This is a genomic window from Halomonas heilongjiangensis, assembly GCF_002879645.1.
Taxonomy (GTDB): domain Bacteria; phylum Pseudomonadota; class Gammaproteobacteria; order Pseudomonadales; family Halomonadaceae; genus Halomonas; species Halomonas heilongjiangensis.
In genome coordinates this window covers 31,619-83,263 of record NZ_PNRE01000090.1, presented here as the reverse complement: position 1 = coordinate 83,263, position 51,645 = coordinate 31,619, and the positions used below count along the sequence as shown (strand labels likewise).

Sequence of the window (51,645 nt, the reverse complement as noted above, 5' to 3'; positions counted from 1 at the left end):
TTTTTAACGCCGTATGACCGAGCGCAGGCAGTTTTCAGACAAAGCGTAGGCATTACGCGAGGTTCCCATGTCAAATCCCTGCATTATCTGCGTTGCCATCACCGGCAGCCTGCCACGCAAAGAGAACAACCCGGCGGTTCCGATCACCATCGAGGAGCAGATCGAGAGCACCCAGGCGGCCTTCGAGGCCGGGGCGACCATTGCGCACTGCCATGTCCGCAACGAGGATCAGACCCCGACCTCGGATCCCGAGAAGTTTGCCCGTTTGCTGGAAGGACTGCGCAAGCACTGCCCGGGCATGATCGTCCAGCTGTCCACCGGCGGCCGCTCTGGTGCCGACCGTGAGCGCGGCGGCATGCTACCGCTGAAGCCCGACATGGCCAGTCTGTCGGTGGGGTCCAACAACTTCCCTACGCGCGTCTACGAGAATTCCCCCGACCTGGTGGACTGGCTCGCCTCCGAGATGCTGACCTATGACATCAAGCCCGAGATCGAGGCCTTTGACCTGTCGCATATCCATCAGGCGGTGAACCTGATGAAGCAGGGCAAGATCAAGGCGCCGCTGTACGTCCAGTTCGTGATGGGCGTGAAGAACGCCATGCCGGTCGACAAGCCGACCTTCGACTTCTACATCGAGACCCTCGAGCGACTGGCGCCGGGTTCCCAGTGGTGCGGGGCCGGTGTCGGCGCCAACCAGTTAGTGCTCAACGAATGGTCGATCGCCGCCGGAGGCCACACTCGCACTGGCCTCGAGGACAATGTCCGCTGGGACAAGGAGCGCTTGGCACCCTCGAATGCCGCCTTGGTCGAGCGGGTGGCGGAGCTTTGCGAGAAATACGAGCGTCCGGTGGCTACCTGGCAACAGGCTCGCGAGATCCTGGGACTCAAGGCGGCTTAACGACTCTCCATCGGGGCCATTTCGGGGGCCACTGACGGACGGTACGGACCGCCGTCGAGGGGGACAACATTGAATTTTGACGTTAGGCGTCAGGAGAGACTTCCATGGCATTTCTGAACATCAACGGCCGCAGCGTGGCCTATCGCCTGCTCGGAGCCGAGGCGCTGCCGCTGGTGGTGCTGGCCCATCCGCTGGGCATGAGCCAGGCGGTGTGGGACGACGTGCTGCCGGCGCTGCTGCCACGCTACCGCGTGCTGACCTGGGACCTGCCCGGCCATGGCGCCAGCCAGGCCTGGGGCGAGGGAGCGATCACCCCGGCCGACCTGGCAAGCGAGGCCCTGGCCCTGGCCGACCACGCCGGCGCCGGCCGCTTCCACTTCGCCGGCACCTCCATCGGCGGCGTGGTGGGCCAGCAACTGCTGGCCGAGCACGCCGAGCGGCTCTACTCCGTCACCCTGACCAACACCGGGGCGGTGATCGGCACCAGCGAGCTCTGGACCACCCGCGCCGGCCGGGTGCGTAGCGAGGGCCTGGGAGCGATCAGCGGCGAGATCGTGCCGCGCTGGTTCTCCGCCGGTCGCATCGAGGCCAATCCGGCGCTCAAGCACGGCTGGATGACCCAGATGGGGCGTGGCGACGACGAGTCCTATGCGCGCCTGTGCGAGATGCTGGGCAGCCACGCCTTTACCGGCAAGCTGACCAGGAAGGGAGTGAAGGTGCAGTTGCTGGGCGGCAGCGAGGACCTGGCAACCCCGCCGGCGACGCTGGAGGCCCTGGCGGCCGAGTGCGACGGCGCGACGCTCGAGATCCTCGACGCCGTCGGCCATGTGCCCTCCGTGGAGGTGCCGGCCCTGTTCGCCGAGAAGCTGCTGGCGGTGCTGGCGGTGGACCTGGGCGACGTCGGCGACAAGGGCGTGGACTACGCCACCGGCCTGACGACCCGCAAGCAGGTGCTGGGCGAGGAACACGTGGCCCGCTCCACCGACAACGCCACCCGCCTGGATGCCCCCTTCCAGCAGATGATCACCCGCCTGGCCTGGGGCGAGCTGTGGAGCAACGACGACCTGACCCGTCGCGAGCGCAGCATGATCACCACCGGCATCCTGGCCGCCCTGGGCCGCGAGGAGCTCGAACTGCACCTCAAGACGGCGAAGCGTATCGGCCTCACCGAGGCAGAGCTGCGCCAGGTGCTGATGCACGTGGCCATCTATGGCGGCGTACCGGCGGCCAATCACGCCTTTGCCCTGGCCAAGCAACTGGGCTGGGGCGGGGAGCAGGCCTAGGTCCACGCCAGCGATCCCCCAGGAGTCTTACTGAAAAATCAGTGGGTTGAAAGTATTCGGGCGGTGAGCTGCCGGCGCTGGGAGGCGCTAGGGGGTCAGACCCCGGCGGGGTCGCATCCGCTCGCCACGTGCACGATGACAAGCCTGGCAACTTGGCTGGGGTCTGACCCCCTAGGGGCGGGCCTCGGTGCCGTTGAGGGACGATCCGCTAGGACCTTTTGTTAGGGTGCTAATAAGGAGTGCCCCATGGCATGATGCCGAACCGGCCTGCGGGCCGGTTTCGGCTTTCTGGAGACGGGGAGAGGGGCATGAACCAGGACGCGGCGACCATGGCATCCTCGGACCGGCTGCGCCAGGCGCTGCTGGCCTATGGCCTGCTGTGGTGCCTGGGGCTCTATCTGCGCTTGACGGTGCTGGTGGTGCCGCCGCTGATTCCCCAGCTCAAGGCGGTGTTGGGGTTCACCGGCGGCGAGGTGGCCATTGCCACCAGCCTGCCGCTGGTGACCCTGGCGGTAGGCGGCCTGGCGACCGGCTGGCTGCTGGCCCGGCTCGGGGTGCGCACTTGCGTGCTGGGCGGCCTGGCGGTGATGGCGATCGGGAGCGGTCTGAGGAGTCTTCCCGGCGCCTTCGTGCCCTTTATGCTGGCCACCCTGCTGATGGGCGCCGGCATCGCCCTGATGCAGGCGGCGATGCCGGTGCTGGCCAAGCTGTGGGCGCCCGAGCGCATCGGCCGCGCCTCGGCGGTCTACACCAACGGCCTGCTGGTGGGCGAACTGCTGGCCGCCGGGGCCACCGGGCCCCTGGTGGCCGCCTGGCTCGGCGCCCAGTGGCAATGGGCCTTCGCCCTGTGGGTCGCGCCGGTGCCGCTGCTGATGCTGGCCCTGGTGGTGGGCGGCCGACGCCTGCCGGCCATGACGAGTGGTTCCCGGGCCGCCGGCCTGATCCTGCCGGATGCCCGCGACGGTCGCATGTGGCGCCTGGTGGCGCTGCTCGGTGCGGCGGCGGCCCTCTACTTCACCGGCAACGTCTTCCTGCCGCCGCTGCTCGAGGAAAGCGACCGCCTGGCGCTGCTGGCGCCCAGCCTGACGGCGCTCAACGGCGCCCAGATGCTCTCCTCGGCGCTGCTGATCCTCTACGCCGATCGCCTGATGGGGCGGCCGTTGCCCTTGATCGCCATCACCGCCCTGGCCCTGCTGGCGCTGCCGCTGATGCTCTGGTTGCCCGGCAGCGGGGTGGTGTGGGCCGCCGGGGTGTTCGGCTTCTTCACCAGTGCGCTGTTCATCTTCGTGCTGGCGCTGCCGGCCTGGCTGGTGCGCCTCGAGGCGCTGCCGCGGCTGATGGCCGGCATGCTCTGCTTCGGTTATCTTCTGGTCTTCGCCATCACCGTGGTCGGCGGCTGGCTCAACGACCTCTCGGGGACCGTGGCGCTGGCCTTCCTGCCGACCCTGCTGATCAGTCTGGTGGCCATGGCGAGCACCCGCCGACTGCTCGCCTCCCGCCAGCAGGAGACCTGAATGCTCAATGCCCGGATCAAGCTGCGCCACCTGCAGGCCTTCCTCGAGGTGGCCCGCCAGCGCAGCTTCGCCCGAGCCGCCGAGCGGCTGGCGATCACCCAGCCGGGCATGTCCAAGACCATCCGCGAGCTCGAGGAGCTCCTCGACACCAGCCTGTTCGAGCGCACGCCCCAGGGCGTGGCCCTGACCCAGGCGGGGCTGACCCTGCTGCGCCACGCCGGGCCGGCACTGCGCGCCCTGGAGGAGGGCGTGGGGGCGATCGGGGATACCCATCAGGGGACGCGCTGGCTGCGTGTGGGGGCGCTCTCCACCGTGGAGAGCCGGCTGCTGCCCGAGGCGCTGCACCGCTGGCACGCCGAAGGCTCGGCGCACGGCGAGGTGGGCGTCAACGTGGTCACCGGCCCCAGCGCCTTCCTGCTCTCGCGGTTGCGCCGCGGCGAGCTGGACCTGGTGGTGGGGCGCATGACCGAGGCCCGCGAGATCCAGGACCTGGCCTTCGAACACCTCTACTACGAGCGACTGCTGCTGGTGGTGCGGGCCGGCCACCCCCTGGCCGGCGTGGATCCCCTGCCGCCCGAGGCGCTGACCGATCACCCCTGGGTGTTGCCACCGCCCCAGACCACCCTGCGCCAGCAGGTGGACAGCTTCTGCGTGCGCCACGCCCTGAGCCTGCCGTCGCGCCTGCTGGAGACCCTCTCGCTGCCGCTCAGCCGCCACTATACCCTCGAGAGCGAAGCGATCTGGGTCGCCCCGGAGGAGGCCGTCGCCGAGGATCTCGCCGCAGGCCGGCTGTGCCGATTGAGCCTGGATCTCGAGTCCCACGGCGGTTCGGTGGGGCTGTGCACCAACGCCAGCATGCAGCCTTCGCTGGCCCTGGAGGCCTTCTGCGAGATCCTGCGCCAGGTGGCGGCGGTATAACCACTGGGTTATGGGGGTGGGGCGAGACGTCAATTGGCAGCCCTGCGACAAGGCGCCACACTGAGCCCGATCAACCCCAGCCCAGAGATGACTCGACATGCAGCACGACAACAAGCGCTACGTGGAGCGCGACCGTGACTGGCACCCCGCCGCCTACACGCCCGGCTACAAGACCTCCGTGGCCCGTTCGCCCAGCCAGGCGCTGGTCAGCCTGCAGGCGCCCAGCGTCTCCGAGCTGACCGGTCCGGACTTCCGCCGGCTGCGCATGGGGCCCCACGACAACGACCTGCTGCTCAACTATCGTGAAGACCCCGCGTTGGCAGGGGCGGCTGGCCTGCCGGTCGGCGAGCGGATCATCATGTTCGGCCGGGTCATCGACCAGTTCGGCAAGCCGGTGCCGCACACCCTGGTGGAGATGTGGCAGGCCAATGCCGGCGGTCGCTATCGCCACAAGAAAGACGCCTACCTGGCACCGCTGGATCCCAACTTCGGCGGGGTGGGGCGCTGCCTCACCGACGATCAGGGCTGGTATCGCTTCCGTACCATCAAGCCCGGCCCCTACCCCTGGGGCAACGGCATCAACACCTGGCGCCCGGCGCATATCCATGTCTCGGTGATGGGGCCGGCGATCTCCACCCGCCTGGTGACCCAGATGTACTTCGAGGGCGACCCGCTGATCCCGATCTGCCCCATCGTGCAGACCCTCAACGACCAGGAGGCCGTCGAGACCATGATCGGGCGCCTCGACATGGCGCGCAGCCGCCCCATGGACTGCCTGGCTTACCGCTTCGACCTGGTGGTGCGCGGCGAACTGCAGACCTATTTCGAAAACCAGTAACCGGTTCGACAACCAGTAATCGCTTCGAGAACCAGTACAGGATGGGGTAACCAGACCATGCAACAGCCGAATTCCCGACCCTGCAGCGAGTTGATGCTGCGCGAGACCGCCTCCCAGACCGCCGGCCCCTACGTGCATATCGGCCTGGCCCTGCACGTGGCCGGCCTGCCCGAGCGCGACGAGGAGATCTGGAGTCAAATGGCCAGACCCGAGGCCGAGGGCGAGCCCATCGAGGTGGTCGGCACCGTGATCGACGGCAACGGCGACCTGGTGCGCGACGCCCTGCTCGAGGCCTGGCAGGCCGACGCCCAGGGCCAGTACCGGCCCGAGTTCGATCTACACAAGCCCTTCAACGGCTTCGGTCGCACCGCCACCACCGCCGAGGGCGGCAGCGAGTGGTCGCTGACCACCATCAAGCCCGGCGCGGTGACGCGCGGCGACGGCAAGGTGATGGCACCGCACATCAACCTGGCGGTCTTCGCCCGGGGCATCAACATCCACCTGCAGACCCGCCTCTACTTCGAGGACGAAGCCGAAACCAACGCCGCCTGCCCGGTGCTCAATGCCATCGAGTCGCCGGCCCGCCGCCAGACCCTGATCGCCAAGCGCGAGGAGGTCGACGGCAAGGTACGCTACCGCTTCGATATCCGCCTGCAGGGCGAAGGCGAGACGGTGTTCTTCGATTTCTAAACGCTTCGATTTCTGATTGGTCGTCACGACGGTGACGTCGGCCCCGCCTCGGCGGGGCCTTTTTCATTTGTTCTGACGGGCCGCGATGATGCGGTCGAGGATGTCGAGCAGCCACTCCCGCTCCCCCTCCTTCATGAAGGTGTCGAAGCCTTCCTCGCCCGCCACGACCTTGCGATTGAGGCGCTCGGTGAAGGTCTTGCCCTTGCTGGTCAGATAGAGGGCGTAGGAGCGACGGTCGTTCTTCGACTTGCGACGCTCCACCACCTCCATGCTCTCCAGCTTGTCGATGGCGGCCACCATGGCCGAGCGATCCACGTCCAGGGCCGCGGAGACCGCCGACTGGGTGAGCCCCGGGTTGTGGTAGATGATGGCGAGGATGCTGAACAGTCCTGGCGTGATGCCTTCCTGGGCGCAGGCCTCGAAGAAGACATCGAAATAGACGAGCTGCGCCCGGCGCAGCTTGTAGCCGAGGCGCGATTGCAGCATCGAGTAGTCGATTCCATTCCTGTCGTCGCTGTTCATGTGTCTGCCTGCCCCTCATAGACCAATGTTTAACGCGCATAATGTTTTGTGGTTAAACAGTTTGTGAAAGTATTGAGGTGCATGCTATCAAGGCGCCGCTGTCTAGGGTAGCGCACGCCATCACCGATCCTGACAACGATCACAACCCGCAGGAGCGCCCATGTCCCACCCCTTCCGCGATGTCCGTTTGGGCACTGCTACCGCCAAGTTGCTCCCGCGCGCCGACGGCACCCAATTGCTCAATGTCGAGGAACCGCTGGGCGACTACCCCGCCACCCTGCTCGAATGCCTGCATCGCTGGGCCCGTGAGGCGCCGGACCGGACCTTCGTGGCGCGGCGCGATGCCCGGGGTGAGTGGCAGCGCCTGAGCTATGCCGAGACCCTGACCCGGGTACGCCATCTGGCGCAAGGACTGTTGAATCACGGCCTGAGCCCCGAGCGGCCCCTGGCCATCCTCGGTGGCAACTCCATCGAGCACCTGCTGCTGGCGCTGGCGGCCATGTACGTGGGCATCCCCTTTGCCCCCGTCTCGCCGGCCTACTCGCTGGTCAGCCGGGACTTCGGCAAGCTGCGCCATATCGTCGAGCTGCTGACCCCGGGCCTGCTGATGGTCGATCGGGCGGAAGACTTCGCCGCCGCCCTGGCCGCGGTTCGCCCCGACGACTGCGCCTGCCTGGCGGTGGTCCCCGACGGGGTGTCGGGCGTGCAGGACGTCGCCGAGCTGCTGGCGACGCCGGTGACCGAGGCGGTCGATGCCGCCCATGCGGCCGTCACCCCCGATACCATCGCCAAGTTCCTGTTCACCTCCGGCTCCACCGGCATGCCCAAGGGGGTGATCAATACCCACCGCATGCTGTGCGCCAACCAGGAGATGCTGGCGGCACAGATGCCCTTCCTGCGCGACGAGCCCCCGGTGCTGGTGGACTGGTTGCCCTGGAACCACACCTTCGGCGGAAACCACAACATCGGCATCGTGCTCTACAACGGCGGCAGCCTCTACATCGACGATGGCCGGCCGGTGCCCGGCGAGTTCGAGAAGACCATCGCCAACCTCCGCGAGATCTCGCCGACGGTCTACTTCAACGTGCCCAAGGGCTTCGAGATCCTGGTCGACTACCTGAAGCGCGACGATGCCCTGCGTGAGACCTTCTTCTCGCGCCTCAACCTGATGTTCTTCGCCGCGGCGGGGCTCTCGCAGCATATCTGGGACGAGCTCGACCGCCTGGCGGTCCAGACGCTCGGCTGCAAGGTCGGGATGCTGACCGGGCTGGGGGCCACCGAAACCGCCCCCTCGGCGATGTTCGCTTCCCTGGAGGAGTCGCAGTCCGGCGTGGTGGGCCTGCCGGCCCGCGGGGTGACGGTCAAGCTGGTGCCCAATGGCGGCAAGCTGGAGTGCCGGGTGAAGGGTCCCAGCGTGATGCCGGGCTACTGGCGCCAGCCCGAGGTCACCGCCAGGAGCTTCGACGAGGAGGGCTTCTACTGCCTGGGCGATGCGGTCAGGTTCATCGACCCGGCCGAGCCGCAGCGCGGCATGCGCTTCGACGGACGCATCAGCGAGGACTTCAAGCTCGATACCGGTACCTGGGTCAGCGTCGGGCCGCTGCGCGCCCGCATCATCGAGGCCGGGGCGCCCCATGTGAAGGATGCGGTGATCGCCGGGCTCGACAAGCCCTATGTCTCGGCCATGGTCTTCCCGGACCTGGAGAAGTGCCGTGAACTGGCGGGACTGGACGGCACGGCAGAAGCCTCTGTGGTGCTGGCCAGCGAGCCGGTGCGCGAGCGATTCCTGCAACTGCTGCGCGACCTGGACGCCCAGAGCACGGGCAGCTCGACCCGGGTGCGTCGGTTGGTGCTGCTCGACGCGCCGCCGCGCCTGGATGCCCATGAGGTCACCGACAAGGGCTCGATCAGCCAGCGTGCCGTGCTCGAGAACCGGGCCGAGGTCGTGGTCGGCCTCTACCGCGATGCGCCACCGCCGGCCGTGCTGCGGCTCGACTGAGTGCCCACGGGGAATCACCCATGCTGATCCATACCCATACCCGGCTGATCGAGTGGAGCGACTGCGATCCGGCGGGGATCGTCTTCCATCCTCGTTATCTGGCCTACTTCGATCACGGCACCAACCTGCTATTCGCCAAGGCGGGTTTCGACCTGGCGACCCTACAGACGCGCTTCGAGGTGATCGGCTACCCGGTGGTGGACCTGCGCAGCCGCTTCCTCGCCCCCTGCCGCTACGGCGACGAGGCGCGCATCGAGACGCGCATCGCCGAGTTCCGCCACAGCAGCTTCGATGTGCAGCATGTGCTGCATCGCGGCGACGCCGTGGCCGTGGAGGCCAGGGTGACCCGCGTCTGGGCGGGGCGGCACCCGGAGGATCCCCGGCGCATGCAGGGCAGGCCGGTCCCGCAGGAGGTGCGGGCGGCGTTGTCTCGGCACTGAGGGAGGGGCGCATTGCTCTAGAGGCGATCGCTCTACAGGGCATGGCGCCTGCCGAGTTTCATGCCGGCGGTACCGCAGTGGCCGTTTCCAAGGTCTCCATGAAGGCGCGGGCGACGGCGTCCAGCATGGCATCGCCGGCCAGGGCGGGGGGGTACCAGAGGTGCATGTTGCGCTCGCCGAAGTCGGCCGCCACCGGCAGGCTCTGCAGGCCATAGTGTGGGGCGGCGATGTTGGTGAGGCGCTCGGGCATGATGCTCAGGTAGTCGCCGGTGGGCAGGATGTTCAGGCAGATCGTGGCATCGCCGGCCAGGGCGATATGGGTGTTCACCTGCTTGAGCCCGGCCTTCTGCAGGCGTTCCACCGGTGACTCCTCGAACTTGGCGTAGGTGGCGATATTGACCCAGGGGTAGCCGACCAGGTCATCGATCTCGATGCGCTCCTTGCCGGCCAGCGGGTGATGGCGGGAGGCGAAGATGGCCAGGCGATCCTCGAAGAGGGTGATGCGGTCGAGTTCCTGGCTCGCCGAGATCACCGTGGGGGCCACGGCGATATCCAGCTCGTCATCGTTGATCTTCTCGAACAGCCGGTAGGGGGTATCCACCTGGATCAGCAGTGACAGGCTCGGGTAGTCGCGCAGCAGCGCCTCGGTGACGGTGTGCATCAACAGGCTGGCCACCAGGGGGCCGACCCCGATGCGCAGCTCGGTCTGCATGCCCAGGCCGAAGCGGGTGGCGGACTGCTCGGCCGCCCACACCGACGTGGCGATGGCGCGCCCCTCCCGGGCCAGCATGCCCCCCAAGGCCGTCTGGCGCACCCCGTGACGGCTGCGGGTGAAGAGGGAGCCGCCGGCCTGCATCTCCAGCGTCTGCATGTTCTTGGTCAGGGTCGGCTGGCTGATGTGCAGCTTGCCGGCGGCCTGGCTGATGGAGCCGCAGTCGAGAATGATGGCCAGCTGCATCAGGTGCTTGGCTTCCATGGCGGCGTCCTCGTCGCTATATGTATTCAAAAATTTTACTCAAGGATATTAAAAATGAATTTTTGGAATCTCAATGCCTGAGGCAGGATAGGACACCCAGCGTGATACGGGGCGGCCCGGTGCCGTTTCGTCCTTGCTCTCGAGTCTTGCCATGGAGTTAGCCGATGTTCGAAGTCACGGCCCTGCTGTTCGGTGTCCTCTGTGGCCTGTTGATCCTGCTGTCCGGGGTCGGCGCCGGGGTGATCATGGTGCCGGGCCTGATGCTGCTGTTCGGCGTGGCGCCGGCCACGGCGGTGGGCACCGCCAGCCTGGTCTCGGTACTGATCAAGGTGGTAGCGACCTATGCCCACGGGCGCGACAGCCGCGTCGACTGGACGCTGTTCAAGCGTTTCTCGCGCTGGGCGGTGCCCATTTGCCTGCTGCTGGCCCTGGTCATCACCCTGCTGTTGCGCACCTCCTGGGGGGTGAGCGTGCAGCATGGGCTCAAGCTGGCGGTGCTGGCCGCCGCCGGCTTCGCGCTGCTGGCCAGCTTCCGGCCCCAGGTGCTGCAGCACGTCGGCCAGTGGCTGGGCGGGCTGATGCCCTCGGCCTGCGGGGCCATGGTGGGTGCCACCGGGGTGGGGGGCGGCGTGCTGATCGTGCCGACCCTGCGCGCCATGAGCGGCGCCGACATCAAGGTGGTGGTGGGCACCTCGACGGTCATCGGCCTGCTGCTGTCGGCCTGCACCGGCCTGGTGTTCGGCGGCGGCGGCCATCTCGAGCCGCTGCTCGCCCTGCTGGTGACCCTGGGCGGCGCCGTGGGAGTGATGCTGGGCCGGCCCCTGGTCGCCCGGCTATCGAGCCGTGCCGTCAGCGGCCTGGTCTACACCCTGATCGGCGTCTCGCTGCTCAACATGACCTACGATCTCCTCCTGGTGTGATCGGTAGATCCCCCTGAGCGAGGAAGCGCACCGAGAGCGCCTCGGTGGCCTGCGGCTGTCATCGCATCGGAGCGACCGGCGGATCGCATGCGACTAACGGCGAGTGTGTTGGACTAAAGTCTAAGTATCGGCTATTCTGTTAGCATCCTTACGAAATGACCGAGGTCCCATGCCATGACCACCCAGACGCTCTCCTATAGCGCGCCCGCCACTGCGCCCGAGATCCCCCTGTTCAAGCGTATCGGCGTGACCGCCTTTCGGCTGCTCGAGCGGATGACCGAGAGCGCCTACCGTCAGCACCAGGTCCGCCTGCGCAACAACTTTTATATCTGACGGGTGAGGCCGCGCCTGGCTCAAGGTGGGCCGGCTACATGACACAACGAGAAGAGCCAGCGCAGTGCGCTGGCTCTTCTCGTTGTGGGAGGGGGGGCTGGCTCAGGCGATGCGCTTGGGCCAGGGACTCTGCTCGCTGGCGGCGAGCATCTGGCGCAACAGCGCCTCGGTCAGGGCGTGACGCTGCTCGCGATGGGCCGGATCGTCCCAGAGGTTGCGGGTCTCGTGGGGATCGCGCTCCAGGTGGTAGAGCTCGCCCCACGCCTGGTCCTGGTAGAGCGTCAGCCGGTAGCCGTCCCGGAGCAGGGTGCGCGAGTGGGCCGGCCGCTCGAAGCCCCAGTGGGCGATATTGTCCTCGTGTTCGATCAGCAGTGAGCGCCGTTCCCAGGCCTCGCCGCGCAGTAGGGGCAGCAGGCTGGTGCCCTGGATGCCGTGATAGGGGGTGATGCCGGCGCGCTCGAGAATGGTCGGCGCCATGTCGATGGCCGAGGTCAGGGCCGCGGTGCGGCGCGCCTCGCCCGCCCCGGGCTCGGCCCAGATCAGCGGCACCCGGGTGATGCTGCGCAGCGGGGCGGGGCCCTTCAGCAGCAGGTTGAAGTCGCCCATGTAGTCGCCGTGGTCGCTGGTGAAGATCACCACGGTGTCCGCGGCGAGCCCGTGATCCTCGAGGCTCTCCAGCAGGCGGCCCACGGCGTCGTCGATCATGGTGATCATGCCGCAGGTCAGGGCCATGGCCTCGCGAATCTCCCGCTCGCTGGCCATGAAGGCCTTCTCGGTGCGCGCGTTGCGCTCCCCGCGGCGGTACTGGTCGGCGACGAAGCGCAGGTGCGGGGGGGGATTGCGGTGGGCGTCATAGGGCACCTCCACCTCGAAGTCGTCGGGATCGTAGAGGTCCCAATACCTGCCCGGCGGACAGAAGGGATGGTGGGGGTCGGGGAAGGAGACGAAAGCGAAGAAGGGCGCCTCCTCGCCCTGTCGCGAGGCCAGGTAGTCGCAGGCCTGGCGTTCCACGTAGCGGGTGGGATGCAGCTCCTCCGGCATGGCGGTGCGATAGGCCTGGGGACAGATGTAGTCGTGGGGCAGCTGATGGGCCGGGCCCTGCAGGCGCTCCGGGTCCTCGACCTGGCGGCGCAGCCACCGGTCGTAGTGGCCGCCGCAGTTGTCGCCGTGCTTGGTGACGATGTCGGCATGGGCGAAGCCGTAGTAGGGCAGCTCGACGCGGTACTCCGCCTCGTCGCTCCAGCGCTCCGGCTCCTCGTTGCGCCAGTCCTCGTCGCTCTCCTGGTGGGCATCCGGCACGCGGGCCCCGGCCGCGGGGTTCTGCTGCGGGACGTCGCGGCCGGTGAAGGGCTGCAGGTGGGACTTGCCGATCAGCGCCGTATGGTAGCCCTCCAGGCGCAGCGCCTCGGCGAAGGTGCTGTTGTGCCGGGGCAGGTGCAGCCCGTTCTTGCGCAGGCCGTGCACGCTGGGGTAGCGGCCGGTGACCAGGGAGGCGCGGTTGGGCATGCATACCGGGCTCGCGGTGTGGAACTCCTCGAAGCGGGTGCCCCGCGCCGCCAGGCCGTCGATATGCGGCGTCTTCAGCAGCGGATGCCCCATGCAGCCGAGGTAGTCGGCGCGCTGCTGGTCGGTGATGATGAACAGGAAGTTGGGTCTGCGGGTCATGCCAGGGCTCCCTTCTTGAGGCTGGTTTGGCGGTGCACCACCAGCAGGGCGACGCCGAGGAAGAAGGCCGGCCAGTGCACCAGCGGGAAGGTCACCAGCATGGCGATGGCCACGCCCACCCGCAGCGCGGCCTCGACGAACGAGAGCCGGCAGCGGTCGTGGCAGGCCAGTCCCGAGGCGATCAGCAGCACCGCCAGGCAGAGGCGCAGCAGGATCGAGGCCATGTCGTACCAGGCGCCCGAACCGCCCGCCTCGGGCACCAGCAGGAGCTCCGGGTAGAAGGCGAAGGTGAAGGGCAGCAGGAAGATCACCAGGCCGATGCGGGTCGCCTCCAGGGCGGTCTTGAGCGGCGATGCCTGGCTGATGGAGGCCGCCGCGAAGGCCGCCACCGCCACCGGTGGGGTGATCGCCGAGGCGACCCCGAAGTAGAACACGAACATATGGGCGACCAGCGGCTCCAGGCCCAGGCGCAGCATGGCCGGGCCCATGATCAGGATGATGGTCAGGTAGGCCGGCAGGGTCGGCATGCCCATGCCCAGCACCAGCGCCGCCATCATGGCCAGCAGCAGCGAGACCAGCAGGCTGCCCCCGGTGGAGGCGCCGATCACCTGGGCGAACTTGATCGGCAGGCCGGTGGAGGAGAGCACGGCGACGATGATGCCGACCACGCCCACCGCGATCAGCAGGGTGGCGAAGCTGTTGCCGCCATTGGCCAGGGAGCGGACCAGGGTCAAGGGAGACCGGCGAATCTCGGGGTTGAGCGCCAGGCTCAGCGGCACCACCGAGAAGAGCGCCAGGATACCGGCGCCGGCCGGGGAGAAGCCGGCGATCAGTGCGACCACCACCACCGTCAGCGGCACCGCGACCATGATCAGGTTGATGAAGTCCTGGCGCTCGGGCCGGTCGGCCGGGTCGAGGTCGACCGGCCGGCTCTCGATGCCCAGGCGGCGCGCCTCGTAGACCACGGCGGCGAACAGCGAGCCGTAGTAGAAGAGCGCGGGAATCAGCGCGGCGACGATGATGGTCAGGTAGGAGATACCGATGAAGTCGGCCATCACCAGGGCCGCGGCGCCCATGATCGGCGGCATGATCTGGCCGCCGCTGGAGGCGGTGGCCTCGACGCCCCCGGCGAAGGCGGGGCTGAAGCCGCGGCGGCGGATCATCGGGATGGTGATCACCCCGGTGCCCACCACGTTGGCCACGGCGCTGCCCGAGACCGAGCCGAACAGCCCCGAGGAGAGGATGGCGGCATGGGCCGGGCCGCCCCGGGCCCGCCGGAAGGCGTGCAGCGAGACCTTGATCAACGAGCCGCCGGCGCCGCTGCCCTCGAGCAGTGCCCCCAGCAGGATGAAGGGCAGGATGGTGTTGATGACGATGGCCAGCAGCGAGCCCAGCACGCCGTTGGTGCTGTTGTACCAGAGGGTATCCGCGGTGCCCTCGATGACGTCGATGGGGGCCATGCGGAACAGCCCCGGCCAGTGGTGGCCGGTGTAGAAGTAGAGCAGCGCCACCCCGGCCACGGCGGTCAGCGCCAGCCCCCACTGGCGCAGGCAGATCAGCAGCAGGGCGGCCACGCCGGCCAGCGCCGTCCAGGCGTGGGCGGCATCGAAGAAGAACAGGCCGCCCTTGAGGCGCTCCATGGTGACGTAGTAGTCGTGCAGGGCAACGATCAGCGCGACGAGCACTCCGACATCCAGCAGGCCGCCTGCCAGGCGCCAGACGGGGCCAGCGCCGTCGGGTGTCTTCAGCAGCGTCTGGCGGCCGACCACCGCCAGGCACGCCAGGCCCAGCATCAGCGGGTGCATGTACTCGTAGCCGAAGGGCCCCAGGCGAGGGATCGGGCCGAAGCTCGGCATGCTGTTGACGATGCCCAGCAGGGCGATGCCGAGGCCAACCGCGTAGGCCAGGACCGCCCGGAGGCGGACCTCGGAGTGCGGGAAGAGTGCGTGAGTCATGGGCAAGCCTGTCGAGTCGGGTCAGGGGGAGGGGCCCCGGCAGCGCCGGGGCCGGCGACTCAGGGGATCAGCTGCTCGGGCACCTCGACGCCGCGCTCCTGGTAGTAGCGGTAGGCGCCGGGGTGCAGCGGGGCATCGACGCCGATGAAGGCATCCTCGATCGTCAGGCCGTCGAAGATCGGGCTGGAGTCGCGGATCTCGTCGATGTTGTCCCACACCGTGCTGGTCAGCCGGTAGGCGGTCTCCTCGTCGAGGCTCTGATTGACCAGCGCCATCATGGTGAAGGCCAGCAGGGTGATGGTCTCCTCCTCGTTGACGGTGTTGGCGTAGGTGTCGTTGGTGATCTCCACCGGCAGCATGCCGGGGGTGGCCATCAGTTCCTGCCAGGTGTCGCTCGCCAGGCCCTCCTCGCTCATGCCGAGGAAGCGGATCGGGTTGACCAGGGAGTACTGCTCGATGGAGGCGGAACCGATCTGCGAGCCGCTCACCAGCACGTCCACCTGGCCGTCAGAAAAGGCCTGGCCGGAGCCGCCCCAGCCGAGGGTCACCGCCCGATAGCCCTCGTTGGGGCGCATGCCGGTGTTGGCATGGATCACCTGCTCGATGGCGGTGCTGGCGGCGCTGGCGGCCGGCCCGATGTAGACGTTCTTGCCGGCGATGTCGTCCCAGCTCTCGATGCCGCTGTCGGCCCAGGTGAAGACATGGTAGGCGCCGTGGACGAAGCCGAACAGCGAGCGCAGGTTGTCCGCCGCCTGGACGGCCTGGTCGCCCATCTCGCCATACATGCGGGTGCCTTCCCCCATGTAGCCGTAGAGCTCGGTGGGAATCATCGTCATATCGATGCGCCCGGCGCCCAGCTTGACGCCGGTCATGGCCAGGTTCTGGCCGGTGCTGAGCTGGATGTCGAGGTCGTGGTCGCGGCTGGCCAGGGTGCTCATCAGGGTGGCCAGCTGGGAATTGAAGGTGGCGGGATTGCCGCTTTCGGCGCGCAGGGTCTGGGCCTGCGCCTGGGCGGTGGTGAGGGCCAGGGCCCCGGCCAGCGCGGTGGTGGTGAGTAGTGTCTTGAGCGTCATGGGTGGCTCCGGGCGTGTCGTTGTGGGGTTGTTATTGCCGCGGCGACGGGGTGAGCCGCCGGCGTCACGGTTGGCCTCAGTCTGGGCTGGCGCGGTGCCCGAGGACCAATGCCATTCCACGGCGTGGGTATGCGTTTTTTCTATCAGGGGCTGGACGGAAGCGCCCGGCTGACCGTCAACAGGGTGTCGCGCAGGGCACTCAGGGCCGGGCTGGGGGCACTGTCCTCGCGCATGGTGAGGCCGATGGCCCGGGGCGGGCCCTGCAGGCGCAGCGGCAGATAGGCGAGGTGCCCATCCTGCACCTCGTAATGCACCTGGTAGGGGGAGATCAGGGCGAGGCGGTTGCTGTCCCGCAGCAGGGCGCGGATGACGCCCAGGTTGCCGGCCTCCACCACCGGCGTCGGCGGGGTGATGCCCAGGGTATTGAACTGCTGGTCGAAGCTGTGGCGGGCGGGCGTGCCCCTGGGGGGAGCGATCCAGGGCCAGTCGAGCAGTGCCTCCAGGGCCAGGTCGCTGTGCCCCATCAGGGGGTGCCCGGGACGCGCCACGGCGACCAGGCGGTCATGCAGCAGCACCTGCTGGGTCATCTCCTCCTCGGGATCGATGCGGTGCAGCACCCCGACCAGGGCATCGATCTCGCCGCTGCGCAGCGCCTCGAAGAGGACGTCATAGGTGCCCTCGTGGACGGTGACGGCGAGCCCCGGGCGCTCGCGCAGCAGGGTGTCCACGGCGCGCGGCACCAGCAGGGAACTGGTCAGCGGCAGGGCGCCGATGACCACCCGCCCCTGGGCCTCGCCCCGCCAGGCGGCGATGTCGTCCTGGAGCAGCGCCATCTCGCGCAGGGCCACCTTGGCGTGCCGGGTCAGCAGGGTGCCGCCGGGGGTGGCGATCAATCCGCGCTGGGTGCGCAGGAACAGCGGCGTGCCGACGCGTCCCTCCAGGTCGCGCAGGCTGGCGCTGACGGTGGGCTGGGTGAGCGCCAGGCGCCGGGCGGCCTGGCGCTCGTTGCGGGTCTCGGCCAGGGTCACCAGCACGCGCAGGTGACGCAGGGAGAGGCGCTGGGCCAGACGGTGGAAGTGGCCCCCGAGCGGCAGCTGGGCCAGTTGCCGCTCGGCGCGGGCGAACTGGTGGAGAACGCGACGGCAGCGGTGGGCCACCAGCTCGCCGGCCTCGGTACAGAGCATGCCGCCGTGGTGGCGCTCGAACAGCGACAGGTCGAGCGTCTTCTCCAGGTCGCGGATCGCCCGGGAGACCGCCGGCTGGGAGAGGTTGAGGGCCTCGGCGGCGCCGAGCACGCTGCCCCGCTCGGCGACGGTGGCCAGGGCGCGCAGGCAACGCAGGCTGGGTAGGCTGTCCATGGCTTCAGCCGGCGCGGCGGATCGGGCCGAGGTGGGGATCTCTCCCGGGTCGATCATTGTCGCTGAGCTCCAGCAGCGGATTGATGCTCATGTCTTCAATACGCATTCGATAGAGTCTCGGGCGCAGAGGGGGGCGATGCAAGGGCCATCGCGCCCTTGGGCTACCAGACGTCCTGCAAGCCCGGGAACCGAAGGCCACGGGCTCAAGGCGCATCGCCTTCCGCTCGGGGGTGTCGATTCCACAAGCACCCGCTCGACTGGATCAGGAGACAAGTGAAACAGCGGGTGTCTGCCAATCGACGGAGCTGGAAATGATGAAACTATACGGAACACCCCCGACCCGTGCCCTGCGTGTCATCTGGTTGCTCAACGAACTGGGCCTGGAGTACGACATGCTCCCGGTGAACCTCTTGCAAGGAGAGAACCAGCAACAAGGCTTCCTCGTTCTCAACCCCGCCGCCAAGGTCCCTGTGTTGGTCGACGGAAGCCTCGTGGTAACCGAATCGGCCGCGATCCAACTCTACCTGGCCGAAAAGTATCCACAGGCGGGATTCATCCCGGAGACGGTGGAGGAGAGAGCCCAGATGTATCGCTGGATGTTCTTCCTGGTGACCGAGATCGAGCAGCCGCTGTGGCGTATCGCTCGTCACACGTTCATTTATCCGGAAGAGAAGCGCTTGCCTCAGGATGTCGACCTGGCCAGGCAGGAGTGTCTGGAGATGGTGGCAGTGCTCGAGGGACACATGAAAGCACGCGAGTACATGGTTGGCGACCGACTCAGCGTGGCCGACTTCAACGCCGCGTATACCCTGGACTGGGCGAACGAAGAGAAAATGCTCGACGGCGCACCGCGGTTGAGAGAGTACCTGAAGTCGATGTACTCCCGCCCTGCGGCCCCGCCAACCATCGCTGAGGCGTTCGCGGCGCTGGAGAGCTAGCGCCTCAACCGGCGCTGCGGATCGGCACTCGGCTCAGGGCGTTGTTCTCGTCGGCCAGGCGCTGCAGCAGTCGGCACAGGGTCTCGCGCTCCGGCTCGCTGAGCGGGGCGAGGATCTCGTCCTGGGCGGCGAGTACCGCCGACTCGGCATCGAGGCGTAGCCGCTCGCCCTCTTCCGTGAGGGTGACCAGCATGGAGCGGCGATCCTCGGGGTTGCGGCGCCGGGTGACCAGGCCGCGTTCCTCGAGCTTGCGGACCACCACGGCGACGGTGTTGCGATCCAGGGCGGTGAAACCACCGAGCGTGATCTGGTCGAGGGCCCCTTTCTCGTCAAGGGCAGAGAGCAGCACGTACTGCAGCTGGGTCAGGTTGTACGCTTCGCACTTCCTGAGGAAGATCGCCACGCTGATCTGGTGGCAGCGCCGCAGCAGGTTGCCGGGGAGCGAATTGGCCTTGGTGAGTGGCGTACCGGTCATGGTCGCGGCTCCTGAGGTGTGAAAGTAACAAGCCGCGGCCAGGAACTGGCCGCGGCTTCCATCTTACCGTACCGGCGAGTCGCGCTGGAGGGATCACCCGGCGTGGGGGTGGTTCTCCGGCAGGGCATCGACGAAGGCCGGCAGCTGCAGGCAGTGCTCAAAGATCGCCTGGAGCGTCGGGTAGCGCGACATGTCGACGTCGAAGCGTCGGTTGTTGGCAATCTGGGCGAACAGGCAGAGGTCGGCCAGGCCGGGGGTGTCGCCATGGCAGAACTTGCCGCGGCGGGTATCGCCGGCGAGCTGCTGCTCCAGGGGCGCGAAGCCCTGGTCGACCCAGTGACGGAACCAGTCGGCCACGCCCGCTTCGCTGATCTTCAACTCCTGGCCCAGGTACTGCAGCACCCGCAGGTTGTTGACCGGGTGAATGTCGCAGGCGACGGCCTGGGCCAGCGAGCGTACCCGGGCGCGGTCCAGCGGGTCCTGGGGCAGCAGGGCGGGCTCGGGATGGGTCTCGTCGAGGTACTCGATGATCGCCAGGGACTGGCCGAGCACCGTGCCGTCGTCGAGCTGCAGGGCCGGTACCAGGCCCTGCGGGTTGAGCTTGAGGTAGGCGTCGGACTGGTGCTCCTTCTGACGCAGCACATAGGAGACGTGCTCGTGGGCCAGCCCCTTGAGGTTCAGCGCCGCGCGCACGCGCACCGACGCCGAGCTGCGAAAGAAGTTGTGGAGGACCAGGCTCATAGCCCCTCCCGCGGCGCCACGATGGTGATCGCATGATCGCCGATGCCGTCGATGCCGCCGGTGACCTTGTCGCCTACCTGCAGCGGGCCGACACCGGCCGGGGTGCCGGTGTAGATCAGGTCGCCGGGCCGGATGCGCATGGAGTGGGAGAGGATCGAGACGATCTCCTGGACGTCCCAGATCAGGTCGGCGATGTCCTGGTCCTGCTTGATCTCGTCGTTGACGGCCAGCCAGATGCGGCCGGTGGTGGGGTGGCCGATCTCGCTCGCTTTGCGAATGGGGGCGATCACCGCGGATTCGTCGAAGGCCTTGCCCCAGTCCCAGGGGCGCCCCTTCTCGCGGGCCTCGAGCTGCAGGTCGCGTCGGGTCAGGTCGTTGCCGGCGGCGTAGCCGTAGATGTAGTCGTTGGCCTGGTCCACGGGGATCTGGAAGCCGGCCTTGCCGATGGCGATGACCAGTTCCATCTCGTAGTGGAAGTTCTGGGTCTCCGGCGGATAGGGCACCTCACTGCCGTCGGGCACGATGGCGTCGGCCGGCTTGGTGAAGAAGAACGGGAACTCGCGGCTCGGGTCACGGCCCATCTCGCGGGCGTGAGCCTCGTAGTTGCGGCCCACGCAGAAGATGCGGCGCACCGGGAAGCGCTGGTCGTCACCCTCGATGGCGACGCTGGTGACGGGCTGGGGTGCGAAGACGTAGTCGGTCATGGTCGTTTACCTCTCGGTTCAGGGGGAGTCGTTATCAGTCGGCGTCGCGTTGTTCGCGCCAGATCCCCAGCTTCTGCTGGGCGACGCGGTCGGAGTAGCTGAACAGCACGGCGTCCTCGTCGGCCTCGTGGACCACTTTGTGCCAGCTGGGCATCACGAAGATGTCCTTGGGCTTCCAGTGGAAGGTGGTGTCGCCGATGGTGGTGCGGCCGGTGCCCTCGATCACGCTGAATACCGTGGCGTCGGTGGAGCGGTAGCCGGCGGTCTTGAAGCCCTTGGGCAGCAGCTGCACGAAGGGGGCGATGGTGGGCATGGCCCAGCCGCCGTCCACCGGATTGACGTAGCGCATCTTGAGGCCGTGGCAGGGGTCCCACTCGTCGCGCCGGCGCATGGTCTCCAGCGCCTCGCGGGTGCGCGCATAGGGGTAGTTGAAGAGCGGCGAGGCCAGGCCCTGCTTCTCGAAGTCCACCGGCAGCATGTTGGCGCCGTAGCGGGCCAGGGCGTCGCCGGTGGGCGTGGTGATCGCCTGCATGTCCTCGCCCAGGCCCTCGGCGAAGGAGGCGTCGAAGAACGAGAGCATGGGAATGTCCAGGCCGTCCATCCAGATCATCGGCCGGTCCGACTCGTTGCCGTGGTCGTGCCAGGCCCAGGGCGGGGTGATCACGAAGTCGCCTTCCTGCATGATCGTGCGCTCGCCGTTGACCGCGGTGCAGGCGCCGCCACCGTCCATCACGAAGCGCAGCGCCGACTGGCTGTGGCGGTGGGCCGGGGCCACCTCGCCGGGCAGCACCAGCTGCAGGCCGGCGTAGAGCGAGGTGGTGATGCGACTCTGGCCACGCATCCCGGGGTTCTCGAGGATCAGCACCCGGCGCTCGGCCTCCTTGGCGGTGATCAGCTCGCCGGCTTCCATCAGCAGCTCGCGGGCCGGGGCGAACTCCCACAGGTGGGGGACGCACTCGCTCTTGGGCGTCGGCGTGATGATGCCGCTCAGCACGTTCCACAGGGCGCTGTAGTCCTGCCTGGCGATCTTCTCGTAGTAGGCCTCGCGCTCGGGCGAGCTCTGCGGCTTTTCGGTCAGTGACATGGGATACCCCTCCTGTCGGGACGTGCTTATTGGGTGACGTTGCTCAGGCCGCTGCCGCCGTAGAGCCACTCGATGCGGTCGTAGAAGTCCTCGGGGCTCATGGCGCGCAGGGTGGCGTTGCGCATCGCGGCCTTGCCGCCGTCGGGGTGGTAGATGTACTCGCCCATCAGCCGCGAGTAGGTCTGCACCCGGGCGGTGCGGGCGAAGCGATCGTCGCGATAGGCGAGGAAGGCGTCGGCGAGGTCGGCCTTGTGGCCCAGGTGGTAGGAGAGGCAGACGGCATCTTCCATGGCCATGCAGGCACCCTGGGCCATGTACTGCAGCATCGGGTGGGCGGCGTCGCCGAGCAGCACCACCCGGCCGTCGATCCAGTGGTCGTTGGGATCGCGGTCGCACAGCACCCACATCTTCCAGTCCTGGCCGTGCTCGATGATCTGGCGAGGGCGCTCGGCGATATGGGCGAAGCCGCGGTACACCTCCTCCCTGGTCACCGGCTTGCCGGCCACCGGCTCGGGGGCATCGTTGTGGTAGGTCACCACCAGGTTGTAGACCTCGCCGCCCTTGAGCGGGTAGTGGACGATATGGCACTTGGGGCCGGCCCACAGGGTGGCGGCGTTCCAGCGAAGCTCCTCGGGCATCTGCGCGGTGGGGATCACCGAGCGATAGGTGGTGTGGCCGGAGACGCGGGGCTCGCCATCACCGATCACCTTCTGGCGGATCGGCGACTTCAGCCCTTCGGCGCCGATCAGGCACTTGCCGGTGACGCGTTCGCCATCGGCGAGGATGACGGTGGCGCTGGTGGCGTCCTGCGTGTAATCGACGACCCGCGAGTCGGTGCGCAGCTCGACCAGCACATTGGCCTCGCAGGCGTCGAGCAGCACCTTGTGCAGGTCGGCGCGATGCACCACCGCATAGGGGTTGTTGAAGCGCGCCCGGAACGCCTCGTCCAGCGGGATGGCGGCGATTCGGCGGTCCTCCATGGCGTCCATCAACAGCAGATTGTCGATGTACACCGCCTTGGCGCGGGCCTCGTCGCCCACGCCCAGGTAGTCGAAGGCGTGGAAGGCGTTGGGGCCGATCTGGATGCCGGCGCCGATCTCGCCGAGCTCGGGGGCCTGTTCCAGCACCAGGGAGGGAATGCCCTGGCGGGCCAGGCCCAGCGCGGCGGCCAGGCCGCCGATGCCGCCGCCGGCGATGATGATGGTGTCGTTGTTCATTGCTGCGTACCTCTCTCTTTCACGGGTCGGGCGTCTAGCGGAAGACGGCCACCAGCCAGGGGTTGAAGATGATCAGGAGAATCACCAGGCAGGCCGCCAGGATGAAGGGCATGATCCACAGCGTGATGCGCTGCAGGCTGACGTTGCTGATCGCCGAGGCCACGTAGAGGCCGGCCCCCACCGGGGGCGTCAGCAGCCCCAGGGTCAGGGTCATGCAGGTGACGATGCCGAAGTGGATGGGGTCGATGCCGTAGGTGGTCTGGGCCACCGGCAGCAGGATCGGTACCAGGATGATCAGGGCGGCGATGCCGTCGAGCACCATGCCCACCACGATCAACATCACGAACACCAGCAGCATGAAGATCAGCGGGCTCTCGGTGGCGCCCTGCATCAGGCCGGCGACCTGCTGGGGAATCTGGTTGTAGACCAGCACCCAGCCGAAGGCCTTGGCCGCGGCGATCAGGAACAGCACGATGGCGGTGTTGCGCGCGGTGCGCTGCAGGACGCCCGGCAGGCTGGATAGCTTGAGGTCGCGGAATAGCAGGCCCCCGATGATCAGCGCCAGCAGGGTGGCCGCCGCCGCCGACTCGGTAGGCGTGACGATGCCGAAGGCGATGCCGCCGACGATCACCAGCGGAATGCACAGGGTCAGGAGGGCGTTGCGGGTGGCCAGCCAGCGGTCGACGGTGGCACGTTCCTCCTTGGGGGCCTGGCGGGCGCGCCGGGCGATCAGTGCGATCAGGCCGCTGATCAGCACGAAGAGCACCAGGCCGGGAACGATGCCGCCCATGAACATGGCGCCGATGGAGACCTGGGCGATGACGCCGTAGATGATGAAGATCATCGACGGCGGAATGATCGGTCCCAGCAGGCCGGCCCCGGCGGTCAGCGCCGCGGCGAAGCCCTTGTCGTAGCCGTCGCGCTCCAGCTCCGGGGTCATCACCCGGCTCATGATGGCGATCTGCGCGGTGGCCGAGCCCATGATCGAGGCCAGCATCAGGTTCGAGGTCAGCGAGACATAGGCGATGCTGTGGGGGATCCACGAGAACCAGGCCCGCGCCGCCTCGATGATGCGCCGGGTGATGCCGCCCTCGTTCATGATCTCGCCGAGCAGGATGAACAGCGGGATCGCCAGCAGATCGAAGACTTCCAGCGAGCCGAACAGCACCTGGGGCAGGCTCTCGAGTACCCGGTAGTTACCGGTGTTGACCACGAAGGCCAGGGTCGCTGCCAGCAAGACGAAGGCGATCGGCATGCCCAGCAGCATCAGCAGGGTGAAGATGGCGAGTGTCATGGGCTCACTCCTCGTCGTCGCTGGCCAGGACGAAGACGGTGCGGGTGCGGTCCGGCAGCCTGGCGAGGATGTGGAAGATGGCGCTGGCGCAGAAGATCGGCACGATCAGGTAGAAGTGCCACTTCGGCCAGTCGAGGGTGATGGCGATGTCGTAAGCCACCGAGGGCGAGCGGATCCAGCCGATGGAGTACCACAGCAGCGTGGCCAGGATGGCCAGGCAGATCAGCTCGGTCAGCCAGTAGCAGGCGCGCTGCATTCCCGCCGGCAAGCTGCCGATCAGCATGGTCAGGCGGACATGCTGGTCATGATGGATGGACACCGAGATCGCCAGGAAGGCCATCCATACCAGGATGTAGACGGCCAGTTCCTCGGCGAAGAAGATCGGGCTGCTGAAGGCGTAGCGGGCGATCACATTGACGATCAGCAGGACGCTGAAGGCGATGATCAGCCCGCTGCACAGCCCCTGTTCGATGGCCGCCAGCAGTCGGCTGGCTCGATACAGGCGCCCTGCCGGGCGCGCCAGATAGTCGGTCGTCAGGGTCCGCATACCAGTCACCTCATGGGCAGGGGGAGGGCGGCGTCGGGACGGTTCATTGACCCGCCTGACGCTCGGCGACTTCCTGCTGGAAGGCCCCGATCACCGGGTGATCACCGAAGCGCTCGTCGAAGGCCTGGTTGGCGTCGCCGAACACGGCCTCGGCGTCTTCCAGGGTGAAGACATCGATGCGCTCCTCGAGTAGGGCCAGGTTCTTCTCTTCCGCCTCGATCTGTGCCTCGATGCCCCAGGCCAGGGCCTCCTGCATGGCTTCGTCGAGCAGTGCGCGTTCTGCTTCGCCGAGTGATGACCAGGTGGACTGGCTGATTACGGAGACGGCCGGAAAGGCCATGTGGTTGGTGAAGGTGAGGTGTTCGGCGACCTCGTAGAACCCGGAGCCGACGAGGGCGTCGAGGTCGATGTCCACACCGTCGAGCATCTTGTTCTGCAGGCCCTGGTAGACATCCGGAAGGTGCACCGGCGTCGGGCTGGCCTCGGTGGCGCGCCACCAGGTGTTCATGGCGGCGATGGGGATGATGCGGATCTTCCTGCCGCCGACGTCCTCCAGGCTCTCGACCCGGCCATCGCGCATCAGGATGTGGCGCATGCCGGCGAAGGTGTAGCCGAAGGCGTGCAGCCCCTTGTCCTCCAGGTTGTCGAGCATCTGCCGGGCGGCGGGGGTGTCGGTGGCCCGGGCGGCGTCGGCGACGCTGTCGAACAGGAAGGGGGTGAACCAGCCGACGATGGCGGGCTCGCGCTGGCTGGTGATGGCGGCGGTCATTAGCCCCAAGTCCAGCAGGCCGGTCTCCATCTGCGAGAACATCGCCGGCTCGTCGCCCAACTGGCCGGCCGGGAAGATGGCGATGGTCAGCTCACCGTCGCTGCGCTCGGCCACCGTCTCGGCGAGTCGCTCGGCGGTCTGGGTCCAGATGTGCTGGGGCGGCGTGATCAGCCCCATGCGCAGCTCGGTGGCCAGCACGGGCGAACTCGTGGCCAGCAGGGAGGCCGACAGGAGAGCAGCGGAGAGGGTGGTGCGGGTCAGGGCGCGTGTGGTGGTTGTCATTGTCGATGCCTCTGGAAGTCTGGGGTTGATTTGCATCGGGTCAATATTTGACCTACGTCAGTATTGTGATCATCACTATTGTGATCAATTAAACAAAGGTCTAAGAGCCACGTCTTGCGATGGAGGGGAAGCAAGGTAGGCGCGTGCCGGTAAGACCAAAGTCGGGTATCGGGAATGGTGGTGGGCTGGACTATAATCCGGAGACAAATAGGTGGTAATCACCACTGTTTAATAAATAAACAAATACAACCCGACCGCTGAGGTGACTCATGACGACCCGCCCCCTGTTCAAGACCCTCGCCATCGCCGCCGCCGTGGGCAGCCTGGCACTCGCCGGCCATGCCCAGGCCCGGGATCTGCGCATGGCCCCCGGGGTGCCCCCGGCCCACCCCGCCCACACGCCGCTCTACACGGGCTTCGTGGAGCTGCTCCAGGCCGAGTCCGATGGCCGGTTGGGGGGGCAGATCCTCGGCGCCGAGATCGCCTCGATCGGTAACATGCGCAACGCCATTCGCAGCGGCCTGGTGGAGACCGGCCTGTTCCTGCCGGCCTACTTCCCGGCCGACCTGCCCGAGATCAACCTGGTCGGCGACATGGCCCTGCTCGGTACCAACCCCTATGCCATGGGCGCGGCCATGACCGAGTACATCGCCACCTGCGAGGCGTGTCAGGAGGAGCTCAAGCAGCTCGGCGTCGTCTACACCAGCTCCCACTCCACCGACACCTACCAGATCCTGACCACCCGCCCGGTCAGCTCGGTCGAGGACCTGCGCGGTCTTCGCCTGCGCGTCGGCGGGCCCCAGTACTCGCGCTGGGCCGAGGCCATGTCCGCCACCCCAGCCTCGATCCCGGTGGGGGACACCTTCGAGTCCCTCTCCCAGGGCGTCATCGACGGCACCGTGGGCTCCATCGCCGACATCATCTCCTTCCGCCTCGAGGATGCGATCGATCACGTCACCATGCTCGACCTGGGGACCTTCCACAGCACCATCTCCCATGCCGTGGGGCAGCCGGTGTGGCAGTCGCTCTCGCCCGAGGATCGCGAGGCGGTGGTGCGCGCCTCGACCCGGGCCAGCGCCCGGGCGATCCAGCGCTGGGGCTACGAGATGATCGACGAGGCGCACGAGCTGGCCGGCGAGCACGGCATCGAGATCCTCGAGCCCAGCGACGACCTGATCGAGGCCAGCCGGGCCTTCGGTGAGCAGGACCTGGCGTACGCCGCCGAGCAGGCGGAGACGCGCTACGGGGTGAGCGATGCCCGCGCCAAGCTCGATCGCTTCGTGGCACTGGTCGACAAGTGGAATGCCATCGTCGAGGAGGCCGGCGAGGATCCGGAGCGGGTCGCGGACGCCGTGAATCGTGAGGTCTGGGACGGAGTGGACTTCTCCACCTACGGGACCTGATGCCACGCCGCCCGACGCCGGCTCCCCGGCTTCGGGCCCGCCCATGACGCAGGAGACTCCCCCATGGCCGCTTTGTATCGCCTGTCGAACCGGGCCGCCGTCGGTCTGGCGCTGCTGGGTACCCTCGGCATCCTGCTGATGGTGGTGCACGTCACCCTGGATGTGGTGCTGCGCTCGACCCTCTCGGTCTCGATTCCCGCCACCGTGGAACTGGTGACCCGCTACTACCTCATCACCCTGGCGCTGCTGCCGCTGGGCTGGGTGGAGTGGCGTCGCGGGATGATCGCCGTGGAGGCCCTGGAAGGAGTGATGGGCCAGCGCCTGGTGCGCTTCTCCGATGTGCTGGTGTCGCTGCTCTCGGCGGTAGTCTATGCCGTGCTGGCCATCGCCACCTGGGACAAGGCCATGGAGCAGTACGCCATCGGCTCCTACGTGATGTCGCTCAATTTCCCCATGCCGGTCTGGCCGACCTACTTCGTGCTGCCCATCGCCTTCGCCCTGGCGGCGGTGGTCTGTGTCGTACGGGTGCCCTTCCTGGCCAGGGGCGCGGCCCACCCCGCCGCCACGCCAGATGAAAGGTAATCCCCATGTCCGTTGATGTCGGCTTCTATGGCCTCGCCATCCTGCTGCTGCTGCTGGCGCTGCGGGTGCCGGTCGCGCTCTCGCTGATCATCGTCTCGCTGGGCGGCATGACGGTGATGTTTGGCTGGCAGACCACCATCGGCATGCTCTCCTCCACGCCCTATGAGTTCATCGCCAAGTGGACGCTCAGTGCTGTGCCGATGTTCCTGTTGATGGGGTTCGTCTGCTACCACGCCGGAATCACCAACGGCCTGTTCAATGCCGCCAAGGTGGTGTTCCGCTGGTTGCCGGGTGGCGTGGCGATCTCGAGCATCTTCGCCAGCTCCGGCTTCGCCGCGGTGAGCGGCTCCAGCGTGGCCTGCTCGGCCGCCATGGGGCGCATCGCCATTCCCGAGATGGTCAATGGCGGCTACAAGCCGAGTTTCGCCTGCGGCACCATCGCCGCCGGTGGCACCATCGGCGCGCTGATCCCGCCCAGCATCCTGATGATCGTCTACGGGGTCTTCGCCCAGGTGTCGATCACCCAGGTGTTCCTGGGCGGCATCACCATCGGGCTGCTGACCGCGGTCAGCTACAGCATCGTGATCCTGCTGGTCAGCTGGCGGCGGCCGGATATCGTGCCCCGTAAAGCGGCCGATGCGCGCGATATCAGCGCCCGGCAGGCGCTGGTCGAAATCTGGCCGGTGCTGGTGCTGGGCTCACTGGTGTTCGGTGGGCTGTTCTCGGGGGTCTTCACCGCCACCGAGGCCGGGGCCGTGGGGGCCGCCGGGGCGATCCTGATCGCCCTGGTCCTGGGGCGCCTGAGCGGCAAGGCGATGAAGGCCGCGCTGCTCGAGACGCTCTCCACCACCTCGGCGCTGCTGATCATCGGCGTCGGCGCGAGCATGTTCACCCTCTTCCTGAGCCTGAGCGGGCTGGCCGGCCACATCACCGGCATGGTGACCGGCTGGGATCCCACTTATCTCGAGCTGATGCTGGTGGTGGTGCTGATCTACCTCTTCCTGGGGCTGTTCATGGAGCCCTTCGGCGCCATGCTGGTGACCCTGCCGGTGCTGCTGCCCGTCTTCGAGCTCTACGACGTCAGCCTGATCTGGTTCGGCGTGGTGCTGGTGAAGCTGCTCGAGATCGGCATGATCACCCCGCCGGTGGGCATGAACATCTTCGTCATCAAGGGCGTGGCGGGCCAGTACGCCTCGCTGATGGATATCTTCAAGGGCGTGGCGACCTTCCTGGTGGCCGACATCGTCGTGGTCGCCCTGGTGATCTTCTTTCCCCGGATCGTGCTGGTGCTGACCGGCGGCTGAGCCGGGCAGACCCTGCGCCGCGGGGCACCTTGGCATGCGCCACGCAACACAATGTTTGTTGTGTAAATAATATATGTGTCAACAGATTGAATATCTCACGCAAGAGGGTCGAGAGAGTGAACAAGATCATCGACAGCGCTACCGCGGCGAGCCTGATCCGGGATGGCGACACCGTCATCTGGACCACCGCCGGCCTGTGTGGCTTCGCCGAGGCCGTGGCCACGGCGCTGGAGGCGCGCTTCCTTGCGACCGGCGCGCCCCGCGACCTCACCCTGGCCCATAGCTGCGGTTGTGGCGACGGCAAGACCCGCGGCATGAACCACCTGGGGCACGCCGGCCTGGTCAAGCGGCTGATCAGCGGCCACACCGGCCAGGCGCCGCGCATGGGCGAGCTGATCCGCGAGAACCGTATCGAAGGCTACCTGCTGCCCCAGGGCGTGCTGGCCCACCTGTGGCGACACATCGCCGGCAGGAAGCCCGGAGTGCTCAGCAAGGTAGGGCTCGGCACCTTCGTCGATCCGCGCCTCGAGGGCGGCAAGGCCAACGAGGCCGCCGAGGAGGACCTGGTCAAGGTGGTCGCGCTGGAGGACGAGGAGTGGCTGCTCTATCGCACCTTTCCGGTGGACGTGGCGGTGATCCGCGCCACCATCGCCGACGAGCGCGGCAACCTGAGTATGGAGCGCGAGGCGATCTTCCTCGAGCAGCTCTCCATGGCCCAGGCGGCCAGGAACAGCGGCGGCATCGTCATCGCCCAGGTGGAGTACCTGGCCCAGCAGGGCAGCCTGCACCCCCAGCGGGTCAAGGTGCCGGGCGACCTGGTGGACCATGTGGTGGTGGCCGAGCCCGAACACCATATGCAGACCATGGCCACCGGCTACAACCCGGCGCTCTCCGGTGACCTCAGGGTACCGCTGGGCGGCATCAAGCCGCTGCCCCTGGATCCGCGCAAGGTGATCGCCCGGCGTGCCGCCATGGAGCTGGTGCCGGGCGGAGTGGTCAACCTCGGCATCGGCATGCCCGAGGGGGTCGCCAGCGTGGCGGCCGAGGAGGGCGTCAGCGACCTGATGACCCTGACCACCGAGCTCGGCACCTATGGCGGCGTGCCCGCCAGCGGCGGCGACTTCGCCACCTCCTACAACGCCGAGGCGATCATCGACCACGGCTACCAGTTCGACTTCTACGACGGCGGCGGCCTCGACGTCTGCTTCCTCGGCCTGGCCCAGACCGACCACGAGGGCAACCTCAACGTCAGCAAGTTCGGCGACAAGGTGGTGGGGCCGGGCGGCTTCATCAATATCAGCCAGAACGCCCGCAAGGTGGTGTTCTGCGGCACCTTCACCAACGGCGGCGAGGTGGCGGTGGAAGACGACCGGCTGCAGATCCGCCGGGAGGGGCACCGCCGCAAGTTCGTGCAGCGCGTCGACCAGATCACCTTCAGCGGCCGCTATGCCCGGGAGACGGGCAAGCCGGTGCTGTTCGTCACCGAGCGCTGCGTCTTCGAGCTGCTCGACGGCGAGATCACCCTCACCGAGGTGGCGCCGGGCCTCGACATCGAGCGCGACATCCTGGCGGCCATGGACTTCGTGCCGCGCATCGCCGATGAGCTGCGCGAGATGCCGGCCGAGCTCTTCCAGCCCCAGTGGGGCGGCCTGCGGGCGCGGCTGACGCGCGACTGAGCATCAGGGTTGGGGCCGCGTTGCCGTGCTATCGGGACGGGCCCCCTTTTTCCCTTCCATCACGGTAATGGTTTCAGAGGTGAGCATGTTCAAGAACGCCTACATCCCCTACGGCGGTTACTACTCCAGCCCCTTCTGCAAGTGGATGGGCAGCCTGGCCAACCTCAACTCCATCGAGCTGGGCGCGGCCACCAGCAAGCGCTGGTTCGCCAGCCGCGACATCGATCCCGCGATCATCGACTACCTCTACCTGGGCGTCTCGGTGGGGCAGAAGTCGATCTTCTACGGCGCGCCCTGGGCGGCGGCCATGATGGGCGCCGGCCAGGCCCCGGGCCAGAACGTCACCCAGGCCTGCGCCACCGCCACCACCTCGGTGTTCAATGCCGCCCTGGCGGTGGAGAGCGGCAGCTTCGACACCACCTACTGCCTGCTCGCCGACCGCACCTCCAACGGCCCCCACACCATCTGGCCCAACCCCACCGGGCCGGGCGGCGAGGTGATCGCCGAGAACTGGAACATGGACAACATCGCCGCCGACCCGGCGACCGGCAAGGACATGCTGACCACCGCCGAGAACGTCGCTCGCGAGCATGGCTTCACCCGCGAGCAGGCCGACGAGCTGACCCTGCGCCGTTATGAACAGTACGCCGAGGCCCTGGCCGACGAGCGTGCCTTCCAGAAGCGCTACCTGTTCCCCGTGGAGGTGGCGGTCTCGCGCAAGGAGACCCGGCTCGTCGAGGCCGACGAGGGCGTGACCGCCACCAGTGCGGAGGCCCTGGCCAGGCTGCGCACAGTGCAGCCCGATGGCATCCACAGCTTCGGCGCCCAGACCCACCCGGCCGACGGCAACGCCGGCATCCTCGTCACCACCCGCGAGCGGGCCCAGGCACTGAGCACCGACCCCCGGCTGGCCGTGCAGGTAGTGGCCTACGGCCATGCCCGTACCAAACCGGCGCATATGCCCATGGCGCCGGCCGAGTCGGTCAAGCGGGCGCTGAATCAGGCCGGCCTGACCCTCGACCAGATCAAGACGGTCAAGAACCACTCGCCGTTCATCGCCAACGACCTGCACCTGGCCAAGGCGCTCGGCCTCGACGCCCACGGCTTCAACAACTACGGCACCTCCCTGGTATACGGCCACCCCCAGGGCCCGACCCTGGCGCGGCTGCTGATCGAGGCCATCGAGGAGACCGCACTCAAGGGCGGCGGCTATGCCCTGGTCACCGGCTGCGCGGCCGGCGACTCGGCGGCGGCGCTGATCGTCAAGGTGGGCTGAGGCCTCTCCGGTCATTCCAGCCGGGAGCGCCCGCCGAGGGATCGGATGGGTGTGTAAGCAAGAGAGCAAGGGACACGGATAGCACAGCGTAGTTATCGAAAGTTATCGAACTAGAACAACACGGAGATGAACAATGAAGGTAAATAAAAAAAGACTCGGCATGGCGGTCGCGCTTTCAGCCGTTACTGCACAGGCACATGCCTTGGATCTGGGTGAATTCGGTGGCGCGAATCTCAGTATCGGTGGCTATGTCAAGGCGGAGGGAATCTTTACCGACCCCGATGGTGGTGACAGGAACTTTGATGCTAGCGCTCGCCAGTCACGCATCAACTTCAAGGTCGACAAGGAGGTCCAGGGTCATAGTGTGACGGCCTTCGTGGAAGGCGACTTCTGGGATAATGCGACGGACGTCGACGATACCAGTTACGCCATGCGATTACGCCATGCCTACGTCCAGGTCGACGACCTGACCCTTGGGCAGACCTGGTCCGGCCAGTTCTTTGCCAACGCACCCTTCGATGTCGAGATACTCGACTTCTATGGCACGGGTGTCGGTAGCGTCTCCGGTAGCGGTGCGGTCGTCCGACCCGATGTGGTTCTGCACTATGCGCCGGGTGGATTCCGTTTCAGCCTACAGGATCCGATCTACCGCGATGCCGACTTCCCGGACATGGTGGCGTCCTATACGCATCGAACCGAGGCGGGGCACGCCTTCAACGCCGCCGTCACTGGGCGAGAGGTCGAAACCGGTGTAGAGGATTCGAAGTTTGGGGCTGCGTTCTCCCTGGCAGCAAAGCTCAATTTCGGCGATACCTCTCTTGCCCTGAGTGGCTATTCGGGGAAGGGTAATAATGTGTATTCCGGGTGGGGGTTCAACGGCGCGACAAGCCCGCGGACCCTGGCCTCGAGTGGGGAAGTCAATGCCTCTGGCGAGCTGGTGAGTACGACAGGGTATACGGCAGGTGTGAGCCATCGATTCAATGACCGATTCCGGGGCAACATCCGCTATGCCCAAGTGGAAGCGGATGAGGTGGCGCCGACCGTTGCTGACGACACCCTCGAGATGATGAACATCAATCTGATCTATACCTACTTGCCAAACCTGGACTTCGGTATCGAATGGCGTGACCGTAATGCGCCGACCATGCCGCTGCGTCCGGGCGGACAGCAGGTAGAGTTGATGGCGATGTACAGGTTCTGACTCGGGGCTTTAAGTTCTTGTTTCTGTTTTGATCGCTTGTATCACGTTAAGGCGAACCATCGGGTAGTTTGATGGTTCGCCTTTTTTTATATGATTTACAGGCTGGCGTCTGGGAAGCGAGTCAAGACCGCGCCGGCCTGGCGCAGGGTCTGGGCGTGGGCCCGGGCCTGGGGGGCCTGGGTGGCCATGTAGAAGCGGGCCAGCTCGGCCAGTCCCGCCAGGTAGTCGGCGTCGCCGTCGCCGGCCTCGCGGCGGGTGTCGGCGGCGAGCGCCAGGCGCGCCAGCTGCCAGGCGCCGCAGGCGATGCCCAGCAGGTGCAGCAGGGGCACGGCACCGGCGTAGAGGTCGGCGGTGTCGGCCTGGTGGGCGAGCAGCCAGTCGGTGGTCTCCTCGAGCAGGGCCGCCTGGTCGCGCAGCGCCTCCGCCAGGTCGCCGAGCCGCTCATGGCCGTCGAGCTGCGCCGCGGTCTCGCGGATATCACCAATCAACTCGCGCAGGGTGGCGCCCTCTTCGCGCAGTATCTTGCGGCCCAGCAGGTCGTTGGCCTGGATACCGGTGGTGCCCTCGTAGATGGTGATGATGCGGGCGTCACGGAACAGCTGGGCGACCCCGGTCTCCTCGACGAAGCCCATGCCGCCGAACACCTGGATGGCCTCGTCGCAGAGGTCGTTGCCCACCTCGGTGCACCAGCCCTTGGCCACGGGCATCAACAAGTCGACATAGCGGCGGTGCTTGTCGGCGACCTCGGCGTCGGGATGGTGACGGGCGATGTCGAACCAGCCGGCGGCGGTGTAGAGCAGGCCGCGCATGGCCATCAGCCGGGCGCGCATCGACACCAGCATGCGCTTGACGTCGGGGTGGACGAGGATCGGACGGCCCGTCGCGCCGCTGACGATATCGCGACCCTGGACGCGCTCCCGGGCATAGGCGAGGGCGGCCTGGTAGGCGCGCTCGCCGAGCGCCACGCCCTGTACCCCCACGTTGAAGCGGGCGTCGTTCATCATCACGAACATGGTGGCCAGGCCCTGGTGCGGCTCGCCGACCAGGTAGCCCAGGGCGCCGCCCTGGTCACCGTAGCTCAGGGTGCAGGTGGGGCTGCCGTGGATGCCCATCTTGTGCTCGATGGCGATGCAGCGGATATCGTTCTTCTCCCCCGGCTCGCCCTGGGCGTCGAGCAGGTACTTGGGCGCCAGGAACAACGACAGCCCCTTGACCCCGGGCGGGGCGTCGGGCAGCCGGGCCAGCACCAGGTGCAGGATGTTGGGGGTCAGCTCGTGCTCGCCGTAGGAGATAAAGATCTTCTGCCCGAACAGGCGGTAGGCCCCGTCGTCCGTGGGTTCGGCGCGCATGCGGGTGGCGGCCAGGTCGGAGCCGGCCTGGGGCTCGGTGAGGTTCATGGTGGCGGCCCACTCGCCGCTGACGATCTTCTCGAGCCAGGTGGCCTTCTGCGCCTCGCTGGCGGCGATCATCAGCGCCTCGGTCTGGCCCACGTTGAGCTGGGGCAGCATGGCGAAGGCCATGTTGGTGGAGAACCACATCTCCCACACCGGGGTGGAGACCAGCTTGGGCAGACCCTGGCCGCCATGTTCCGGGGGCAGGGAGAGGCCGATCCAGCTGGCATCGCGGAACTGGTCGTAGGCCGCCTGCCAGCCGTCGGGGGTGATCACCCGCTCGCCCTCCAGGCGGCAACCCTGCCGGTCGCCGGCCTGGTTGAGGGGGGTGAGCACACCGGCGGCGAACTTGCCGGCCTCCTCCAGCACGGCGCCGACCAGGTCGGGCGAGGCATCCTCGCAGCCGGGCAGCTGGCCGATCTGCTTCAGCCCGGCGAGCTCGTCGAGGATGAACTGCATATCACGCAGCGGCGCTTGGTAATCGATCATGGGGGAGTCCTCAAACTTACTAGTGGCCGGATCGTGGGCGGGAAGGGGCTGTCCCCGTCCAACCGAGGCATGGAGCTGTTTTCAACAGGCCTAGCGAGATGAGCGCCGGGGACAAGCCGAAGCGAGGGTCTTTTGCCATGGATGGCAAAAGTAGCGCCCAGGGATGGGTTCACAGCGCCCTCGCGTTGGCTTGGCGCCGGAAAAGCTCATCGCTTTCACCGAGCTGTGAAAGACACTCTTACCGCGGGGCCATGCGAATGGCCCCATCCAGGCGGATGGTCTCGCCGTTGAGCATGGCGTTGTCGACGATATGGCAGGCCAGGCGCGCGAACTCGTCGGGCTCGCCCAGGCGGCTGGGGAAGGGGATGGAAGCCGCCAGGGATTGCTGGGCCTCCTCCGGCAGGGCCTCCATCAGCGGGGTCTTGAACAGGCCCGGGGCGATGGTCATGACGCGGATGCCGTGGCGGGCCAGCTCCCGGGCGATGGGCAGGGTCATGGCGACGATGCCGCCCTTGGAGGCCGCGTAGGCGGGCTGGCCGATCTGGCCGTCGAAGGCGGCCACCGAGGCGGTGTTGATGATCACCCCGCGCTCGCCGTCGGCCTGGGGCTCGCCCCTGGCCATGGCCGCGGCGGCCAGGCGCAACATGTTGAAGCTGCCCAGCAGGTTGATGTTGACGATGCGCGCGAAGGCGTCCAGCGGCAGGGGTTCGCCGTGGCGATCGACGACCTTGGCGGGGTCGCCGACTCCGGCGCAGTTGACCAGCCCCTGCAGGCCGCCGAATGCCCCGAGGGCGAGGTCCACCGCGGCCTGGGCATCGGCTTCGCTGGTGACGTCGGTGCGCCGGAAGCGGACGCGCTCATCCGAGCCCCGGGCATTGAGCTCGGCGGCCAGGGCCTCGCCGCGCTCGGCATTGAGGTCGGCGATCACGACGTTGGCGCCGGCGCCGTGCAGGGCGCGTACGGTGGCCTCGCCGAGACCCGAGGCGCCGCCGGTGACGATAAAGGTGTTGTCCTGGAATTTCATGGTGTTCTCCTTGAAGCGTTCAGGTGCGTGGGCCCTGGCCCTTGCTCTTGAAGAAGCTGCCGATGCGCTCGGCGACCTCGGGGCTGGTCTGGGTCAGGGCGGCGGTCAGCGACTCCACGAACAGGCCGTCGTCGCTGGACATGTTGTCGATGCGCGAGATGGCGGAGACCATGGCCCAGTTGGCCATGGGGGCGTTCTCGGCGATGCGGGAGGCCAACTGGCGGGCCTTGTCGAGGCTCTCGCCCTGGCCGACCACATAGTGGGAGAGGCCGAGGCGCTGCCCCTCGTCGGCCTCCATGATGCGGCCGGTGAGCATCAGCTCGCACATGCGGCCGGGGCCGATGATGTTGGCCACCCGCACCGAGGCACCGCCGCCGACGAAGATGCCGTGGCGCCCCTCGGGCAGCTGGTAGAGGGTGCTGGATTCGGCCACCCGCACATGGGTAGCGGTGGCCAGCTCCAGGCCGCCGCCGATCACCGCGCCCTGCATGGCGCTGACCACCGGGACGCCGCCGTGCTGCAGGCGGTCGAAGATGCGGTGCCAGCCGCGGGAGTGCTGCATCACGCCGAAGGGGTCGCGATGCTGGTGCTCGGCCAGGTCCAGCCCGGCGCAGAAGTGCTTGCCCTCGGCGGCGAGGATGATCACCCGGGTGCCTGCCGGGGTGGCGACCAGTGCCTCCTCCAGGGCGCCGAGCAGGCGGTCGCTGACGGCGTTGCGCTTCTCCGGCCGCGCCAGGGTGATGGTGTAGATGCTGTCGTCCAGCGATGTCTTGACCAGGGTGTCGCTCATGGTGTTCCTCTGCATCAATGCTCGGTATTCAGGGTGATGACACGGGGATCGCCCGTGTCGTCGTAGAGGGCGTGGACCAGCTCGGTGCGACGATCCAGGACCTTGCGCTGGTTGATGTAGCCCTTGTCGGTGATCTCGCCGGCCTCCATCGAGGGCGGCTCCTCGAGCAGCAGGGCACGGGTCGGATAGGTGGAGCTGCCGCCGCCGCTCGCCTTCAGGGCGCGCATGGCCTCGCGCACGCGCTCGACGACCTCGGGCCGCGACAGCACGCTCGCCGCCGGGGCGTCCTCGGGGAGGGCCGGGCAGAGGCGGCGGCACTCGGCCAGGTGGGGGACGATCAGGAAACCGATCTCGTCGCGGTCGTGGCCTGTGACCACGATGTCCTGGGCGACGGGCTTGAGGGCATCCAGGCCGGTCATGCGCAACGCGCCCACATGCACCCAGGTGCCGGTCAGCAGCTTGAAGTCCTCGCTGACGCGGCCATCGAAGAGCAGGCCCAGCTCGGGACGCTCGGGGTCCACGAAGCGCACCGCGTCGCCGATCATGTAGAAGCCCTCGTCGTCGAAGGCCTTGGCCGACAGTTCGGGCTGTTTCCAGTAGCCGGTGAAGACGTTGGGCCCCTTGACTCGCACCTCGAGCTTGCCCGCCGTGGGCACCAGCTTGAGGGTGCAGCCCGGCACCGGCACGCCGATCACCCCGGAGCGTACCGCCGGGAAGTGGCAGTCGGTGCAGATCGGGGCGGTCTCGGTGGAGCCCCAGGAGGAGGCGATCAGCACCTCGCGGCCGGCGGTCTCCCGGGCCATGGTCTCGAGCTCGGTCCACAGGTGGTCGGGCAGCGCCGCGGCGGCGTAGAAGATCAGCTGCAGGCGCTGGAAGAAGGCCCGGCGCAGCTCGGCATCGTCGCGCAGCAGGGGCACCAGCATGTCGTAGGCCCGCGGCACACTGAAGTAGTGGGTCGGCGAGACCTCGCGCAGGTTGCGGGCGGTCTTCCCGATCAGCTCCGGGGTCGGCTTGCCGTCGTCCAGATAGAGGGTGCCGCCCCAGCGCAGGATGATATTGAAGTTGTGGTTGCCGCCGAAGGTGTGGCTCCAGGGCAGCCAGTCGAGCAGCACCGGCGCTCGCTCGGCCAGGGTCGGCCAGAGCAGGGCCTTGGCCTGCTGGTTGGAGCAGAGCATGCGCTGGGTGTTGGGGACCGCCTTGGGGGTGCCCACCGAGCCGGAGGTGAACAGGAACTTGGCGATGGTGTCCGGGGTGATGGCGGCGAAGGCGGCCATCACCGCCGCGTCATCGGCGCCTTTTTCCAGCTCGGCGAAGGGGGTGGCGCCCTCGCTGGCGGCGCTGCGGTTGCCGGCCACCACGATCCCGTCGTGGAGCCCGGCGATGGCCTCCAGCGCCGGTGCAAAGGGCTCGATGGGGTCGGCGTAGACCACCCCGGGCTGCAGCAGCCGGATCTGGCCCTTGAGCTTGGCGTGGTCCCTGGACATCAGCGAGCTGCCGGGCGAGATCGAGCAGGAGGGCACGCCGATATGCATGGCGGCGGTCATCAGCAGGGCATGCTCGATGCTGTTGTCCGAGAGGATCACCAGCGGGCGCTCGGGGGAGAGCCCCTGGCTCAGCAGCCAGCCGGCGATGGCGATCACCCGTCGGCGCGCCTCGCCGTAGGTGAGCGTGTTCCAGGCGCCCCGGGCGTCGCGCTCGGCCAGCCAGACGCGATCCGGGGCCTCGCGAGCCCAGTGCTCCAGCCATTCGCCGCTGCAGCGGGCGTAGTCGTCGCCCAGCGAGATCGCGGAGTGCAGCAGCCGGGTGCCGTCGTCCCGGCGCTCGAGTCGCACCCGGGGGGCGATGAAGGCAGGGGCTGGTAGCTGGTCGAGCGTGGAGGTTGTCATTATCGGCTCCTTGCCGTCAGGCTGAGCATTTATGTTGTTAGAAAATACTGTTGTGTGACTAAACAATATAGAGATTACAACAGCTCTCCGAGCGGGTCATCACCCGGGGCTACGTCTTTGGTCGAGTGTGGGCCATCGGGCCGGGAAGGGGAGAACGAAAAACGGCGGCCCAGGGGCCGCCGCGGGGCAGAGGGAGCGTCGTTACTCGGCGAACATCTCGAAGACCAGGCCGCGCAGCCAGCGGTTGCCGGCATCCTGGTGGAAGCGCCGGTGCCAGAAGAGGTTGATCGGGATCTCGGGGAAGGGCACGGGATGCTCGCGCATCGCCAACCGGAACCGCTCTCGGGTCACCTCGGCCAGCTTGTCGGTGACGGTCACCACCAGGTCGGTGCTGCTGACGATGTAGGGCACCGCGGCGAAGTGAGGAAGCTCGAGCCTGACCGGCCGGGTGACGCCAGACCTGGCCAGCTGCTCCTCGACGATGCCATGGCCGGTGCCCCGGGCCACCACCACGGCATGCTGGGCGGCGACGAAGGCCGCCAGGTCGAAATCCCCCGTCGCCAGGGGGTGGTCCGCCTTCATCAGGCAGACATAGCGCTGCACGAAGAGCCCCTGCTGGTAGAAGCCGGCGCCGAGCTGGGGAATCAGGCCGATGGCCAGGTCGATCCGTCCTTCCTCCATCTCCCGTTTCAGATCCTCGTTCTGGCTGCGCACCGTGCTCAGGCAGATGCCCGGGGCCTCCCGGGTCAGGCGTTCGAGCAGGCGAGGCAGGAAGACGATCTCGCCGATGTCGGTCATGGCGATGTTGAAGGTACGCTCGCTCACGGCCGGGTCGAAGTCTTCCGGCCGGTTGAGGATCTCCTGGAGACGGGCCAGGGCCTCGGCGATCGGTGGATGCAGGCGAGTGGCCAGCGGCGTCGGCATCAGCCCCCGCGAGGTGCGTTCGAAGAGCTCGTCGCCGAGCAGGGTGCGCAGCCGCTTCAGGGCATGGCTGACCGCGGGCTGGGTGAGTCCGAGGCGCAGCGCCACGCGCTGGGTGTTCTGCTCCTGGTAGAGGAGGTCGAACACCACCAGCAGGTTCACGTCGATCTCCGACAGCTTGATCATGGCGTCCTCGTCGTCAGGGCTGTTTTCCGCGCATCGAGGCATTGGACAAAGGTCGAGTCTCGACAGGTGAGGAATCATGCAGGTTATTGTTTTATGGGCTTATTAGTCGTGCTTATGCGGTGAATGCAGGGGGCTGTGTGGTCGCCGACGAGCGGCGCGCCTAGCGTGAGGGCACATCCCCTGTCAGTTCACGAGAGCACGACCATGGTAGCCAACACCCAGCAAAAACGCCTTTCCATCGGCATCATCGGCGGCGGCATCGGCGGCGTGGCCTTCGCCGTGGCCCTGTCGCGGGATCCCGGCCTCGACGTCCAGCTCTTCGAGGCCGCACCGCAGTTCTCCGAGATCGGTGCCGGCGTCTCCTTCGGGCCCAACGCCGTGCGGGCCATCCGGCTGCTCGGCCTGGAAGCCTCCTATCGTCGCATCGCCGACGCCTCCCCGGCGCCCTATGAGGACGTCTGGTTCGAGTGGCGGCGCTGGCACGACGACGCCTATTTGACCGCCTCCCTGGCACCCGGCTGCGGCCAGTCCTCGGTTCACCGGGCCGACTTCCTGGACGCCATCGTCGCCAATCTGCCCGAGGGGATCGCCCACTTCGGCAAGCGCTGTGTCGAGGTGCAGCAGAACGGTGAGGGCGCCACCGCACGCTTTGACGACGGGACCTCCTTCACTGCCGATTTCCTGATCGGCTACGACGGCATCAAGTCGGCGGTGCGCGAGCACGTGTTGCCGCCGGCCCAGTACGGCGACCTCGGCCCGTTCTGGAGCGGCACCTATGCCTATCGCGGGATGATTCCCACCGGGCAGCTGGAGGCGGCGCTGGAAGAGCGGAGTGCCGACAGGCGGCTGGCGCTGGTGCCACAGATGTACCTCGGCCCCGATCGTCACATCCTGACCTTCCCGGTCAAGCAGTCCGAACTGATCAACGTGGTGGCCTTCATCACCGACCGCTCCACCGCGAATCCCCGGTTGCCTGAGGGCGAGGCCTGGGTCACTGCCGTGACCCAGGAGGAGATGCTGGGCGTGTTCGAGGGCTGGGGCGTGGCATCCCAGGCCATCCTGGCCTGCATTCCCGAGCCGACCCGCTGGGCCCTGCATGAGCTGCCGGAGCTGCCCTTCTATCACCGCGATCGGGTGCTGATCGTGGGGGATGCGGCCCATGCCATGGTGCCTCACCAGGGCGCAGGGGCCGGCCAGGCGCTGGAGGATGCCTATGTGCTGGCCAGCCTGCTCACCGACCAGGCCTGCGATCGGCACAACGCCCAGCAGGTCCTGGCGGCCTTCGAGGCGGTTCGCCACGCGCGCACCTGCCAGGTGCAGCGTACCTCCCATGAAGCGGGAGACCTCTACGAGTACAGCGCCCCAGGCATCGGCGATGACGAAGCGAAGATATCTTCCGAGCTGGAGACTCGGTTCGACTGGCTCTGGAACCACGATCCCCGGGACGACGTGCTCGCCGCCAGGGAGCGTCTGGGGTGGGAGCCGGTGCCGTCGCTGCGCCGCGGCATCAGTATTCCTTGCTGAGCCCGGGCCCGCCGTGGTGCTTTCTCGATCCTTCCGGCTTCAGGCCTCGCAGCGCTCCTGGAGCTGTAGGGCGGCCTCGTAGATCTCGCCGGCCTTGCTGCCGGTTTCCTCCAGATAACCATCGATGGTTTGCTGCAGCACGGGGCCCCAGTCCGGGTGGTCGAGGGCGTCCTCGATGACCAGGAACTCATGGCCGGCGGCCTCGGCGTCCTCTCGGCCCTGGCGGATCAGCTCGTCGTAGACCTCCGCGGCGCGCAGCGACCACGCCAGGCCGCTGTGGTCGTCGATGACCCGCTGCAGGTCCTCGGGCAGGCCATCGTAGCTGCGCCGGCTCATGGTGGCGAACAGCGACAGGTCGTAGAGCGGCACCTCGGTGTGGTAGCCGGCCAACTCGTTGAGACGGAAGGTCTTCATGCCCTCCCAGTTGAAGCTCAGGCCATCCACCACGCCGCGCTGCATGGCGGTGAACACCTCGGGGGCCGGCATGCCCACGGCCTGGGCGCCGAGCCGGGTGAACATGTCGCCGACCACCGGCGTGGGACGGCGCAGGCGCAGGCCCTCCAGGTCCTGGGGCGTCTCGATCAGGTGCTCCCTGGTGTGCAGGTAGCCGGGGCCGGTGGTGAACATGAACAGCGGACGGGTATCGGAATACTCCGCCGCGAAGTGCCCCTGGTCGTAGAGGGATTGCAGGATGCAGGAGCCCTGGCGGCTGCTGGCCGAGACGCCGGGCAGCTCGACCACCTGGGTCAGGGGGAAGCGCCCGGCGTTGTAGCCCTGGGCCGAGGCGCCGATATCGGCGATGCCGCTGACGGTGCTTTCGTAGGCCTTGTCGGACTTGGCCAGGGTCTGGCTGGGGTAGACCTCCACCTCGAGGCGGCCCTCCGAGGCCGCTTCGACGCTCTCCGCCCAGGCCTGGAACAGCTCGCGGTCGATCAACGAGCCGCCGGGCCAGACGTGGGCGATGCGCAGGGTGGTGGTCTCGGCCAGAGCGGGAGTGGCGATGAAAACGGCGGCCAGGGCGCCGGTCAGGGCGCGGTTCAAGGTGCTCTTCAAGGCACTGTTCAGGGTGAAAGGGGTCACGATCTTGCTGGGTGTCATGGGGATTCCTCTTGTCGTTATGTTGTTGAAACGCTTATAGGTCCAGCACCAGGACCTTGCTCCTGGCGCGCGAGCAGCAGGGGGTGAACTGGTCGTTGGCGGCGTGCTCGTCGTCGTCCAGATAGAGGTCGCGGTGATCGGGTTCGCCCTCCAGCACCCGGGTCAGGCAGGTGCCGCAGACCCCCTGCTCGCAGGAGACCATGACCTCGATGCCGTTCTCGGTGAGGACCTGATGCACCGTCTTGTCGGCGGGCACGGTGAAGCTGGCGCCGCTACTGGCGATCCTGACCTCGAAGCTGTCGTCGTCGCTGGTGTCGGCCACGGCACCGGCGAAATACTCGGTGTGCAGGCGCTCGCCGGGCCAGCCCTTCGCCTTGGCGGTCGACAGCACCGCCTCGATGAAGCCGGTGGGGCCGCATACGTAGACGCGGGTGTCGGGCGCCGGTGTGGCCAGCAGGGCTTCCAGGTCCAGCTTCTGCTCCGGCGCGCCATCGTCGAAGTGAAAGTGCACTCGCTCGGCGAAGCCGGAGGCGGCGATGCGCTTACGAAAGGCGGTGCGTTCGGCGGAGCGGGTGCAGTAGTGCAGTGCGAAGTCGGCCTCAAGATGGGCCAGGCGTTCGGCCATGCACAGCAAGGGCGTGATGCCGATCCCACCGGCCAGCAGCAGGGTGCGCCCGGCCGGCTTGAGCGGGAAGTGGTTCTTGGGCGCGCTGATCTGGACCAGGTCGCCCACTTGAAACTCCTCGTGCATGGCCACCGAGCCGCCCCGGGAGGTGGGGTCGCGCAGTACCCCGATCAGGTAGCGGTCGCGCTCCTCGGGGTGGTTGCACAGCGAGTACTGGCGGATGACGCCTTCCTTCACCCGTACGTCGATATGGGCGCCGGCGCTGAACGCCGGCAGCGGCCGACCGTGGGGATCGGCCAACTCGAGGGTGACGATATCCTGGGCTTCCTCGTGACGAGCCTTGATCTCGACGATCAACGAGAGGGGAGCGCCGCTCATGCCGTGGCCTCCCCTGTGGCGGCCTCGCGCTCCTCGGCGAGGAGCCGGTCGATGATGCGTCGTGCCTGTACACCGCCGCCGTCGATGTTGAGCTTGAGCAGCCGGCGCTCCGGGTAGCGCAGCAGGTTGCGCTGCTGGGCCTCGAGCATCTCCAGGTCCTCGGCGAAGATCTGGCCCTGTCCTTCTCGGATCTTGTCGGTGAGTTCGGTGTCCTCGGGCTTGAAGTTGCGCGCCATGCCCCAGAAATACCAGATCGAGGTGTCGGTCTCGGGGGTGATGAAGTCCACCACGATGCTCGAGGCCTTGACCTCGGCCGGGGCCTGGTAGCCGCCATTCCCGGCATGGGCTACGCCGACCTCGATATGGACATGGCTCGGCGGGGTGAAGCGGCAGATCTGCCAGCGGTCCACCGCCACGTCGTCGGCCAGGCCGTTGCCGCGCAGGGCCGCCTGCCAGAAGGGCGGCGCCGGGATGCTCTCCATGTGCCGGCTGGTGACCACCTCGTCGCCGTCGACACGGGTCTCGGGGGCGGCCTCCTCGATCTCCGGCTGGCCGATGCTGGAGGCGTGCACATAGGTCTCATGGGTCAGGTCCATGAGGTTGTCGATCATCAGGCGGTATTCGCACTGGACGTGGTAGAGCCCGCCGCCATAGGCCCAGTCCGGGTTATGGGCCCAGTGCAGTGCCGGAATCAGGTCGGGGTCGGCCTGGTCCGGGTCGCCCGGCCAGAGCCACACGAAGCCGTGGCGCTCCTCCACCGGGTAGGCGCGGATGCTCGGGAAGCCGCGCACCCGCTGGCCCGGCATGCCGGCGCACTTGCCGTTGCAGCCCATCTCCAGACCGTGGTAGCCGCAGACCAGCTTGCCGTCGCGCACGAAACCCAGCGACAACGGGGCGCCGCGGTGGGGGCAGAAGTCCTCCACGGCGGCCACGCGGCCCTCGTCGCCGCGGAAGAAGACGATCGGCTCGTTGCAGATGGTGCGCCCCAGCGGCTTGTCCTCGATCTCGTCCGGGGTGCAGGCGACGTACCAGGTATTCTTGGGATAGGGGGCATTGGAATAGGGGGCTTGGAGTGTCACGGTTCTCTCCTCGGCGGGAATCTTGTGTTTGGATCCAAAGTAGAGCCTCGGGGTGTATTATTGGTCAACTTATGCTTTAGTTGGATCCATTGGTGGCGATAACGAGAATGTGCAGCGACATCAGGGAGATCGGGTGAGCAACAGCGACAAGAGTGTGGTGAGCCGGCTGCGCAAGCTGATCGGCGAGGGGGCCTACCGGCCGGGCGAACGCCTCGGCGAGGTGGCGGTGTCGGAGCAGCTGGGCGTCTCGCGGACCCCGGTGCGCCTGGCCTTCCGCACCCTGGAGCAGGAGGGGCTGCTGCAGCGGGCCGGCAAGCGCGGCTTCATGGTGCGGGAGTTCACCGACGCCGATGTGCTCTGTGCCGTGGAGGTGCGCGGGGTGCTGGAAGGGCTGGCGGCCCGGCGCCTGGCCGAGCAGGGCCTGTCGGCGGACCTGGACGCCGAGTTGCAGGTTTGGATCCAGAAGGGGCGGGAGCTGCTGGCCAAGGGCTACCTGGAGGAGCGCGACATCGACGCCTGGAGCGAGCTCAACCACCACTTCCACGAGGCCATCGTCGGCTCGGCCGGCAGCCCGGTGATCGGCGATGCCATCGCCCGCAACAACCATCTGCCCTTCGCCGCCGCCGACTCCATCGTCATCGACAGCGAGGCCCTGGATCGGGAGTACCGCAAGCTGCAGCTGGCCCAGATCCAGCACGAGCTGGTGGTCCAGGCGCTGCGCCACGGCGAGGGGGCCCGGGCCGAGATGCTGATGCGCGAGCACGCCTTCATCGGCCTGCGCTACGGGGAGCTGCTGGGCCTGGGCGCGGGGCCGGGTGGCGCGCGGTGATACGACTAAAGTCGCCCCGTTATCTTGGAAATGTCCAAGCGATCGTGCTGATTTTGCCTTATTTGGCGAGCGGCTTCGGGGAAAATGATAACTCCACCGATGCCGCCGTTATCCGCGACCGGGGCGCGTGCCATCGACCAAGGTCGATTTTCGCGAGGGCGGCGCGGCGGGTTACGTTCGGAGGCCGCAGCCGAACGAGAATTCGCATCACGAACATGCAGTGCACCATAACGATAACCGGAGCATCCTGATGAACCGCACCCTGTCCCGCTGCCTGCTGGCGGCCGCCATCGCCGGCCTCACCGCCGCTTCCGCTCACGCCGCCACTACCCTGCGCATGGCCCACTTCTGGCCGGGTGCCTCGGGCATCAACCAGGAGATCTTCGAGGCCTGGGCCGACACCATCGAGGAGGAGTCCGGCGGCGAGCTGCGCGTCGAGATGTTCCCCTCCGGCACCCTGGCCAAGCCCGACGCCATCTACGAGGCGGTGGGCAACGGCATCGCCGACATCGGCGCCACGGCCCAGGGCTACACCGCCGGCCGCTTCCCGCTGTCGCAGCTCGTCGAGCTGCCCGGCGTGGCGACCACCGCCACCCAGGGGGCCTGCGTGCTGCAGACCCTCTACGACGACGGCCACTTCGACGAGGAGTACGCCGACACCCGGCCGCTGTTCATGTTCACCACCGGGCCGGGCGGCATCCACACCATCGATACCGACGTCCAGACGCCGGCCGACCTCGAGGGCCTGCGGATCCGCCGTCCCACCGCCGTGGCCGGCGACATCCTCGAGAACATGGGCGCCAACCCGGTGGGTATGCCGGCCCCGGACATCTACACCGCCATGCAGCGCGGCGTGCTCGATGGCCTGAGCTTCCCCTGGGAGGGGCTCAAGGGGTTCCGCATCAATGAGCTGGTCGAGTACCACACCGAGGTGCCCTTCTACACCCTGATCTTCGTGGCCACCATGAGCCAGCGCACCTATGACGGCCTGAGCCCCGAGCAGCAGGCGGTGATCGACGCCAACTCCGGCATGACGTGGGCCGAGAAGGCCGGCGTGGTCTTCGACCGCCTGGACGTCGAGGGCAAGCAGGAGGCCGAGGAAGCCGGCCACACCATCCGCGAGATCGAGGCCCCGCTGGAGCACCCGGACTGGCAGCAGCCGCTCCAGGACGGCATCGAGGGCTACCTGGCTCAGCTCGAGGAGCGCGGGCTCGACCAGGCGCGCGAGGTCTACGAGGCCGCCCTCGCCGCCAGTGCGTCCTGCGCCGCCGATCAGGGGTAAGGGCGATGCAGGCATTCCTGGAAAGGGCCAGCCGCTGGCTGGCCCTCGTCTGTCGTGTCGTCGCCGGCCTCGCCCTGGTGGCGCTGCTGGCGGTGACCATCGCCGATGTCGGCACCCGCTACCTCTATCGCCTCACCGAGGGCGCCATCGCCCTGCGCGTGACCGGCAGCGTGGAGCTGGTCAGCTACCTGATGCTCTGTTCGCTGCTGGCCGCCATGGCGGCCAACGTGGAGAAGAGCCAGGTGGTGGTGGAGGCCTTCTCCCATGGCCTCGCGCCCGCCCTCAAGCACCGCCTGCACGGCCTCTACCTGCTGGGCTTCGCGGCGCTCGGCCTGGTGCTGTTCCTCGGCCTGCTCGACTCGGCCGCGGCGGCGACCCGCCACGGCGAGATCACCCAGGACCTGCGCCTGCCGATGGGCCCCATCTACCAGGTAGCCGCGACGCTCAGCCTGCTGCTGGGGCTGCGCAGCCTGATCCATGCGCTGCTCGGTGCGGTCTTCGGCGTCGCACAGGAGGTGTCCGGTGGTGAATGAACTGGGGAGTGAGATGATCGGCGCCATCGGGCTGGCCCTGCTGCTGGTGCTGATGGTGCTGCGCGTGCCGGTGGCCCTGACCATGCTGATCGTCGGGGTGGTGGGCTTCGCCCAGGTGATCAGCTGGGACGCGGCCATCGCCCAGGTGAAGACGGTGCCGGTGGAGGTGCTCTCCAACTACAGCTTCAGCGCCGTGCCGATGTTCATCCTGATGGGCGTGCTGGCGGCGCACTCCGGCATGGCCGGCAAGCTGTTCGACTCGGCGCGCAGCATCTGCGGCGGCTGGAAGGGCGGGTTGGCGATTTCTGCCATTGGTTCCTGCGGGGTCTTCTCGGCGATCTCGGGCTCCTCGCTGGCCACCGCCAGCACCATGACCCGGGTCGCCCTGCCGGAGATGGAGCGCTACGGGTACAACCGCGGCCTGGCCACCGGGGCGCTAGCCGCCGGCGGTACCCTGGGCATCATGATTCCGCCCTCCATCGCGCTGCTGATCTACGCCATCCTCACCGAGCAGTCGGTGGGCGACATGTTCATGGCCGGCCTGGTGCCGGGGCTGATGGGCCTGGTGATGTACGCGCTGACGGTCAGCGTGGTGATGCGCGTGCGGCCTACCCTGGCGGTGGCCGGCGAGCCCACGGCCTGGAGGGAGAAGCTGCTGTCGATGGGCGGCCTGGTGCCCTTCTTCGCGGTCTTCCTGGTGATGATCCTGGGCATCTACTTCGGCGCCTTCACCCCCACCGAGGGGGCCAGCGTGGGGGCCTTCGCCACCCTGCTCTACGCCCTGGCCAAGGGCATGCGACTGGCCGGCCTGTGGCAGAGCGTCCAGGAGACCCTGGCGCTCTCCGCGGTGGTGTTCTTCATGCTGGTGGGCGCCGAGACCCTGGGCTACTTCATCTCGGTGTCGCGGATCTCGTTCTCGATCAGCGACTTCCTGTATGGCGTGGACCTGGCGCCGATCCTGGTGGTGCTGTGCATCCTGCTGCTCTACTTCGTGCTGGGGATGTTCATGGACTCCATCGCCATGCTGGTGATCACGGTGCCGGTGGTCTTCCCGATCATCCAGTCACTGGGCATCGACCCGGTGTGGTTCGGCATCGTCACCGTGCTCACCGTGGAGCTCGGGCTGATCACCCCGCCGGTGGGCATGAACGTCTTCGTGATCAAGGCCATGGCGCCCCACGTGGGGCTGGGCGAGATCTTCCGCGGCGTGGCGCCCTTCATCGTCTCGGACTTCGTGCGCCTGGCGCTGCTGATCGCCTTTCCGGTGCTGTCCACGCTGTTCCTGCTCTGAGGCGCCGTGTCGATGGCTCGCCACGCCCCCGGTTCAGCTCGCCTGGCCGGGGGCGTGGCGTTCCGGGGCCTCGGTCGCCAGCTGGCGCAGCCGGAAGTCCCGCGGCGATAGGCCGGTATTGCGCTTGAAGAAGCGGGTGAAGTAGGCCGGTTCCGAGAAGCCCAGGGTGTCGGCCACCTGGCCGATGGTCATGTTGGTGTAGGTGAGCTGGCGCTTGGCCTCCAGCAGCAGGCGCTCGTGGAGCAGCTGCAGGGCGCTGCGGTCGGCCAGGCGCCGGCACAGGGTGTTGAGGTGGGCGCTGGTCATGCCGAGCTGGCCGGCCAGCGACTCGACGCTGGGCTGCTGGCGGTACTGGGCCTCGATCAACGCCTGGAGGCTGGCCAGGTGCTCGTAGCCCTTGTGTCGCTGTTGTCGGCCGCTGCGAGGCGTGCGCTCGTCTCGCGAGGTGTCGAGCCGCGACAGCTCCACCACCAGGGCCTGGATCAGGGCCTCCAGCAGGCTGGTGCGCCCCGGCGCCGGCTGGCGGTACTCCTCATCGATCTGCGTTATCAGGGTGGCGATGTGCCGCGCCGCGTCCGGTCGGTCGAGGCGGTGGAAGTCGGCGCGGACCAGCGCCTTGCCCTGTTCGGCCAGGCTGTGGGCCAGGTGCTCGGCCAGGGGCTGGGCCAGGGTGACGATATGCCCCTCGATATCCTCGGAGAAGCGGAAGCCGTGGATCGCCATGGCCGGCACCACGATGGCCAGCGGACCCTCCAGGCGATGGGGGGTGCCTTCCAGTTCCAGGGTCACGCTGCCGCTGGCAACGTGCAGCACGTGCACCAGGTCGGCATGGCGGTGGGCGCGGATGTGCCAGTCGTGCAGCCGGCTGCGCTCGGGAATCGACTCGCAGTGCAGCAGGTCCGGGGTCGGCCAGTGGCGGGTCTCGCCGTAGAGCTTGAAGACCGGCACCGAGGTTGCGGGGGCGGTGGGCATGGCGGCTTCCTGGGGATGCGACCAAAGTCGGTGCGCTATCCGCGTAATGTCCAAGTATTGATGCCGATCATGCCTTATTTGTCGGGCGAATTCATTGAAAAATGCAAGTCATCGTATATTGACGAATTCGATAGAGGCATCCCCATGAAGACTAGAGTCGCCATCATCGGTGCCGGGCCCTCCGGCCTGCTGCTCGGCCAACTGCTGAGCCGCCAGGGCATCGACAACGTCATCCTCGAGCGCAGGAGCGGCGAGTACGTGCTGAGCCGGATCCGCGCCGGGGTGCTGGAGCAGGGCATGGTCGACCTGCTGCACGAGGCCGGGGTCGCCGAGCGCATGGACGCCGAGGGCCTGCCCCATGATGGCGTCGAGCTGGCCTTCGACAACCGCCGGGTGCGGGTGGACCTCAAGGGGCTGACCGGTGGCAAGACGGTGATGGTCTACGGCCAGACCGAGGTGACCCGCGACCTGATGGAGGCCCGTGAGGCGAGCGGCGGCACGACGATCTACGAGGCCGACAACGTCCGGCTCCATGACCTGGAGAGCGAGCGCCCCGATATTAAGCCCTATGTCACCTTCGAGAAGGACGGCGAGACGGTACGCCTCGACTGCGACTACGTGGCGGGCTGCGACGGCTTCCATGGCGTATCGCGCCGGTCGATCCCCGGGGGCCGCATCACGGAGTTCGAGAAGGTCTACCCCTTCGGCTGGCTGGGGATTCTCGCCGACACCCCGCCGGTCGCCGATGAGCTGATCTATGCCCGCCACGCGCGCGGCTTCAGCCTGTGCAGCATGCGCTCCGCGACCCGCAGCCGCTACTACCTGCAGGTGCCGCTGGACGAGAAGGTCGAGGACTGGTCCGACGAGCGCTTCTGGGAGGAGCTAAAGCGCCGCCTGCCCGATGACGTGGCCGAGAAGCTGGTGACCGGCCCCTCCATCGAGAAGAGCATCGCGCCGCTGCGCAGCTTCGTGGTCGAGCCGATGCAGTACGGCCGCCTGTTCCTGGTGGGCGACGCCGCGCACATCGTGCCGCCCACCGGCGCCAAGGGACTCAACCTCGCCGCCAGCGACGTCAACACCCTCTACCGGCTGATGGTGAAGGTCTATCAGCAGGGACGGACCGACCTGATCCCCAGCTATTCGCAGACCTGCCTCAAGCGGATCTGGAAGGCCGAGCGCTTCTCCTGGTGGATGACCTCCCTGTTGCACAAGTTCTCCGAGGAGGAGGACTTCGCAACCCGCATGCAGCAGGCCGAACTGGACTATGTGACCAGCTCCGAGGCGGGCCTCACCACCATCGCCGAGAACTACGTGGGCCTACCCTACGAATCGCTGGAATAGGCCCGCGTCGCCATGGTGGCCTCCTTGACCCGGAAGAGGGAAGCCGGCGCTCAGGGATAGCGCCCGGTACGCCGGTTCTCCACCAGTACCTCGAGGATCGCATTGGCCTCCTGCATGATCGGCGAGGGCTTCTCGCCGCGCCGGCGGCTGCACAGTACCGGGGAGGTGAGGCTCTTGTCGGCCAGGTAGACGAAGACGATGCCATCCCGGCGTACCCGCTTGACCTGTTCGGGGACCAGGGTGATGCCGATCTCCGAGGCCACCAAGCCCAGCGCGGTCTGCAGCTCGTTGGCTTCCTGCACCACCTCCACCTTGAGGCCATGCCGGCGGAACAGGCCGAGGACCGTATCGGCCAGGCTGGGGCGCGGCTTGGCGGGGAAGAGGATCAGCGGGTAGCGGGCCAGCTCCTCCAGGGTGGGGGTGGTGTCTGCCAGGGGGTGGCCCTCGGGCAGGGCGGCCATCAGCGGTTCGTCGAACAGCACCTCCTGCTCCACGTCCGGGTCGTCGATCCTCAGGCGGCCGAAGCCGATGTCGATGCGCCCGGCCTTCAGCGCCTGGACCTGCTGCACGGTGGTCAGCTCCACCAGGGTTAGCTCGACATTATCCTTTTGTCGTAAGCCACGCACCAGCAGCGGCAGCTGGCCGTAGAACACCGAGGGCACGAAGCCGATGCCGAACAGCACGCGCTGGCTGCGCGCCATGCGCCGCGTGGCCTCCACGGTGGCATCCACCTTCTCGAGTATCTGCAGGGCATGTTGCTGGAAGAACAGCCCGGTGGGCGTCAGGCGCAGTCCGCGGGGGCCCCGCTCGAACAGTTCGGCCCCGACTTCCATTTCCAACTGTTTGATTTGTCGAGATAAAGGTGGCTGAGACATATGCAGCCGCTCGGCGGCGCAGGTGAGGTTGAGCTCCTCGGCGACCACGCAGAAGTACCGTAGATGGCGTAGCTCCATGATACCTCCTGGGTATGGCTCGGCACCCAAACAATATTGGTTCCGCCCTCGGGCTGCAATCACACTGCCACCCAATCACTAGATTCCCCGGATTGGGAGCCACCATGACACCCCTGATCGAGTCCATCGAGACGCTGTTGGTCGACCTGCCGACCATCCGCCCCCACAAGCTCTCCAT

Annotated in this window: 47 protein-coding genes; 23 read left to right on the top strand and 24 right to left on the bottom strand. The window is 67.6% G+C overall.

Annotated features, from left to right (window positions below):
- The first annotated feature begins 67 nt into the window (after positions 1-67).
- The 6 genes from C1H66_RS19280 to pcaG all read left to right on the top strand — a co-directional run bounded on the left by C1H66_RS19280 (position 68) and on the right by pcaG (position 6,141).
- Positions 68-898: a 3-oxoadipate:acetyl-CoA acetyltransferase gene (locus C1H66_RS19280; protein ID WP_102629497.1), complete on the top strand. Its 831-nt coding sequence runs from the start codon at positions 68-70 to the stop codon at positions 896-898.
- A 104-nt stretch (positions 899-1,002) separates the two neighbouring features.
- Positions 1,003-2,181, top strand: a complete 1,179-nt coding sequence (locus C1H66_RS19275; protein WP_102629496.1) for an alpha/beta fold hydrolase — start codon at positions 1,003-1,005, stop codon at positions 2,179-2,181.
- A gap of 308 nt (positions 2,182-2,489) precedes the next feature.
- Complete coding sequence (locus C1H66_RS19270) at positions 2,490-3,695, top strand: MFS transporter (protein WP_170064189.1); 1,206 nt, start codon at positions 2,490-2,492, stop codon at positions 3,693-3,695.
- Positions 3,696-4,613: a pca operon transcription factor PcaQ gene (pcaQ, locus tag C1H66_RS19265; protein ID WP_102629494.1), complete on the top strand. Its 918-nt coding sequence runs from the start codon at positions 3,696-3,698 to the stop codon at positions 4,611-4,613.
- Between the two features lie 97 nt (positions 4,614-4,710).
- Positions 4,711-5,451: a protocatechuate 3,4-dioxygenase subunit beta gene (gene pcaH, locus C1H66_RS19260; RefSeq protein WP_102629493.1), complete on the top strand. Its 741-nt coding sequence runs from the start codon at positions 4,711-4,713 to the stop codon at positions 5,449-5,451.
- Positions 5,452-5,508: 57 nt separating this feature from the next.
- Positions 5,509-6,141, top strand: coding sequence for a protocatechuate 3,4-dioxygenase subunit alpha (pcaG, locus tag C1H66_RS19255; RefSeq protein ID WP_181423479.1), 633 nt, complete (start codon positions 5,509-5,511; stop codon positions 6,139-6,141).
- Positions 6,142-6,204: 63 nt separating this feature from the next.
- Here the strand turns inward: pcaG and C1H66_RS19250 are convergent, their stop codons facing one another.
- Positions 6,205-6,663, bottom strand: coding sequence for a MarR family winged helix-turn-helix transcriptional regulator (locus C1H66_RS19250; protein ID WP_102629491.1), 459 nt, complete (start codon positions 6,661-6,663; stop codon positions 6,205-6,207).
- 160 nt (positions 6,664-6,823) lie between these two features.
- On the opposite strand from C1H66_RS19250, the gene C1H66_RS19245 reads away from it, so the two are divergent.
- Positions 6,824-8,662, top strand: coding sequence for a feruloyl-CoA synthase (locus C1H66_RS19245; protein WP_102629490.1), 1,839 nt, complete (start codon positions 6,824-6,826; stop codon positions 8,660-8,662).
- 20 nt (positions 8,663-8,682) lie between these two features.
- Positions 8,683-9,102: an acyl-CoA thioesterase gene (locus C1H66_RS19240; protein WP_102629489.1), complete on the top strand. Its 420-nt coding sequence runs from the start codon at positions 8,683-8,685 to the stop codon at positions 9,100-9,102.
- A gap of 58 nt (positions 9,103-9,160) precedes the next feature.
- Here C1H66_RS19240 and C1H66_RS19235 read toward each other — a convergent pair whose 3' ends face one another.
- Positions 9,161-10,078: a LysR family transcriptional regulator gene (locus C1H66_RS19235; RefSeq protein WP_102629488.1), complete on the bottom strand. Its 918-nt coding sequence runs from the start codon at positions 10,076-10,078 to the stop codon at positions 9,161-9,163.
- A 164-nt stretch (positions 10,079-10,242) separates the two neighbouring features.
- Here C1H66_RS19235 and C1H66_RS19230 point away from each other — a divergent pair, with 164 nt between their 5' ends.
- On the top strand, positions 10,243-10,998 hold the full coding sequence (locus tag C1H66_RS19230) for a sulfite exporter TauE/SafE family protein (RefSeq protein WP_102629487.1): 756 nt from the start codon (positions 10,243-10,245) through the stop codon (positions 10,996-10,998).
- Between the two features lie 174 nt (positions 10,999-11,172).
- Positions 11,173-11,331 carry a hypothetical protein gene (locus tag C1H66_RS22990; RefSeq protein ID WP_170064188.1) on the top strand — a complete coding sequence of 53 codons (159 nt, stop codon included), beginning with the start codon at positions 11,173-11,175 and terminating at the stop codon, positions 11,329-11,331.
- Between the two features lie 102 nt (positions 11,332-11,433).
- Here the strand turns inward: C1H66_RS22990 and C1H66_RS19225 are convergent, their stop codons facing one another.
- From C1H66_RS19225 to C1H66_RS19210, 4 genes are all read right to left on the bottom strand, one after another.
- Entirely contained in the window at positions 11,434-12,996 is a 1,563-nt protein-coding gene (locus C1H66_RS19225; protein ID WP_102629486.1) for a sulfatase family protein, read from the bottom strand.
- The gene (locus tag C1H66_RS19220; RefSeq protein ID WP_102629485.1) at positions 12,993-14,951 is read right to left on the bottom strand and encodes a TRAP transporter permease; all 1,959 of its coding nucleotides are present in this window, start codon (positions 14,949-14,951) and stop codon (positions 12,993-12,995) included. The genes C1H66_RS19225 and C1H66_RS19220 overlap by 4 nt, the downstream gene beginning before the upstream one ends.
- A 59-nt stretch (positions 14,952-15,010) precedes the next feature.
- Complete coding sequence (locus tag C1H66_RS19215; protein WP_102629484.1) at positions 15,011-16,024, bottom strand: TAXI family TRAP transporter solute-binding subunit; 1,014 nt, start codon at positions 16,022-16,024, stop codon at positions 15,011-15,013.
- A 143-nt stretch (positions 16,025-16,167) separates the two neighbouring features.
- Positions 16,168-17,439 carry a LysR family transcriptional regulator gene (locus C1H66_RS19210; RefSeq protein ID WP_102629483.1) on the bottom strand — a complete coding sequence of 424 codons (1,272 nt, stop codon included), beginning with the start codon at positions 17,437-17,439 and terminating at the stop codon, positions 16,168-16,170.
- Positions 17,440-17,693: 254 nt separating this feature from the next.
- On the opposite strand from C1H66_RS19210, the gene C1H66_RS19205 reads away from it, so the two are divergent.
- Positions 17,694-18,320 carry a glutathione S-transferase family protein gene (locus tag C1H66_RS19205; RefSeq protein ID WP_102629482.1) on the top strand — a complete coding sequence of 209 codons (627 nt, stop codon included), beginning with the start codon at positions 17,694-17,696 and terminating at the stop codon, positions 18,318-18,320.
- Positions 18,321-18,324: 4 nt separating this feature from the next.
- Here C1H66_RS19205 and C1H66_RS19200 read toward each other — a convergent pair whose 3' ends face one another.
- From C1H66_RS19200 to C1H66_RS19165, 8 genes are all read right to left on the bottom strand, one after another.
- Positions 18,325-18,795 (bottom strand): MarR family winged helix-turn-helix transcriptional regulator, encoded by a 471-nt coding sequence (locus tag C1H66_RS19200; RefSeq protein ID WP_102629481.1) that lies wholly within the window; start codon positions 18,793-18,795, stop codon positions 18,325-18,327.
- Positions 18,796-18,888: 93 nt separating this feature from the next.
- A complete protein-coding gene (gene maiA / locus C1H66_RS19195; RefSeq protein ID WP_102629480.1) occupies positions 18,889-19,536 on the bottom strand; it encodes a maleylacetoacetate isomerase in 648 nt (215 codons plus the stop codon).
- Positions 19,533-20,240, bottom strand: a complete 708-nt coding sequence (locus tag C1H66_RS19190; protein WP_102629479.1) for a fumarylacetoacetate hydrolase family protein — start codon at positions 20,238-20,240, stop codon at positions 19,533-19,535. Before C1H66_RS19190 ends, maiA begins: the two co-directional genes overlap by 4 nt.
- A 34-nt stretch (positions 20,241-20,274) precedes the next feature.
- Positions 20,275-21,324: a gentisate 1,2-dioxygenase gene (gtdA, locus tag C1H66_RS19185; protein ID WP_102629478.1), complete on the bottom strand. Its 1,050-nt coding sequence runs from the start codon at positions 21,322-21,324 to the stop codon at positions 20,275-20,277.
- Between the two features lie 26 nt (positions 21,325-21,350).
- On the bottom strand, positions 21,351-22,541 hold the full coding sequence (locus C1H66_RS19180; RefSeq protein WP_102629477.1) for a 3-hydroxybenzoate 6-monooxygenase: 1,191 nt from the start codon (positions 22,539-22,541) through the stop codon (positions 21,351-21,353).
- Positions 22,542-22,575: 34 nt separating this feature from the next.
- Positions 22,576-23,835: a TRAP transporter large permease gene (locus tag C1H66_RS19175; protein ID WP_102629476.1), complete on the bottom strand. Its 1,260-nt coding sequence runs from the start codon at positions 23,833-23,835 to the stop codon at positions 22,576-22,578.
- Positions 23,836-23,839: 4 nt separating this feature from the next.
- Positions 23,840-24,382 (bottom strand): TRAP transporter small permease, encoded by a 543-nt coding sequence (locus C1H66_RS19170; RefSeq protein ID WP_102629475.1) that lies wholly within the window; start codon positions 24,380-24,382, stop codon positions 23,840-23,842.
- A gap of 43 nt (positions 24,383-24,425) precedes the next feature.
- The gene (locus C1H66_RS19165; protein WP_240618402.1) at positions 24,426-25,433 is read right to left on the bottom strand and encodes a TRAP transporter substrate-binding protein; all 1,008 of its coding nucleotides are present in this window, start codon (positions 25,431-25,433) and stop codon (positions 24,426-24,428) included.
- A 269-nt stretch (positions 25,434-25,702) separates the two neighbouring features.
- Between C1H66_RS19165 and C1H66_RS19160 the strand changes: the two genes are divergently transcribed.
- From C1H66_RS19160 to C1H66_RS19135, 6 genes are all read left to right on the top strand, one after another.
- Positions 25,703-26,836, top strand: coding sequence for a C4-dicarboxylate TRAP transporter substrate-binding protein (locus C1H66_RS19160; protein ID WP_102629474.1), 1,134 nt, complete (start codon positions 25,703-25,705; stop codon positions 26,834-26,836).
- Positions 26,837-26,899: 63 nt separating this feature from the next.
- Complete coding sequence (locus C1H66_RS19155; RefSeq protein ID WP_102629473.1) at positions 26,900-27,418, top strand: TRAP transporter small permease; 519 nt, start codon at positions 26,900-26,902, stop codon at positions 27,416-27,418.
- Positions 27,419-27,423: 5 nt separating this feature from the next.
- Positions 27,424-28,722 (top strand): TRAP transporter large permease, encoded by a 1,299-nt coding sequence (locus C1H66_RS19150; protein ID WP_102629472.1) that lies wholly within the window; start codon positions 27,424-27,426, stop codon positions 28,720-28,722.
- Positions 28,723-28,838: 116 nt separating this feature from the next.
- Positions 28,839-30,398, top strand: coding sequence for an acyl CoA:acetate/3-ketoacid CoA transferase (locus C1H66_RS19145; protein WP_102629471.1), 1,560 nt, complete (start codon positions 28,839-28,841; stop codon positions 30,396-30,398).
- 85 nt (positions 30,399-30,483) lie between these two features.
- The gene (locus C1H66_RS19140) at positions 30,484-31,674 is read left to right on the top strand and encodes a thiolase family protein (protein ID WP_102629470.1); all 1,191 of its coding nucleotides are present in this window, start codon (positions 30,484-30,486) and stop codon (positions 31,672-31,674) included.
- 133 nt (positions 31,675-31,807) lie between these two features.
- Positions 31,808-32,875, top strand: coding sequence for a hypothetical protein (locus C1H66_RS19135; RefSeq protein ID WP_102629469.1), 1,068 nt, complete (start codon positions 31,808-31,810; stop codon positions 32,873-32,875).
- Positions 32,876-32,970: 95 nt separating this feature from the next.
- Here C1H66_RS19135 and C1H66_RS19130 read toward each other — a convergent pair whose 3' ends face one another.
- The 5 genes from C1H66_RS19130 to C1H66_RS19110 form a co-directional block, all read right to left on the bottom strand.
- Positions 32,971-34,755: an acyl-CoA dehydrogenase gene (locus tag C1H66_RS19130; RefSeq protein WP_102629468.1), complete on the bottom strand. Its 1,785-nt coding sequence runs from the start codon at positions 34,753-34,755 to the stop codon at positions 32,971-32,973.
- Positions 34,756-34,993: 238 nt separating this feature from the next.
- Positions 34,994-35,779 (bottom strand): 3-hydroxyacyl-CoA dehydrogenase, encoded by a 786-nt coding sequence (locus C1H66_RS19125; RefSeq protein WP_102629467.1) that lies wholly within the window; start codon positions 35,777-35,779, stop codon positions 34,994-34,996.
- Positions 35,780-35,798: 19 nt separating this feature from the next.
- Entirely contained in the window at positions 35,799-36,569 is a 771-nt protein-coding gene (locus C1H66_RS19120) for a crotonase/enoyl-CoA hydratase family protein (protein ID WP_102629566.1), read from the bottom strand.
- Positions 36,570-36,583: 14 nt separating this feature from the next.
- On the bottom strand, positions 36,584-38,455 hold the full coding sequence (locus C1H66_RS19115) for a feruloyl-CoA synthase (protein ID WP_102629466.1): 1,872 nt from the start codon (positions 38,453-38,455) through the stop codon (positions 36,584-36,586).
- A 201-nt stretch (positions 38,456-38,656) separates the two neighbouring features.
- Positions 38,657-39,562, bottom strand: coding sequence for a LysR family transcriptional regulator (locus C1H66_RS19110; protein WP_102629465.1), 906 nt, complete (start codon positions 39,560-39,562; stop codon positions 38,657-38,659).
- Between the two features lie 204 nt (positions 39,563-39,766).
- Between C1H66_RS19110 and salA the strand changes: the two genes are divergently transcribed.
- A complete protein-coding gene (gene salA / locus C1H66_RS19105) occupies positions 39,767-41,086 on the top strand; it encodes a salicylate 1-monooxygenase (RefSeq protein WP_102629464.1) in 1,320 nt (439 codons plus the stop codon).
- Positions 41,087-41,125: 39 nt separating this feature from the next.
- Here the strand turns inward: salA and C1H66_RS19100 are convergent, their stop codons facing one another.
- The 3 genes from C1H66_RS19100 to C1H66_RS19090 are packed head-to-tail and all read right to left on the bottom strand — an operon-like array spanning position 41,126 to position 44,266.
- Positions 41,126-42,184 carry a TRAP transporter substrate-binding protein gene (locus tag C1H66_RS19100; protein WP_102629463.1) on the bottom strand — a complete coding sequence of 353 codons (1,059 nt, stop codon included), beginning with the start codon at positions 42,182-42,184 and terminating at the stop codon, positions 41,126-41,128.
- 34 nt (positions 42,185-42,218) lie between these two features.
- Positions 42,219-43,187 carry a PDR/VanB family oxidoreductase gene (locus C1H66_RS19095; RefSeq protein ID WP_102629462.1) on the bottom strand — a complete coding sequence of 323 codons (969 nt, stop codon included), beginning with the start codon at positions 43,185-43,187 and terminating at the stop codon, positions 42,219-42,221.
- Positions 43,184-44,266 (bottom strand): aromatic ring-hydroxylating dioxygenase subunit alpha, encoded by a 1,083-nt coding sequence (locus C1H66_RS19090; protein WP_102629461.1) that lies wholly within the window; start codon positions 44,264-44,266, stop codon positions 43,184-43,186. Before C1H66_RS19090 ends, C1H66_RS19095 begins: the two co-directional genes overlap by 4 nt.
- Positions 44,267-44,399: 133 nt before the next feature.
- Between C1H66_RS19090 and C1H66_RS19085 the strand changes: the two genes are divergently transcribed.
- The 4 genes from C1H66_RS19085 (at position 44,400) to C1H66_RS19070 (ending at position 48,201) form a co-directional block, all read left to right on the top strand.
- Entirely contained in the window at positions 44,400-45,095 is a 696-nt protein-coding gene (locus tag C1H66_RS19085; protein WP_102629460.1) for a GntR family transcriptional regulator, read from the top strand.
- A gap of 250 nt (positions 45,096-45,345) precedes the next feature.
- Complete coding sequence (locus tag C1H66_RS19080; protein WP_102629459.1) at positions 45,346-46,377, top strand: TRAP transporter substrate-binding protein; 1,032 nt, start codon at positions 45,346-45,348, stop codon at positions 46,375-46,377.
- A 5-nt stretch (positions 46,378-46,382) separates the two neighbouring features.
- The gene (locus C1H66_RS19075) at positions 46,383-46,910 is read left to right on the top strand and encodes a TRAP transporter small permease subunit (RefSeq protein ID WP_102629458.1); all 528 of its coding nucleotides are present in this window, start codon (positions 46,383-46,385) and stop codon (positions 46,908-46,910) included.
- Position 46,911: 1 nt separating this feature from the next.
- On the top strand, positions 46,912-48,201 hold the full coding sequence (locus C1H66_RS19070) for a TRAP transporter large permease (RefSeq protein WP_102629565.1): 1,290 nt from the start codon (positions 46,912-46,914) through the stop codon (positions 48,199-48,201).
- A 33-nt stretch (positions 48,202-48,234) separates the two neighbouring features.
- Here the strand turns inward: C1H66_RS19070 and C1H66_RS19065 are convergent, their stop codons facing one another.
- The gene (locus C1H66_RS19065) at positions 48,235-49,173 is read right to left on the bottom strand and encodes a helix-turn-helix domain-containing protein (RefSeq protein WP_102629457.1); all 939 of its coding nucleotides are present in this window, start codon (positions 49,171-49,173) and stop codon (positions 48,235-48,237) included.
- 144 nt (positions 49,174-49,317) lie between these two features.
- Between C1H66_RS19065 and pobA the strand changes: the two genes are divergently transcribed.
- Positions 49,318-50,514, top strand: a complete 1,197-nt coding sequence (gene pobA, locus C1H66_RS19060) for a 4-hydroxybenzoate 3-monooxygenase (RefSeq protein WP_102629456.1) — start codon at positions 49,318-49,320, stop codon at positions 50,512-50,514.
- Between the two features lie 50 nt (positions 50,515-50,564).
- On the opposite strand, the gene C1H66_RS19055 is transcribed toward pobA, so the two are convergent.
- Complete coding sequence (locus C1H66_RS19055) at positions 50,565-51,467, bottom strand: LysR family transcriptional regulator (protein ID WP_102629455.1); 903 nt, start codon at positions 51,465-51,467, stop codon at positions 50,565-50,567.
- Positions 51,468-51,645: the final 178 nt, after the last annotated feature.

Excerpts from the sequence above, each read along its gene's own strand:
- C1H66_RS19055 (WP_102629455.1), bottom strand. The coding sequence starts at position 51,467 with ATGGAGCTACGCCATCTACGGTACTTCTGCGTGGTCGCCGAGGAGCTC.
- C1H66_RS19125 (WP_102629467.1), bottom strand. The coding sequence starts at position 35,779 with ATGAAATTCCAGGACAACACCTTTATCGTCACCGGCGGCGCCTCGGGT.
- C1H66_RS19110 (WP_102629465.1), bottom strand. The coding sequence starts at position 39,562 with ATGATCAAGCTGTCGGAGATCGACGTGAACCTGCTGGTGGTGTTCGAC.
- C1H66_RS19230 (WP_102629487.1), top strand. The coding sequence starts at position 10,243 with ATGTTCGAAGTCACGGCCCTGCTGTTCGGTGTCCTCTGTGGCCTGTTG.
- C1H66_RS19275 (WP_102629496.1), top strand. The coding sequence starts at position 1,003 with ATGGCATTTCTGAACATCAACGGCCGCAGCGTGGCCTATCGCCTGCTC.
- C1H66_RS19075 (WP_102629458.1), top strand. The coding sequence starts at position 46,383 with ATGCAGGCATTCCTGGAAAGGGCCAGCCGCTGGCTGGCCCTCGTCTGT.
- gtdA (WP_102629478.1), bottom strand. The coding sequence starts at position 21,324 with ATGTCACTGACCGAAAAGCCGCAGAGCTCGCCCGAGCGCGAGGCCTAC.
- pcaQ (WP_102629494.1), top strand. The coding sequence starts at position 3,696 with ATGCTCAATGCCCGGATCAAGCTGCGCCACCTGCAGGCCTTCCTCGAG.
- C1H66_RS19130 (WP_102629468.1), bottom strand. The coding sequence starts at position 34,755 with ATGATCGATTACCAAGCGCCGCTGCGTGATATGCAGTTCATCCTCGAC.
- C1H66_RS19100 (WP_102629463.1), bottom strand. The coding sequence starts at position 42,184 with ATGACACCCAGCAAGATCGTGACCCCTTTCACCCTGAACAGTGCCTTG.
- C1H66_RS19120 (WP_102629566.1), bottom strand. The coding sequence starts at position 36,569 with ATGAGCGACACCCTGGTCAAGACATCGCTGGACGACAGCATCTACACC.
- C1H66_RS19080 (WP_102629459.1), top strand. The coding sequence starts at position 45,346 with ATGAACCGCACCCTGTCCCGCTGCCTGCTGGCGGCCGCCATCGCCGGC.
- salA (WP_102629464.1), top strand. The coding sequence starts at position 39,767 with ATGGTAGCCAACACCCAGCAAAAACGCCTTTCCATCGGCATCATCGGC.
- C1H66_RS19135 (WP_102629469.1), top strand. The coding sequence starts at position 31,808 with ATGAAGGTAAATAAAAAAAGACTCGGCATGGCGGTCGCGCTTTCAGCC.
- C1H66_RS19225 (WP_102629486.1), bottom strand. The coding sequence starts at position 12,996 with ATGACCCGCAGACCCAACTTCCTGTTCATCATCACCGACCAGCAGCGC.
- C1H66_RS19165 (WP_240618402.1), bottom strand. The coding sequence starts at position 25,433 with ATGACAACCACCACACGCGCCCTGACCCGCACCACCCTCTCCGCTGCT.
- C1H66_RS19270 (WP_170064189.1), top strand. The coding sequence starts at position 2,490 with ATGAACCAGGACGCGGCGACCATGGCATCCTCGGACCGGCTGCGCCAG.
- pcaH (WP_102629493.1), top strand. The coding sequence starts at position 4,711 with ATGCAGCACGACAACAAGCGCTACGTGGAGCGCGACCGTGACTGGCAC.
- C1H66_RS19170 (WP_102629475.1), bottom strand. The coding sequence starts at position 24,382 with ATGCGGACCCTGACGACCGACTATCTGGCGCGCCCGGCAGGGCGCCTG.
- C1H66_RS19220 (WP_102629485.1), bottom strand. The coding sequence starts at position 14,951 with ATGACTCACGCACTCTTCCCGCACTCCGAGGTCCGCCTCCGGGCGGTC.
- pcaG (WP_181423479.1), top strand. The coding sequence starts at position 5,509 with ATGCAACAGCCGAATTCCCGACCCTGCAGCGAGTTGATGCTGCGCGAG.
- C1H66_RS19140 (WP_102629470.1), top strand. The coding sequence starts at position 30,484 with ATGTTCAAGAACGCCTACATCCCCTACGGCGGTTACTACTCCAGCCCC.
- C1H66_RS19175 (WP_102629476.1), bottom strand. The coding sequence starts at position 23,835 with ATGACACTCGCCATCTTCACCCTGCTGATGCTGCTGGGCATGCCGATC.
- maiA (WP_102629480.1), bottom strand. The coding sequence starts at position 19,536 with ATGAGCCTGGTCCTCCACAACTTCTTTCGCAGCTCGGCGTCGGTGCGC.
- C1H66_RS19200 (WP_102629481.1), bottom strand. The coding sequence starts at position 18,795 with ATGACCGGTACGCCACTCACCAAGGCCAATTCGCTCCCCGGCAACCTG.
- C1H66_RS19160 (WP_102629474.1), top strand. The coding sequence starts at position 25,703 with ATGACGACCCGCCCCCTGTTCAAGACCCTCGCCATCGCCGCCGCCGTG.
- C1H66_RS19240 (WP_102629489.1), top strand. The coding sequence starts at position 8,683 with ATGCTGATCCATACCCATACCCGGCTGATCGAGTGGAGCGACTGCGAT.
- C1H66_RS19235 (WP_102629488.1), bottom strand. The coding sequence starts at position 10,078 with ATGGAAGCCAAGCACCTGATGCAGCTGGCCATCATTCTCGACTGCGGC.
- C1H66_RS22990 (WP_170064188.1), top strand. The coding sequence starts at position 11,173 with ATGACCACCCAGACGCTCTCCTATAGCGCGCCCGCCACTGCGCCCGAG.
- C1H66_RS19245 (WP_102629490.1), top strand. The coding sequence starts at position 6,824 with ATGTCCCACCCCTTCCGCGATGTCCGTTTGGGCACTGCTACCGCCAAG.
- C1H66_RS19065 (WP_102629457.1), bottom strand. The coding sequence starts at position 49,173 with ATGCCCACCGCCCCCGCAACCTCGGTGCCGGTCTTCAAGCTCTACGGC.
- C1H66_RS19250 (WP_102629491.1), bottom strand. The coding sequence starts at position 6,663 with ATGAACAGCGACGACAGGAATGGAATCGACTACTCGATGCTGCAATCG.
- C1H66_RS19280 (WP_102629497.1), top strand. The coding sequence starts at position 68 with ATGTCAAATCCCTGCATTATCTGCGTTGCCATCACCGGCAGCCTGCCA.
- C1H66_RS19190 (WP_102629479.1), bottom strand. The coding sequence starts at position 20,240 with ATGACCGACTACGTCTTCGCACCCCAGCCCGTCACCAGCGTCGCCATC.
- pobA (WP_102629456.1), top strand. The coding sequence starts at position 49,318 with ATGAAGACTAGAGTCGCCATCATCGGTGCCGGGCCCTCCGGCCTGCTG.
- C1H66_RS19215 (WP_102629484.1), bottom strand. The coding sequence starts at position 16,024 with ATGACGCTCAAGACACTACTCACCACCACCGCGCTGGCCGGGGCCCTG.
- C1H66_RS19155 (WP_102629473.1), top strand. The coding sequence starts at position 26,900 with ATGGCCGCTTTGTATCGCCTGTCGAACCGGGCCGCCGTCGGTCTGGCG.
- C1H66_RS19115 (WP_102629466.1), bottom strand. The coding sequence starts at position 38,455 with ATGACAACCTCCACGCTCGACCAGCTACCAGCCCCTGCCTTCATCGCC.
- C1H66_RS19180 (WP_102629477.1), bottom strand. The coding sequence starts at position 22,541 with ATGAACAACGACACCATCATCATCGCCGGCGGCGGCATCGGCGGCCTG.
- C1H66_RS19205 (WP_102629482.1), top strand. The coding sequence starts at position 17,694 with ATGATGAAACTATACGGAACACCCCCGACCCGTGCCCTGCGTGTCATC.
- C1H66_RS19210 (WP_102629483.1), bottom strand. The coding sequence starts at position 17,439 with ATGATCGACCCGGGAGAGATCCCCACCTCGGCCCGATCCGCCGCGCCG.
- C1H66_RS19150 (WP_102629472.1), top strand. The coding sequence starts at position 27,424 with ATGTCCGTTGATGTCGGCTTCTATGGCCTCGCCATCCTGCTGCTGCTG.
- C1H66_RS19095 (WP_102629462.1), bottom strand. The coding sequence starts at position 43,187 with ATGAGCGGCGCTCCCCTCTCGTTGATCGTCGAGATCAAGGCTCGTCAC.